Raw genomic sequence first — 56047 nt, forward strand, 5'->3', positions numbered from 1 at the left:
GGGGGGGGGGGGGGGCCCGCCCCCCGCGCCCCCCCCCCCCCCGCGCCCCCGCGCCCGGCCCAATGCCGCCAAGGGGGTTCCGGCACTGCCGGAAAATCCTGCGGGAGCGGGAGCGCCCCTTCAAGCCTGACTGGCGGCATGCCTAGAGCCAGATGAACGCAACGGCCAAGCAGTTGTGGCTCTATTGCCTGATGCGCCTGCTTGGTTCATGATCCGCGGCGGAACAACGAGAGAGCGAAGATGCGCAAATTCCTAGTGGTCCTGGATGACAGCCGCGAATGCCTGAACGCAATGCGCTTTGCCGCGATGCGGGCAGCGCATACCGGCGCGGGCGTGACCATCCTGTCAGTCATCCCGCCCGACGAGTTCAACCACTGGATCGGTGTCGGCGAAGTGATGCGGGAAGAGGCGCGAGAGCGGATCCACGCCCATTTCGAAGTCTTTGCCAAATGGATGCGCGACCGCCAAAGCGTCGACCCCGATCTGGTGATCCGCGAAGGCGAACCGGTGCCCGAAATCCTGAAGTACATTGAGGACGACGCGGAAATCGGCGTGCTTGTGCTAGGAGCCGGCACCGGGCGCAAAGGACCGGGACCGCTGGTCACTCAGCTGACCAAAACATCCGGCGCCCTGCCGGTTCCGATCACGATTGTGCCGGGCGATCTGTCGAAAGAAAAGCTGGAAGCGATTACCTGACAGTCTTCGGGGGGGGGCAAAGCCAATGGAACGCAGTGTCACTTTCTGGTTCGAATTTGCCTCCACCTACTCCTATCTCAGCGCAATGAGGATCAGCAGCGCCGCCAAAGCGCGCGGCATTGCTGTTATCTGGAAGCCGTTTCTGCTGGGTCCTATCTTTGCCGCCCAGGGCTGGGACACGTCGCCGTTCAACCTCTACCCGGCCAAAGGGCGCTATATGTGGCGCGACATGCAGCGGATCTGCGCAGCCCGCGGCCTGCCCTTTTGCCACCCGGATCCGTTTCCGCAAAACGGGCTGATGGCCGCGCGGCTGGCGCTGGCCGCATCGGAACAGGACCGGATCCAAGCCTTTGCCCAGTCCGTGTATCTGGCCCAGTTCGGCGACGGGGCCGATATCTCCGCTGAAACCGTTCTGCTGGACTGTTTGCACAAAGCTGGACTGGATGCGAACCTGCTGGACCGCGCGCAATCGCCTGAAATCAAATCGGCACTGCGCGCACAGACCGAGGCGGCCAGTGTCGCAGGCATTTTCGGCGCGCCCAGCTTCACCAGCGGCACAGAACTGTTCTGGGGCGACGACCGGCTGGAACAGGCTTTGGATCACGCCGCATCCCGAACGATTTAGAATAGTTCCAAATCTTGACTTGGCGGGCCGCAGAGCGCATATCGGGGGCACGCTTAACGGAGACCCGACATGTTCATTCAGACTGAATCCACGCCCAACCCGGCGACGCTGAAATTCCTGCCGGGCCAGACCGTTCTGGAAGCAGGCACCGCTGATTTCCCCAGTGCTGATGCCGCAGGCAAATCGCCGCTGGCCTCCCGCATCTTTGCGGTAGACGGCGTGACCGGCGTGTTCTTCGGCAACGACTTCGTGACCGTCACCAAGGCCGACGCCGTCGAATGGGACCACATCAAGCCCGCCATCCTGGGTGCGGTGATGGAGCATTACCAGTCCGGCCAGCCGGTGATGGCGGACGGCTCTGCCGATCCGGCCTCGGGCCATGCCGAGCATACCGGCGAGGACGCGGAGATCGTCAACCAGATCAAGGAACTGCTGGACAGCCGGGTGCGCCCGGCGGTGGCCCAGGATGGCGGCGATATCACCTTCCACGGCTTTGACCGCGGTGTGGTCTATCTGCATATGCAGGGCGCCTGCGCCGGCTGCCCGTCTTCGACCCTGACACTGAAGATGGGCATCGAGAACCTGCTGCGCCATTACATCCCGGAAGTCACCGAGGTGCGCCCGGTTGCTGTCTGACTGGCTGCGAAAGGACAAACCATGACGTCCGAACCGCTGGTTCTGGGTTTTGACACATCGGCCGCGCATTGTGCGGCCGCTTTGCTGCGCGGCGACGCAGTGCTGGCCTCCCGGCTTGAGGAAATGACCCGCGGCCAGGCTGAGCGGCTGATGCTGCTGCTGGAGGAGGTGCTGGCCGAAGGCGGTGCCGTCTGGCAGGATCTGGATGCGATTGGTGTTGGCATCGGCCCCGGCAATTTCACCGGCATCCGCATCGCCGTTTCCGCCGCCCGCGGCCTGGCGCTGGGGCTGGAGGTGCCGGCGGTGGGCGTCGATGGGTTTGAGGCCCGCGCCGCCGAGGGCACCCTGCCCGCCGTGCCCGCTCCGCGCGATCAGGTCTATGCCGCCTTGCCCGGCGAAGCACCGCGTCTGATGCCGCGCCAGGAGGCTGAAGATGCCGCCCGCGGTGCCGGGCTGGCCTTTGCGCCCGTGGCAAGCCCGGCAGGGATTGCCGAAGCTGTTGCGCGCATTGCCGCTGCACGGTTCCGCACCGTGACTGATCCGCCTGCACCGCTGTACCTGCGCGCTGCAGATGCGGCGCCGTCCAGCGATGTTCCGCCTGCGCTGATTGATGAGTGAACCGCTGACACCAAAGAAAATGGCCGCGACCCATGCCGCGGCCTTTACCCGGTCCCGCCCGTGGCGCGCTGCTGAATTCGCCTCCCTGCTGGACAGCCCGCTGGTTTTCGCCGCCGGTGATGCGCGCTGTTTTGCCCTGGTTCGGGTAATTGCGGATGAGGCGGAACTGCTGACAATTGCCACCGATCCCGCGCATCAGCGCCAGGGATTGGCGCGGCGCTGCATGGCCGAGTGGGAATCAGCCGTCCGGGATCGCGGGGCCGCTGAAGCCTTCCTTGAGGTGGCCGAGGACAATGCCCCGGCGCAGGCACTGTACCGGGCCGGCGGATTCGCGGAGTGCGGCCGCCGGAAGGGCTACTACCTCCGCCAGGGTGCCGCCGCAGCGGACGCGATCCTGATGCGTAAAGCGTTACCTTAGGCCAGTTGCGCGGATTCCGCACCATTTGGTCAAAAAGCGGTTGACCCCCTCCCCGACCTGCAGGCTAAATTGCCGCACCCTTTAAGGCCTGAACGGGGCCGGGCAGCGGAGAACCCCCGCTGCATCCAACAATAATGACAGTGGGAGTTAACCTGATGACCCTGATGAAATCGCTGATGGGCGCAGCCGCGTCGCTGGCCCTGACCGCAGGCGCCGCACTGGCCGAGCCTGCGCTGATCTTCGACCTGGGCGGCAAGTTCGACAAAAGCTTTAACGAGGCAGCACACGGCGGCGCCCAGCGCTGGGCCGAGGAAACCGGCGAAAGCTACCGCGAGATCGAGCTGCAGTCCGAAGCCCAGCGCGAACAGGCGCTGCGCCGCTTTGCCGAGGCCGGCGCCAACCCGATCGTGATGGTCGGTTTTGCCTTTGCCGATGCCCTGGGCCAGGTGGCAGCCGATTACCCGGACACCAAATTCACCATCATCGACATGGTGGTTGAGGGCGACAATGTGCGCTCGGTTGTGTTCAACGAGCACGAAGGTTCCTATCTGGTTGGCATGATGGCGGCGATGGCGTCGAAATCGAACACTGTCGGCTTTATCGGCGGCATGGACATCCCGCTGATCCGCAAATTCGCCTGTGGCTATGCCGAAGGGGTCAAGGCCGCCAATCCGGACGCCAATGTGATTTCCAACATGACCGGCACCACCCCGGCGGCTTGGAACGACCCGGTCAAAGGCTCAGAGCTGACCAAGGCGCAGATCAGCCAAGGCGCTGACGTGGTCTATGCCGCGGCAGGCGGCACTGGCGTCGGCGTGCTGCAGACCGCAGCCGATGAAGGCATTCTGTCGATCGGCGTGGACAGCAACCAGAACCACCTGCATCCGGGCAAAGTGCTGACCTCGATGACCAAGAAGGTCGGGAACGCCGTGTTTGAGGCCTTCACCGACGGCGCGGACATGGAGACCGGCTTCTCTGTCATGGGCCTGTCCAATGGCGGTGTCGGCTATGCCATGGACGAGCACAACGCCTCCCTGGTCTCGGCTGAGATGCAGTCCGCCGTGGATGAAGCTGCCGCCAAGATCGCCTCGGGCGAGATCAAAGTGCACGATTACATGGCGGATGACAGCTGCCCCGCGCTGAGCTTCTAAAGAGAAAGCCCCAGGCCATGACGGATTCACTTCACACTCTGTTTGCGGCCTGGGGCGACCCAACGCCTGAAGGCCGCGCTTCAAAAACGGACGCGGCCATCGGGCCTCGTTTTTACTACTCCGATCCCAACTCTCCTGCCCCAATCGAAGGGCGCGATGCCTATCTGGAATATGTCGCGCAGTTCAGCGCGATGATGCCCGGTGCCGCGGCCAAGGTGGTTGCCGTCTCGGAACACCACGGCCACGTGCGCGCCACGGTGGATTTCGAAAAGGATGGCAAGCGCATGGTGCGCGGCCAGTATTTTGCTGATCTTGAAGACGGCAAAGTGGTGCGGCTGATCGGATTTACAGGCATGGGAGAGCCCGATTGACCGCCCCCGCCATTGAACTCAAAGGCATCTCCAAGGCCTTTGGCCCGGTCCAGGCGAACAAGGACATCTCGATCAGCGTCGCCCCCGGAACCATTCACGGGATCATCGGGGAAAACGGCGCCGGCAAATCAACGCTGATGTCGATCCTCTATGGGTTTTACAAGGCCGACAAAGGCGAGGTCTGGATCAAGGGGCAGCGGACTGCGATCCCCGACAGCCAGGCGGCGATTGCTGCCGGCATCGGCATGGTGTTCCAGCATTTCAAACTGGTGGAGAACTTCACCGTTCTGGAGAACATCGTGCTGGGCGCCGAGGACAGCGGCATGCTGATGCCCTCTCTGCGCCGCGCCCGCAAGGAGCTGAAGGCGCTGGAGGAGGAGTATGAGCTGTTTGTGGACCCAGACGCCCGCATCGACGAGATCGGCGTCGGCATGCAGCAGCGTGTCGAAATCCTCAAGGCGCTGTACCGCAAGGCCGAGATCCTGATCCTGGACGAGCCGACCGGCGTGCTGACGCCGTCCGAGGCAGATCAGCTGTTCCGCATCCTTGACCGGCTGCGCGCCGAAGGCAAAACCATCATCCTGATCACCCACAAGCTGCGGGAGATTATGGAGTATACCGACACGGTCTCGGTGATGCGGCGCGGCCAGATGACAGCCACCGTCAAAACGGCTGAAACCAGCCCCGAACACCTGGCCGAGCTGATGGTCGGCCGCAAGGTGCTGCTGCGGGTGGATAAGGTGCCCGCCCGGCCCGGGGCGCCGGTCCTTGAGATTGAAAACCTGCGGGTAGTGGATGAAGCCGGCGTTGAACGCGTCAAGGGTATCAACCTGACGGTGCGCGCAGGCGAGATTGTCGGCATCGCAGGGGTAGCCGGCAATGGCCAGTCGGAGCTTTTGGAGGTTCTGGGCGGCATGCGCGCGGGCAGCGGCAGCATCAAACTGCATGGCACCCCTTTGCCGCTTCAAGGCCATGGCGCGGATGCACGTGCGCGGCGGGACGCCCATATCGGCCATGTGCCGGAGGACCGCCAGCGCGAGGGCCTCATCATGGACTTCCACGCCTGGGAGAACGTGGCCTTTGGCTATCACCGCGATCCGGCCTACAAAAACGGACTGCTGTTGGATAATGCCGCCCTGCGGGCGGATACCGAAGCCAAGATGGAAAAGTTCGACGTGCGCCCGCCGGATCCCTGGCTGGCCGCCAAAAGCTTTTCCGGCGGCAACCAGCAGAAAATCGTCGTCGCGCGCGAGATTGAGCGCAACCCCGAGCTTTTGCTGATCGGCCAGCCGACCCGCGGCGTCGATATCGGCGCCATTGAGTTCATTCACAAACAGATCGTGGCCTTGCGCGATCAGGGCAAGGCGATCCTGCTGGTCTCGGTCGAGCTGGAGGAAATCCTGTCGCTGGCGGACCGGGTTGCGGTGATGTTTGACGGCATGATCATGGGGGAACGCCCCGCCGATCAGACCGACGAGAAAGAGCTGGGCCTGTTGATGGCCGGTGTCGCGGGGGAGGCCGCGTAAATGGAAAAGATGCCGAAATGGGCCGATGTGGTCCTGATCCCGCTGATCAGTCTGTTGCTGGCCGCGATCCTGTCAGCTTTGGTGATCCTCGGGATCGGCGAAGACCCGGTCGCCGCGGTCAAACTGATGGTCGATGGCGCCCTGGGGTCCACCTATGGCTGGGGCTACACGCTCTATTATGCCACCAACTTCATGTTCACCGGCCTTGCGGTGGCGGTTGCTGCCCATGCAGGCCTGTTCAACATCGGCGGCGAGGGCCAAGCGATGCTGGGCGGGCTTGGCGTGGCGCTGGTCTGCCTGCTGATCCCCTGGCCGCATTGGTCGCTGGCGCTGGTCTTTGCCGCCCTCGGCGCCGGGATTTTCGGCGCCGCCTGGGCTGCGATCCCTGCCTATCTGCAGGCCAAGCGCGGCAGCCATATCGTGATCACCACCATCATGTTCAACTTCATTGCAGCAGCGGTGCTGAACTATGTGCTGGTCAATGTGCTGCGCCCCCAAGGCTCGATGGATCCGGCCACCGCGCGGTTTCCCGAAGCTGTGCATCTGCCGTCTTTGCATGAGCTGCTGGCCCCGGTCGGCATCAGCTTTTCCAAATCGGCACCGGCCAATGTCAGCCTTCTGGTTGCCGTCGGCGCCTGCCTGTTTATCTGGCTGCTGATCTGGCGCACGCCGCTGGGCTATGAAATCCGCTCGCTTGGCAAATCGGAACCGGGCGCGCGCTATGCCGGCATTTCTTCGGTGCGCACTGTCATGATCGCGATGCTGATCTCCGGCGCGATGGCCGGCATGATGGCGGTCAACAATGTGATGGGCGAGGCTGAACGGCTGGTGCTGAATGCCACAGAAGGCGCGGGTTTCATCGGCATCGCGGTGGCACTGATGGGCCGCAACCATCCGTTCGGCGTATTCCTGGCGGCGATCCTGTTCGGGTTCCTGTACCAGGGCGGCGCCGAGCTGGCGCTCTGGACCTCGATCCCGCGCGAGCTGATTGTGGTGATCCAGGCCTTGGTGATCCTGTTCACTGGCGCTTTGGACAACATGGTTCGGATGCCGCTTGAAAAGATCTTCCTGGCGGCGCGGAAGGGGCGGAGCTGATGGATTTCCTGACGATCATCCAACTGCTGGATTCCACCGTCCGCCTGGCGACGCCGCTGCTGCTGGCCTGCCTCGCGGGCCTCTTTTCCGAACGCGCAGGCATTTTTGACATCGGCCTGGAAGGCAAGATGCTGATGGCAGCCTTCTTTTCCGCCGCTGTCGCTGCCGTCACCGGCAATGTCTGGCTGGGGCTGCTGGCCGGTATCGGATCCTCGCTGGTGCTGGCGGGCCTGCACGGGGTGGCGTCGATCACCTTCCGCGGCAACCAGCTGATTTCCGGCGTGGCCATCAACTTCCTCGCAGCAGGCATGACCGTGCTGATCGCACAGGACTGGTTCCAGCAGGGCGGCCGCACACCGTCGCTGATCAGCGGCGGCCGGTTTGGCCCGGTCTCCTTGCCTTTTGCCGACAGCCTGTCCGGCGTGCCGGGACTGGGACCGGTCTATTCCGAGCTGCTATCGGGGCATTCAATCCTGGTCTACATCGCCTTTCTGGCGGTGCCTGCCACCTGGTGGGTGCTGTTCCGCACCCGCTTTGGACTGCGCCTGCGTGCGGTGGGGGAAAACCCGGCGGCGGTAGATACTGCCGGCGTCTCGGTTGTCGGCCTGCGATACGCGGCAGTGATGATCTGCGGCCTGTTGTGCGGCATTGCCGGTGCTTATCTGGCCACCGCCCTGCAGGCAGGTTTTGTCAAGGACATGACAGCGGGGCGCGGGTTCATCGCGCTTGCGGCGCTGATCTTTGCCAAGTGGCGGCCCTGGCACGCGATGGGCGCCTGCCTGCTGTTCGGCCTTTTGCAGGCCGTCGCGCTGCGGTTCCAAAACATCGAACTGGGCGGCATCACCATTCCGGTGCAGGCGATGGACGCACTGCCTTATGTGCTGACGGTGGTGATTCTTGCAGGTTTTGTCGGCAAGGCGATTCCGCCCCGCGCTGGCGGCGAGCCTTACGTCAAGGAGCGTTAAGCCCTGCGTCTGCCCTGCTGAAACACCCGGCCCCGCGCCGGGCGTTTCCTTTTCTGCCCCTCAGAGGCGTCACAGCAGGCCCCCGTTGCTCCGCACGCAGTGCGGTGCCCGGCCCAAGGCCGCCAAGGGGATTGGCGCAGCCATCTCCTGCGGGCGCGGGAGTGTCCCGCCTGTCCCCGTTCCGCAAACCCAGCGATAAGTCCAGTTTGATGCGTCAAATCAGTCCTGCACGCTGCAGAGCGGCATAGATCATTGATTTCTGAACGAACTGCGGTTTAACAAGGACCATGCAGATATACCTTCCCATAGCTGAGGTCTCGGTCAATGCCTTCCTTCTCCTGGGCCTCGGGGGAATGGTCGGGGTTCTCTCGGGCATGTTCGGAGTCGGCGGCGGCTTTCTGATGACGCCGCTGTTGTTTTTCATCGGCATCCCGCCGGCTGTGGCGGTGGCCACGGAAGCGAACCAGATTGTCGCCTCGTCCTTTTCCGGGGTGCTGGCGCATTTCCGAAGGCGCACCGTCGATATCAAGATGGGACTTGTGCTGCAGGCCGGCGGCCTGATGGGCGCGGCGCTTGGGGTGGTGGTGTTCAACTACCTCAAGGCGCTTGGCCAAGTCGATCTGCTGGTCAAGCTTTGCTATGTCGTCTTCCTGGGTGTGGTCGGCGCGTTGATGTTCATCGAAAGCCTGAATGCCATCCGCAAATCCAAGAAAGCGGGCGGCGCGGCCCCTGCAGCACGGCGGCAGCGCAGCTGGGTGCATGCGCTGCCGTTCAAGATGCGGTTCCGCACCTCGGGTCTCTATATCTCGGTGATCCCGCCGGTGCTGGTCGGCATCTGCGTCGGCATTCTGGCCGCGATCATGGGGGTCGGCGGCGGTTTCATCATGGTGCCTGCGATGATCTACATCCTCGGCATGCCGACCAAAGTGGTTGTCGGCACCTCGCTGTTCCAGATCATCACGGTCACCGCTTTCACCACCATGCTGCATGCCACCACCAACTATACGGTGGACATCGTTCTGGCAGTGCTGCTGCTGGTCGGCGGCGTGATCGGCGCCCAGATCGGCACCCGCATCGGTGTCTACCTCAAGGCCGAACAGCTGCGCATCCTGCTGGCGCTGATGGTGATCATCGTCTGCGTCAAGCTGGGGCTTGAGCTGCTGCTGCAACCGGCTGAGCTGTACTCCCTCGGCGCTGCGGGAGGCCATTGATCATGCGCAAGCTGTTTATGTACGCCCTCACAGCTGCCGCCCTGGCACTGCTGCCGCAGTCAGCGGCCCAGGCCGCCAAGGAAGAAGTTGTTTTGGGCCTCAGCCAGGACCGGGTGGCAATCACCGCCACTTTCGATGGTTCGGAGATTCTGATCTTTGGCGCGGTGAAGCGCGAAAGCCCGATCCCGTCGGAGGATCCGCTGGAAGTGATCGTCACAGTGTCCGGCCCTGCCCCGGCAGTCATGGTGCGCCGCAAGGAAAAGAAACTGGGCATCTGGGTCAATGTGGACAGCGTGCTGGTCGACTCGGCCCCGGCTTTCTATGCGGTAGCCACCAGCGCACCGTTTGCCCAGGTGCTGACGGATACCGAAGATCTGCGTTTCCGGGTATCCATCGAACGGGCCATCCGATCGGTCGGTGCGGCAATGCACATCCGCGGCGCCCAGTCCTTTGCTGACGCGGTGGTGCGCATCCGCGAGGACAACGGGCTCTACTCGCTGCGGGAAAATACTGTCGCAGTGGATGAGCAGACCCTGTTCCGCACCGCCATCGAAATGCCGGCGGACCTGACTGAGGGCGATTACCAGACCCGCATCTTTCTGACCCGCGGCGGCGAGGTTGTGTCCAGTTACGAGACCACAATCGATGTGCGCAAAGTGGGGCTGGAACGGTTCCTGTTTTCGATGTCCCGCGAGCAGCCGTTTCTTTATGGCCTGATGGCATTGGCCATTGCGATCGCCTCCGGCTGGGGCGCCTCCGCGGCCTTCAGCCTGCTTCGGAACCGGTAAGAGGGGCCTGCCCCTCTTGGCCGTACGGCCAATTCACCCCGGGGTATTTTACCAGAAAGAAGCCCCCTGGTCCTTCTTTGCGGAAATACTCCCGCCGGAGGCGCGCAGCGCCATGCCCAACGGGAGCGGCGCATATCTAATGCGCCGGTGACGGGCGGGAGACATCAGCCGCGGCCGATATAGGGCATTTTGGCCGCCATCACCGTCATGAACTGAACATTCGCCTCCAGCGGCAAACTTGCCATATGCAGCACTGAGTTTGCTGCATCCTCCACCGCAAATGTATGCATCGGTTCGGCACCAGGGTTGGCGACGGCGTGACGCTGGCTCAGGTCTTCGACCATCGGGGTCCTGGTGTTGCCGATATCGATCTGGCCGCAGGCGATATCAAAGGGGCGGCCGTCCAGTGACAGGCTTTTGGTGAGGCCGGTGATCGCTGCCTTGGTGGCCGCATAAGGCGCCGAATGGGGCCGCGGGACATGGGCGGCGATTGAGCCGTTGTTGATGATCCGCCCGCCCTGCGGCGATTGCTGCCGCATCTGGCGGAAACACGCTCGGGCGGTCAGGTACATGCCTGTGAGGTTCACATTGACGGAGGCAAACCAGTCTTCCAACGGGATTTCATCAATGGTGCCGGGCGGGGTGAAGATGCCAGCGTTGTTGAACAGAACGTCCAGCCGCCCCGCCGCCATGGCAAAGCTGTTCACCGCATGATCCACAGCCGCCGGGTCAGTGACATCCGCTGGCAGCACATGGGCGCCCGTGCGGCCCTGTGCCACCTGCTGCAGCTTGTCCGCGCGGCGCGCCAGCAGGCCAACCTGCCAGCCTTCCGTCAGGAACAGTTCTGCGACGGCACGGCCGATGCCTGAGCTGGCGCCGGTGATCAGGATGGATTTGCTCATGCCGGGGTATTCTCCTGCGTCTCCAGCGTCAGCGCGGCGGCTGGCACCGCCTTCAGGTCATCCACCTGCAATGGGCCCGACGGTTTGGCCAATCGGTTGCGCACCACCCAGATCAGCCGCTCCTGCGCCCGGGTGATCGCCACATAGGCGAGGCGCTTCCACAGCGGCTGGCCTGCTTCGACCCGGCCCATGCGGGCGGCGGCATAGATATCCGGGGCAAACACCTGGGTGGTGTCCCATTGCGAGCCTTGCGCCTTGTGGATGGTCACCGCCGCACCATGCAGGAAAGTGGCGCCCATGCGGGCGGCGTAGGGGATGAACGGCTCTTCCTCGTCCGGCTTTTCGATTTTCACGATAGAGGCCGCAGAGACCTGCGGATCCTCGGCCCCCATCACATGCAAGCGGGAGAATCCGGGTTTACGGCCGGCGCCGAGAAAGATCACCTGGGCGCCCTTGATCAGCCCGCGTGCCTCCAGATCCAAGCGTTTCTTGCGGTGTTTCATCGGCAGTTCGATACCGTCGCAAATCAATGGCTCTCCGGCGATCAGCGCATCCTCCGGAGCGCCGTGGACATTCCGGAAGGCATTGATCAGCCGGATTCTTGTGTTGTTACGCCATACCAGCACCGGTGAGCGCGCCATCAGGTCAACCTCGACCCGCTGGCCCCAAACCACACGGTCGTCGCGCCGTGCGGTGTCTTCGATCATCCGTTCAAAATCCTCGAACCGCAGCTCCGGGTCGGCCAATGCGTGGGCAAGATCCAGGATCGGATTGCCTGCCTCTTGCCGGTGGATGCGGTTCAGGATCAGGCGCTGCGGCTCCGGCAGGGTATCAAACACCATTGAGCCTGACTGATTGACCGGGGCCAGCTGCGCCGGGTCGCCAAACAGCACCAGATTGGGGAAAATTTCCTTCAGGTCCTCGAACTGGCGGTCGTCCAGCATCGAGGCTTCGTCGACAAAGCCGATGTCCAGCGGCTCCTCACGCCGTTTCCAGCCGGTGATGAAGTCCGAGCCGCGCAGGCCCGCGGCCGCCAGGGCGCCGGGGATCGATTTGTTTTTCTCAAAGAACGCAGCCGCGCGGGCCAGGGCTTCCTCGGTCAGCCCTTCAATCTCGGGCTTGTCCCCCTGCCCCGCCAGCCATTCGGCGATGCGTTCGTATTCCGGGTCATAGACCGGTGTGTAAAGAATGCGGTGAATGGTGGTCGCGGGCACGCCGCGCAGGCGCAGCACGCTGGCGGCCTTGTTGGTTGGCGCCAGGATCGCCAGGGTGCGGCGGTCGTCGCTCTTCTTGCGGCTTTCATAGTCGCCGGAGACGACCTCGACCCCGGCCTGCTCCAGCGCCTTGTACAGCTCGGCCAGCAGCAGCGTCTTGCCCGATCCAGCCTTGCCGATCACTGCCATCACCCCGGCGTCGCCGCGGGGCGGGTGCAGCAACCCGTCATCAAGATCCACCCCTGCCTTGCGCAGGAGTTCGGTCACGCTGTCAAAAGCGGTGGCCTGGTCGTCGGAGAACTGTACGGGCAGAGCTGTCATTGCGCGACCCTACAGCCGCGGGACCGGGTCCGCCAGAGGATCCGGCCCCGGATTTCGACTCAATCAGCCGGTGAGAGCCATGGGTGCTGCCGCACTGGCACTGCCAAAGGACCGATCGAACCAGAGCTGCGACAGATCAGGGGCAATCCCGGCCTTGGAGGCGACTTTCAGATAGACCTCAGGCGTGTATTCCCACAGGCCGAGGCAGATCCGTTCACGGCCTTCGCCCTGGGTGCCGATGATGTCCGGGCTGAAGCCGAGGCTGCGGTAGATCCGCACCATGCGCCGGTCAAAGACCCCCGCGAAATGCGCGACGGAAAAATTGCGCATGATCTCGACGCCGCCCAGGGTCAGCGCCCCCGCCACATTGACGCCCGCGTCGCGTGACAGGCAGAAGCGGGTGCATTCCCAGATCAGCGGGCTGCAGATCGGCACCCCGCCGGCCAGGTCAAGAAAGACGTCATTGACCATCACCGGCCCAGTGGTCGGAAGAAACCGCATCGAGCCGCCATGGCTGCCATCCGGCATTTCCCAGACCACATAGAGCGGATCCAGCTGGTCGTACTGGTCGCGCTCCTCCCCCTTGCGGTCCACCTGCACCTCCCAGCCCAGCCGGGCCTGGAATTGATCCGCACGGTCGCGGAACATCGAGTGTGCAAGGTCTGCATGGTTGTGAAGATCATGGCCGTAGATATAGCGAAGCATTGATTAGTCCCCTTCTGGTAGATCAGTGGGGACAGATTACGCCTGCGAAATGCAATTTCAGAGTGTATTTACAAAGACCGTCACACTCTGACGTTAAACTACAATAAAACCGAGTGTCATGGCCCGGGCAATGGCGTGCGTCGTATTGATTGCACCAAGCTTGAACCGGGCACTTTCAATATAGACACGCAGCGTGTGCTCGGAGATTGACAGGGTTTTTGCCACCTGTGCACGGCTGTAACCGATAGCCAGCAATGTCAGGGCGTCCACTTCACGCGGCGACAGCGGCTGAGCCTGCTCCGGGCTGCGGCTGGGCTCAAACTCAAGCGCCTTCCGGTTGAAATAATGTGCCATCAGGATCATATCGCGGCTGCAGCGTTCCGTGAGCTTTTCCCAGGTCTCGTCGTCGCAGTTATGGCTGACGGTAAACACCGCAAATTGCCCGTTCGGCCCGCGGATCGGAATTGAATAGCCCTGGTTGCCGACCCCATGCTCCAGCGCGTCTTTCAGGAACTCGCGAGCCGGTTTCGGCGACCAATCCAGCCGCTTCCAGTCAACCGGGTGGAACCGCTGATAGCAGCCGGCCACCACCGGATCGACCCGCACATAGGCCATTTCCTGGTAGCGCTCGACCCAAGCCTGCGGATAGGTGCCGAAATGGTAGTGGTCGCCGGCGCTGTCGACCCAGTGATACATGGCATGATCAACCCCGAACACACCGCGCACCTGGTCAATAATCAATTGCAGCCCGTCAAGGGTCTTGGTGGCGTCAAGCGCCTCCAGAATGCGGTCCAACTCTGCCTTATGTGCCATTGCCGTATACCAGTTCAGTCCAGAGCCTGCCCGATCCGGCTATTCACAACCAGCAAGGCTGTCTCGGGGTTCGTTGCAGACAACTGTTGTTCTTTTGCAGTGCGGGGCTTTGTGCGGTCAATGACAACCTCAAGGGTTTGGGCAGTTTACTGCTGCCAGGCATCCGATTGCGCGGGTATTGCGCCGGGAGCGCAACACCAACAACATAATTTCGCGGCCTGAGAACCGCGCCTCCCCAGAAATAGGGAGGGCGCAGCGGTTAACTTCCTGAAACGGATAAAATTACAAAAAAAACCCGCGAAGCACATATGTGATTCGCGGGGAGATTTCAGTCCATCCTGGACGCGCCGGCAAATCAGCCTTTGGCGTCGAGCACATCCTGAAGGGTGCGCAGGCCGGTCTTTGGCGCCTGAACCAGTACCGACATGTTGCCGGGAAGGTGCTCGTTGCGCAGCATCTTCATATGCGCCTCCGGCAGATCGTTCCAGGTAAAGACTTCGGACATGCAGGGATCCAGGCGGCGCTCGACCATCAGTTTGTTTGCAGACGCGGCCTGCTTGAGATGGGCAAAATGCGAACCCTGCAAACGTTTCTGATGCATCCACATGTAGCGCACGTCAAAGGTCAGGTTATAGCCGGTGGTGCCCGCGCAGATCACAACCATGCCGCCCTTTTTACAGACGAAAGTCGAGACTGGAAAAGTGCTCTCACCGGGATGTTCGAACACCATGTCGACGTTTACGCCTATGCCGGTGATGTCCCAGATCGCTTTGCCGAATTTACGCGCTTCCTTGAACCAGGCAGCGTATTCGGGGGTGTTCACTGTGGGCATTTGCCCCCAGCAATTGAAGTCCTTGCGGTTCAGAACGCCCTTGGCGCCCAGCCCCATGACAAAGTCGCGCTTGCTTTCATCCGAGATCACGCCGATGGCGTTGGCGCCGGCCGTGTTGATCAGCTGGATCGCATAAGACCCCAGGCCGCCTGAAGCGCCCCAGACCAGCACGTTCTGGCCCGGCTTCAGGTCATGCGGCTCGTGGCCGAACAGCATCCGGTAAGCGGTGGCGAGCGTCAGCGTGTAGCAAGCGCTTTCTTCCCAGGTCAGGTGCTTGGGGCGCGGCATCAGCTGCTGGGCCTGCACATTGGTGAACTGAGCGAACGAACCGTCCGGGGTCTCATAGCCCCAGATCCGCTGGCTGGTCGAGAACATCGGATCGCCGCCGTTGCATTCCTCGTCGTCGCCGTCGTCCTGGTTGCAGTGGATCACCACCTCGTCGCCGACTTTCCAGCGGGTGACTTTGGAGCCGACCGCCCAGACGATGCCGGCAGCATCGGAACCGGCAATGTGATAAGGCGCCTTGTGGCCGTCAAAGGGTGAGATCGGCGTGCCGAGGGAGGCCCAGACGCCATTGTAGTTGACGCCCGCCGCCATCACCAGAACCAGCACTTCGTTGCTGTCCAGCTCGGGCACGTCGACAACTTCCTGCTCCATCGCAGTGTTCGGCTCGCCGTGGCGTTCCTTGCGGATCGCCCATGCGTACATCTTTTTGGGCACATATCCCATCGGGGGCATTTCGCCCATCTCATAGAGATCTTTCTCGGGCGCCTCGTACGACATGACGTCAGTCTGGGTATCCAATGCCATGATGGCCTCCTTTGCATCCTGTCAATTGCCGCGGTGCAGAATCGCAGCGGTTACCTGAGGGATAGGATTGAGAAGGTAATATTGCAACCTCTTTTGGCGAGTATGGGTAATTTTATGACCCTGCAGATGCAGCATTGTCCTTGGCAGGTGCAGAAAAACCGTCGCCGCCATCCGCGTTCGGACCGTTTCGAGGCAACAGGTGGCGGATCGAATTGGCATAGAAGGCCAGCAGATCGCGCCGCGCCGCGACCGGGCTGAACCACCCGTTGTTCTCGGTGATAAGACCGCGCCGCGCCAGCTGCCTCAGCCCTGCGTCCGCGGCATAGGCCAGGTTTTCCCGCGGCATGTGGACATGGGCCAGCGGCATCGCCGCAATCAGATCCGCCAGCTGATGCTCAACCGCGGCACGGCTGAGGGGACCGTGCTGCTGCAGGATGGCGGCAATCAGCGGCACCGGCAGAACCGGGACAATGGTGCTGATCCGTGCCATCAATTCACGCCCCAGCGGCTTGGTCATGTCCCCGTCCCGCCCGGCGCCAAACGCGGCCAGGCTGAGGGGGCGGCCAAAGTTCACTCCGGCATAGCCCGAACGGTGGTAACGCCCGGTCATCCACAGCCACAACAGCCGCAGCAGCCGCAGCGCCACCAGGCCGATGCGGGCCCGGAACCTGCGGTCGCCATCCTTGGCAGCAGAGGTCAGGATCCTGTCTTCCAGCACCCGGTCGTAATTCAACGCCACCGGCACAAAGACCACATCGCGCCCCTCCGGGTCATAGCCTTCGACAATATACTTCAGCAGGCCCAGCTTGGGGGCAGCAATGGCACCGTCCAGGCTTAGGCCCCCTTCGGGAAACATCGCCTGGGTGGATCCGCCGCGGGTTGCCAGCCGCACATAGGAGGCCAGCACTTTGCGGTAGAGATCATTACGCGAACGGCGGCGGATAAAATAGGCGCCCATCGCCCGGATCAGACGTGACAGCGGCCAGACCCGCGCCCACTCCCCCACCGCATAAGACAGCGCCGTGCGATCCGCCGCCAGATAAGTTACCAGCACATAGTCCATGTTCGAACGGTGGTTCATCACAAAGACCACCGTTGCATTCGGGTCGATGGCGCGCAGCGCCGCCTCGTCCTGATGGCCCAGCCGCACCCTGTAGACCGTATTGGACAACAGCCGCGCCGCGCGGATAGCGAGGCCGAAATAGGCAAAAGCGGAAAACCCGGGCACGATCTCGCGGGCATAGCGGCGCACCTGTTCAAACGCCACGTTTTCGGGAATGCCTTCTGCCGCCGCGTGATCCGCCGCTGCCTGCGCGACCTGCGGATCGTGGATCAGCCGCTGAATCATGTCGTGGCGCCGGGCCAGCTTGAACGGCTCAATCGGGCGTTCAAGCCGCTTGTTCAGCCGCGCTACGGCACGCTCCAGACGCCGCCGGAAAAACCAGCGCACCGAGGGAAACAGAAAATGCGAGGCAAAAGTCACCGCGGCGAAGCCCACGATCAGCATGAATAACCACAGCGGAATTTCCACGGTTTGCGTCATATCAGGACAGTTGCGCAGGCCGCAGGGTGTTACAAGGGAAATTGAAGGCGCGCACCGGTCCTGCCGCAATGCTGCCGCGCTTTACTCCCGTTGCAGGCCGTCCGGCACATCCGCCGGTCTGGGCTCCTGGAACCACGCGCCCAATCGTCTGGCAAGAGATTGCGAGGGCTTCTCGACCCAGGTGAAGACACCCCAGGATAGCAGCACAATCCCGCCCAGCACCCCCGCAGCGCTGGCAAGATACACCGCGCCGGGCAGGCCTGGGAGTAACAGAGACAACAGCGTGATACCGATATTGTTGTGCAGCAGATAAACCGAATAACTGACCAGCCCGATCCAGGACAAAGGCCGCCATCCCAACAGCCGCGCCGCAGGCAGGCGCCAGGCGCAGGCGGCAACAATCAGGTAGATCAGCGTCAGTATTGCAGCCTCTCCCGCGTCCTGCGCCATGCCCAGCGCCACCGCAAAACTTGCCCCCAGCAGCGCAAGCGTACGGGTGCAGGCGCCATGGCTATATACCTGGGCAAAAAGGACACCGGCCGCAAACAAATGCGCGTAGCCCACGAGCAGCAGCATGTTCAGTTGCAAAGGCACAAGGTCCGGAAAAATGAAGTCCGCCGCTAACAAGACAGATTGCCCGGCCAAAAGCACCAGGGCTGCACCTTCGGCAAACCGGCGGGGCCCGAAGACTGCAAACAAAACCGCCGCCCAGAGGTAAAACAGCACTTCACAGGTCAATGTCCAGTACACCCCGTCTATGTAGCCGTCGAAGCCGAAATTGAACCGCCAAAAGGCTGGGGGGATAAAGCTTAGCGATGCCGCAAAACCGCTGAAGCCGGTCTGCACAGAGTTGCTGAATGCGCTGTCGATGAGGTGCATGGCCATAAAAGTGATGACCGCGCAGACCGCCAGAGGCGGCCACAGCCGCAGCAGGCGCTTGAACAGAAACACGTGCAAGCCGCTTCCGGACCTGAGCGAGACCGAAATGACAAAACCGGAAATGACAAAGAACAGGTGAACACCAAGGTAGCCGTAGCCCGCCACGGGCAGAAGGCTGTCCCCATAGGGGTAGAATTCTGGAAAACGCTGAAAGTAGTGGAACAGAACGACGGACAGCAAGGCAATGGCGCGCAACCCGTCAAATTCGGTCAGCCTGCTGGTTTCAGCCATAATGCCCTCAATGAAAATTAGATATAAATACCGCGGACCCTATGCGGGAGGTGGCTTTGCCGCAATCTACCTTTTGGAGAAACTGAAGAAATTGATACCGCTAAGGGCAATGCCGCAACGCAGCGAATTGACATGGGTCGAAAATTGCAGTTTACATCTGCGTGACGAAATAAAATTACCGCACACTGACTCGCGAGGCCCGACATGCCGCAGATGCAAAAAGACCGCCCCTGGCTGATCCGCACCTATGCCGGCCACTCCACGGCATCGGCGTCCAACGCGTTGTACCGCGCCAACCTGGCCAAGGGACAGACCGGCCTGTCGGTGGCCTTCGACCTGCCGACCCAGACCGGGTATGACAGCGACCACGTGCTGGCGCGCGGCGAAGTGGGCAAGGTCGGCGTGCCGATCGGCCATCTGGGCGACATGCGGGCGCTGTTCGATCAGATCCCGCTGGAGCAGATGAATACCTCGATGACCATCAATGCGACGGCGCCCTGGCTGCTGTCGCTTTACATCGCGGTGGCCGAGGAACAGGGCGCGGATGTCGCCAAACTGCAGGGCACGGTGCAGAACGATCTGATCAAGGAATACCTGAGCCGCGGCACCTATGTCTGCCCGCCCAAACCCAGCCTCAAGATGATCGCGGATGTGGCCGAGTACTGCTATACCAACGTGCCCAAGTGGAACCCGATGAACGTGTGTTCCTATCACCTGCAGGAGGCCGGTGCCACGCCGGAGCAGGAGCTGGCCTTTGCACTGGCCACCGCCCAGGCGGTTCTGGACGAGCTAAAGCCGCGCATCGCGCCGGAAGACTTCCCGGCAATGGTCGGGCGGATTTCCTTCTTTGTGAATGCGGGCATCCGCTTTGTCACCGAGATGTGCAAGATGCGCGCCTTTGTCGATCTGTGGGATGAGATCTGCCGCGACCGCTACGGCGTGGGGGATCCGAAATTCCGCCGCTTCCGTTACGGCGTGCAAGTGAACTCGCTGGGCCTGACCGAACAGCAGCCGGAAAACAACGTCTATCGCATCCTGATCGAGATGCTGGCGGTGACCCTGTCGAAAAAAGCCCGCGCCCGCGCGGTGCAGCTGCCCGCCTGGAACGAAGCACTTGGCCTGCCCCGCCCCTGGGACCAGCAGTGGTCGATGCGGATGCAGCAAATTCTGGCCTATGAGACCGATCTGCTGGAGTATGGCGACTTGTTCGATGGCAACCCGGCGGTGGATGCCAAGGTCGAAGAGCTGAAGGACGGCGCCCGGGCCGAACTGGCCAACCTGGAATCGATGGGCGGCGCCGTCGCCTCGATCGAGTACATGAAGGGCCGCCTGGTCGACTCCAACGCCGAGCGTCTGAACCGGATTGAAAAGAACGAGACCGTTGTGGTCGGCGTCAACAAATGGACCGAGGGCGAGCCTTCGCCGCTGCAGACCGAAGACGGCGGCATCATGGTTGTGGACCCGGCAGTCGAGCAGGAGCAGATCAACCGCCTGAACGCCTGGCGCGCTGAACGCGATACTGCGGCGGTCGAAGCTGCACTAGCCGCCCTGCGGGCTGCGGCGAAAAGCGGCGCCAATATCATGGAACCGTCCATCGCCGCTGCCAAGGCTGGCGTCACCACCGGCGAATGGGCCGAGGAGATGCGCAAGGTCCACGGCACCTACCGCGGTCCGACCGGCGTGTCGGCGTCCGTTTCCAATAAGACCGAAGGACTGGACGACCTGCGCGATGCGGTGAATGCGGTCAGCGACGTCCTGGGCCGCCGGATCAAATTTGTGGTTGGCAAGCCGGGGCTGGACGGCCATTCCAACGGCGCCGAGCAAATCGCCTTCCGTGCCCGCGATTGCGGTATGGACATCACCTATGACGGCATCCGCATGACCCCGGCAGAGCTGGTAGAAGCCGCGCAAAAAGACGACGCCCATGTGGTTGGCCTGTCGATCCTGTCCGGCAGCCACCTGCCGCTGGTCGAGGAAATGATGAGCCGGATGCAAGAGGCCGGTCTTGGCCACATCCCGGTGATTGTCGGCGGGATCATCCCCGATGACGACGCGGCAAGGTTGAAAACCATGGGCGTAGCTCGCGTTTACACCCCCAAAGACTTTGAGCTCAATTCAATTATGAGCGACATTGTGAACTTGGCAAGGCCACCGGAAATTGCAGCAAATTGATCTTTCTTAGGCAATTTTCCGCGAATTACCAAAAAGATGCTGAAACGCGTCTGGCATTTGCGCCATAAGGAATGACATACCGGGGCTTCCGGTATGTCATTTAATGTGGAGTGCAGAATGACCCTCGATCTTTCGGCAATGACCAGAAAAGAACTTCTTCAGCTGCAAAGCGATGTGGAAGAAGCGTTGCGCACAGCAGAACTGCGCGAACGCCAGGAAGCTTTGAAAGCGGCTGAAGAAGCGGCTGCGAAATACGGCTTCTCCCTGGACGAAATCGCCGGTGCTTCGCGCCAGGGCGTAAAGAAAAACAAAGCGGCCCCCAAATACCGCAACCCCAGCAACCATGACGAAACCTGGACCGGCCGCGGCCGCAAACCGCATTGGGTGCATGCTGCGCTGACCGCAGGTATGGATATTTCCGACCTGGAAATCTGAACCTGACGGCGGAGCAAAACCATGACCATTCATATTGGCGCTGCAAAAGGCGATATTGCGGAAACTGTTTTGATGCCTGGCGACCCCTACCGGGCGAAATGGGCTGCTGAGACATTTTTGAAAGGCGCCAAACTGTTTAACGAAGTGCGCGGCATGCTGGGCTACACCGGCAGCTGGAACGGGCATCCGGTGACCATTCAAGGCAGCGGCATGGGGATGCCCTCGCTGTCGATCTACGTCAATGAGCTGATCCGTGATTTCGGCGCCAAGACGCTGATCCGCATCGGCTCCTGCGGTGGCATGCAGGACAGGGTCAAGGTCCGCGACGTGATTCTGGCGATGACTGCCAGCACTCTTAACAGCCCCTCCAGCGGCATCTTCCGGGAGCTGAACTTTGCCCCCTGCGCTGATTGGGGCCTGCTGCAGGCGGCGGCGCAAGCTGCGGCGAAACGTGATGCCGCAACACATATCGGCGGCATCTACTCGTCAGATGTGTTTTATGACGAACGCCCCGACCTGAATGAGCAGATGGTGCGCCACGGCATTCTCGGCGTGGAGATGGAAGCCGCAGAGCTTTACACGCTTGCGGCCCGGCATGGCTGCCGGGCTCTGGCAGTGCTGACGGTGTCTGACCATCTGCGCACCGGCGAAGCCTTGCCGTCCGATCACCGGGAACGCAGCTTTGGCGACATGGTGGAAATTGCGTTGGAAGCCGCATTTTCCTGATGTCGGGTTAATTCATTAAAAAGTAAGGGCAGCGGTTTTCCTCTGCCCTTTTTATTGTCAGCCTGAATTTTTGACCAATGCGGCCAAGAGCCACTTTGAATGCAATCTCCGCCCGCATTGATTCATAGTGCCCTTAAGGCCGAACGCGTTTAACGCCGATGCATTCCAGAAAGCTGCCGTTTCTCCAGAGTTCGCGCCAATATTGGCGCCTCCAGCGGAATGGCAGCTTTCCTTTTCTGACCGCTACCGGCCATGGCTGCGGTCATAACCATTGCGGGGCGGGCTTTGCCAGCCCTTCAGCGCGCCTGCTGCGGGTGCAAAGATCTCGACCAGCAGCGGATGGCAGGCAGCGGTATCGCTGGAATGCTCAGCCGAGCAATCGCCGCCGGGACAGGCGCTGAGGGCGCCGAGAAGATCAATTTCGGCAAAGAACTCCAGATAATCACCGGGCCGCACCGGGCTGGCCTTCATGAAGTACTGGCCGGTATCCCGGGTAAAGCCGGTACACATGAAGACGTTAAGCACGTCATGCACATGCGGTTCCGCCTCCGCCAGGGAAAGGCCGAGATGTTCCGCCAATGCGCGTGTCAGGTTGGAATGGCAGCAGTGGTGGTACTGGCTGCCGGCCAGCAGGTTGCCGGTGTAAGGATCGCAGCGGGTGCCGATCACGTCATGCACCGAGCCGCCGAAATCATCGATCCCGTACCAGCCCAAGGTATCTGCGGTAATCGTGGCCATGGGGCGCAGATGCGGGAAACTGGTCCACATCCGCTCGCCCGTGGTGATATGGGTGCCATGCAAGGCGCGGGTCTTGCCGGAATAGAACCGCTCGCTCAGGTCGTTCCTGTTCCACAGGTTGAGGTCGCCGACTTGCGGCCCCTCCACTGAGCTGATCCGGAAGAAATGCCCGGCCGGCACCTCAAAACAAGCGGCTTCGCGGGGCTGTGCCAGCGCCTCGCCGGTCTTCACTGCGCCCAGCCGGGCCTGCTGATACAGTGCTAGATCGGGCGCAGGCAGGGTCTCGTTGGGATAGCAGACCACGGGCTGGACGGCGCGACGGGCCTCCGCATCGGCGGGGGCTGCGGGTATGTCGGTCATGGGGCAAGCCTTCCTGTCTGTTTGCCCCATCAAGACCGCATCGCCGCGGGCTTGCAAGCCCCGCCGCAACGGCCGGAACACCCGGCCGGATCACAACCGTCAGATCACCACAACATCCAGCGGCGGGAAGCCGTTGAAGCCGACCGACGCATAGGTCGAGGTATAGGCGCCGCAGGAATGGATCACCACGCGGTCCCCGCCCCTCAGCCCCAGCGGCAGCTGGTAGGGCTTGCGCTCGTACAGCACATCCGCGCTGTCGCAGGAAGGTCCGGCCAGAATGCAGGGGCCGGTGGTCTCGTGGTCACGGTCCGTGGTGATCCGGTAGCGGATCGCCTCGCCCATGGTTTCGGCCAAGCCCGAGAACATGCCGATATCGAGATAGACCCAACGGTGCAAGTCATCGTCATGCTTGCGCGAGACCAGCAGCACCTCGGCGGCAATGGCGCCTGCCTCGGCCACCAACCCGCGTCCCGGTTCGGCCATGATCTCCGGCACATCGCCGAAATACGCGCCAACCTGCGCCATCACTGCGCGGGTGTAATCTTCGGCCGGCATCATGTCCGAACCATAAGAGGCCGGAAAACCGCCACCGATATTGAGCAGGTTCAGCTTATGGCCTGCCTCATGCGCCTGCCGCCAGACCCGCGCCACCTGCTCCAGCGTGCCCTGCCACATCTGCGGTTCGCGGGTTTGCGAGCCGACATGGAAAGACAGGCCTTCGACCTGCAAGCCGCGGGCGGCAGCATAATCCATCAGCTTCAGCGCCTTTTCCGGCGTGCAGCCGAATTTGCGGCTGAGCGGCCAATCGGCTTCGCTGGCCTCAACAATCAGCCGCAGGCAGATCTTGGCACCCGGCGCATGGGCAGCCAGCTTATCCAGCTCCTCACGCGCATCGGCGGCAAAATGGGTGATGCCGATGCTGTGGGCAAAGGCAATGTCGGCAGGCCGTTTGATGGTGTTGCCAAAGGTGATCCGGCTGGCCGCGGCCCCCGCCGCCAGACACATTTCGATCTCCGCCCGGCTGGCCGCATCGAAATTGGATCCCTCCTGCACCAGCCGCTCAAGAATGCCCGCTGCCGGATTGGCCTTGACCGCATAGTGAATGCGGGCGCGGCCCAGCCCGCGGGCCAATGCTTGGTATTTTGCGGCAACCGCTTCGGCGTCCACCACCAATGTCGGCCGCTCGAACCGGCTTGCGGCGATGAAGCTCAAAGTGCGGGATACAGTTTCGCAATTACGGGCAGTCAGCCCGGCTACGTTTGCGTTCATGGTCATCTCCAAAAGACCCGGCCATATATGACCGCTCAGTTCTGTCAGAGACGTTACCGTCGCTACGTAACCGTAGGGGCGTAACCCCTTTCGCCAGAGGCGCGTGCGTTGGCGTCTTGGGCGTCCATATCGGGCATGTGCCTGAGTCGTTCAAGTGTTTTCTTTGCCATGCCTGCAGCAGACCGGCAGACCGGTGCGCTCCCGCCTGCTTCAGGGGCTTTGCAAAGCCCCGCCGCAGTTGGGCCGCACGGAAGGCACTCCGGCGCAGCCGGTGCGCCTGCGGGCGCGGGAGAGTTTCCCTAGAGCTTACGCTGCGGATTGCCGCAGATCCGCGGGGCTTCCCCGCCCGGCGCAACCGCGCCGCAATAGCTGCAGCGCCATTGACTTTTGGCGCGCTGCTGGCGCCAGCGGCAATTCCGGGTCAGACCGGAGGCGCTGCGGCGCCGCAGGAAATAGCCGAACACACCGGCGAGGAGAAGCAGCAGCAATAGGGGCATGGCCCTTGTCTATGCGGCGGCAGCAGCAAGCTCAACCGCTATGAACCTCAAGCCGCCTGATAGTATTCGATCACCCATTCGCCGGGGTCAGCCTCCTCAACCGCCGGCAGCGGTTCCGGGGTGTAATAGGCGAAGGATTGCTCCAGCGCTTCCAGTGCGTCTTGTGCGGCCTGCTTCTTTTTTGGTTTCACGGGGTTCATCTGGTTGCCTCCATAGTCTGGCAATATCCTCCCTCGCGGAGGAGGATAGGCGCAGGCCAAACCCGCTGCAGCAGATGATTGTGCAAAGGCGCCATGCAGGCACCGCATTGCAAACCCGGCAGGCAAGTCTCAGCCGGTCAGAAGCTCCCCGGCCAGCCCCAGCGCAAACCCCGCAACCGCACCCAGTGCCGGCACGCTGCTGCGGCTGGAATGGGCCTTGGGCGCGATATCCTGAAACAACAGATAGAGGATCCCGCCAGCCGCAAAGATCATGATCGCCCCCAGCGCGGCGCGGGCGTCCGCCAGCCAAACAAGTCCTGCCAGCGCGCAGACCGGCCCCAGCGCGGCCAGCCCGAGAAAGGCCAGCAACACATGCCAGGCCGGGCTGCTGCCATTCCAGACTTCGCGGAAGGCGGCAAAGCCTTCGGGAAGGTTCTGCAGGAAGATCATCAGCGCCAGCAACTTGGCAGTGGCAGCATCGGCCACCAGCATTGCGCCAAGCGCCATCGCCTCCGGCAGGTAGTCCAGAAGCATCGCCAGAAGCAATGCACCGCTGCCGCCATGGCGCTGCAACAGCGTATCGACCGCATAAAACACCGCTCCGCCAGCGGCAAACAGGCCAACCGCCCAAGCGGGCGGCAGCACCCCGGCCGCTTCCGGCACCAGCACCAGCGCCACTGCCGAGGCCAGCGCCCCGCCGCCAAAGGCCCCGATGGTGTGCAGCACTTCGTCCCGTAGCATCGGGTTGCGGATATGCTCGCACCAGGCAAGGAAGCCGCCCAGCGGCATGGCGAGACCGGCAAGCCCGGCTAAAAGAATGGCAAAAACATGTGGTTGCATGCCTGCAGCCTAGGGCCGGCTCTACCGAACCTCAACCCGATTGCGTCAGGCGTTAATGCAGGAGGTTGCCTGCGCCGCCTGCCCGTCCGTCACATTTTGCCCGGACTGCACGGTCCGCAAGACAATTGCCCCGGCCCCATGGCCCAGGAACTCGGTCCGCACCCGGTATTGCCCGGTAATGCCCGCCGCGTCGATACAACCGGGGATGCGGGCGTCGGTGGCAGCAAGCTGCGCGCCCAAACGGTCATTGTCTGCCGCCGACAAGCAGCCTGAAAGAATGCTTAAGGCCGCAATGGCCGGAAAGATGGATTTCATTTCTGTGCCTGCCGTCTGCCTGGGGAAAAACAATACCCCCGGTTTCGCAGGAAACCGGGGGTGGTGCAATTTTCATCGCTGCTGGACAGCGGATCCTTGCGGATCAGTCGTGTTGCATATCAAACGCTGCGCTCGACCATCATTTGCTTGATATGCGAAATCGCCTTGGCCGGGTTCAGACCTTTGGGACAGGTCTTGGCACAGTTCATGATGGTGTGGCAGCGGTAAAGCTTGAACGGGTCTTCCAGCTGATCCAGACGTTCAGGCGTGGCCTCATCGCGGCTGTCGATGATCCAGCGGTAGGCATGCAGCAGGGCTGCGGGCCCAAGGTAACGGTCGCCGTTCCACCAGTAGCTTGGGCAGGAGGTCGAGCAGCTGGCGCACATCACGCACTCATAAAGCCCATCCAGCTTCTTGCGGTCCTCAATCGACTGTTTCCACTCCTTGGCGGGGCGGTTGGTCTTGGTTTCCAGCCAAGGCATGATTGAAGCATGCTGGGCATAGAAATGCGTGAGGTCGGGAATAAGGTCCTTGACCACCGGCATATGCGGCAGCGGATAGATTGCCACATCACCCTTGATCTCATCCATGCCATAAATACAGGCCAGCGTGTTGATGCCGTCGATGTTCATCGCGCAGGAGCCGCAGATCCCTTCGCGGCAGGACCGGCGGAAGGTCAGGGTCGGATCAATCTCGTTCTTGATCTTGATCAGCGCGTCCAGCACCATCGGCCCGCAGCTGTCCATGTCCAGGAAATAGGTATCGACACGCGGGTTCTGGCCGTCATCCGGGTTCCAGCGGTAGATCTTGAACTTGCGCACATTGCTGGCGCCGTCCGGCTTGGGCCAGGTTTTACCCGTGGTGATCTTAGAGTTCTTCGGGAGGCTGAATTGTACCATGATCTGTCTCCTTAGAACGTCCGCGCCTTGGGCGCGATTTTGGCAAGGCTGATGCCGCCTTCTTCTTCGGTGGACAGCGGGTCGGTGATCACCGGACGGTAGCTGAGCTCTACCTTGTTGCCCGCCACGCGGGAAACGGTGTGGACACGCCAGTTTTCATCGTCGCGGGTCGAGAAATCCTCATGCGCGTGGGCGCCGCGGCTTTCCTTGCGGGCCTCGGCGCCAACAATGGTGGCCAGCGCGCTTGGCATCAGGTTTGTCAGCTCCAGCGTTTCCATCAGGTCGGAGTTCCAGACCAGCGACCGGTCGGTCACCTGCAGGTCGTCCAGCTTGGCGGCGATCGCGGTCATCTTCTCGACGCCTTCGGCCATGGTTTCCGCAGTGCGGAACACAGCGGCGTCGGCCTGCATGCATTTCTGCATCTCCAGCCGCAGATCCGCAGTCGGGATGCTGCCTTTGGCATTGCGCAGGGCATCAAAACGGTCGAACGCCTTATCAACAGAAGCCGTGTTCAGCACCGGGTTCGCCGCCTCAGGATCCACAACCTTGCCCGCGCGGATGGCCGAGGCACGGCCAAAGACCACCAGGTCAATGAGCGAGTTGGAGCCAAGCCGGTTGGCGCCATGCACTGAGGCACAGCCAGCCTCGCCCACGGCCATCAGGCCCGGTACAACACCGGTCGGATCGTCAGCCGTCGGGTTCAGCACCTCACCCCAATAGTTGGTCGGGATGCCGCCCATGTTGTAATGTACGGTGGGCAGAACCGGGATCGGCTCCTTGGTCACATCCACACCAGCAAAGATCTTGGCGCTCTCGGAAATGCCCGGCAGCCGTTCCGCCAGCGCCTCGGCGGGCAGGTGTGAAAGGTTCAGGTGGATATGGTCGCCCTCAGCACCCACACCGCGGCCTTCGCGGATTTCCATCGTCATCGAGCGGGAAACATAGTCGCGCGGCGCCAGGTCTTTGTACTGGGGCGCATAGCGCTCCATGAACCGTTCGCCTTCGGAGTTGGTGAGGTAGCCGCCCTCGCCCCGCGCGCCCTCGGTGATCAGGCAGCCGGAGCCGTAAATACCGGTCGGGTGGAACTGCACGAACTCCATGTCCTGCAGCGCCAGGCCGGCACGGGCCACCATGCCGCCGCCGTCGCCGGTGCAGGTATGCGCCGAAGTGGCGGAGAAATAGGCGCGGCCATAACCGCCGGTCGCCAGCACCACCATCTTGGCGTTGAAGATATGCATGGTGCCGTCATCGAGCTTCCAGCACACCACGCCCTGGCACTGCCCGTCGTCGGACATGATCAGGTCGATGGCGAAATACTCGATATAAAATTCGGCGTTGTTCTTTAGGCTTTGGCCATAAAGCGTGTGCAGGATCGCGTGGCCGGTCCGGTCAGCGGCGGCACAGGTGCGCTGCACGGCGGGGCCCTCACCGAACTCGGTGGTGTGGCCGCCGAACGGGCGCTGGTAGATCTTGCCTTCCTCAGTGCGCGAGAACGGCACGCCATAGTGTTCCAGCTCGTAAACCGCCTTGGGGGCTTCGCGCGCCAGATACTCCATCGCGTCGGTGTCGCCCAGCCAGTCGGAGCCCTTGACGGTGTCATACATATGCCACTGCCAGCTGTCGGGCCCCATGTTGCCCAAGCTGGCGGCGATGCCGCCCTGCGCTGCCACGGTGTGGGAGCGGGTCGGGAACACCTTGGTCACGCATGCAGTACGCAGCCCCTGTTCCGCCATGCCCAGCGTCGCGCGGAGGCCAGCCCCGCCGGCGCCAACCACGACCACGTCATATTCATGTGTTTCGTATTCGTAAGCAGCCATTGATGGAAACCTCGGAGATTACAGGGCCAGGCGGATCAGCGCATAGGCGCTGGTCGCGGCGACGGCATAAGACAGGCAGTTGACCAGAATGATCGTCAGGCGGCCTTTGACGCCGTGAACATAGTCTTCGATCATGATCTGGGCGCCGGACTTGAAGTGCATCATGCCGACCCAGATAGTCAGCGCCGCCACAAGCGCCGGGAACGGGCGCGCATAATAGGCGGTGATCTCCTCGTAAGATCCGCCCAGCGCTGAGCCGAAGGTGAAGACAAACAGCGGCACCAGGATCAAGAGAGCAACCGAGCTCACCTGCATCGCCCAATGGTGGCTGGTTCCGGATTTTGCAGCGCCCATGCCAACGGCGCGCTTGCGGTCAGTCAGAAATCGCATCGCGTGTGTCCTTCAGCTTAGACGATAATGATGGTCAGAACGGTCAGGATCACTGATCCTGTGATCACAAACCAGCCCAGCTTCTCGGCCTGGTCCAGATCCAGCATATAGCCATTGTCCCAGATCAGGTGCCGGATACCTGCAAGCGTGTGATACCAAAGACCCAGCGCCGACAAGGTCATCACCAGATCGCCGAACCAACTGGTCAGCACGCCATCGGCAATGGCGAAGTATTCAGGCGAGGTTGCGGCGGCCAGGAACCACCAGGCAATCAGCAGCGCCGAGACGATCAGCGCATTGCCGGTGATCCGGGTCAGGATCGACGTCAGGGAGGTCAGCTGCGGCCGGTAGACCTGCAAATGCGGCGAAAGCGGGCGGTTGCCCCGATTGACATCGGCCATGTTGGCTCCTTTTCAGGTTGGCTGACGACGTTTTAGCCGATTTTTACGGCGTGTCACCCGAAGGAAGTGTTAAAAAACACGGGAAATTGCTCTGTTGGCGCTAAAAGGCCACGACTTGTGATCACAGCAAATAATTAGTGATCACAAATTTACAAATTGGAAAATTTTTGCAGAATCACAAGGCAATCTGCAAATCACTGCAAAGCCAGCGCCCTCCTGTCTGCCTCGGGCGGCAGCGCAGCGGTCTGCTTGGCAACCTCCCGCACCAGCTTTTTGCGGATCCGCGAAGGGTAGTCGTCAAAGCTGGAAGCGGTGACCACAAAAGCCCCGTCGCCGCGGATCACGTTTTCAAAAAAATAGGCTGTCAGATCCGGTTCGCTCTGCTCGATGGCGATGGCGTTCACTGTCACCCCAAGGGCGGACAGCGCCCCATGCGCTTCGCGCGGCTCAACACCTTCGTTGGAAAATCCGTCGCCGGAAATGTCGATCACCCTGCGTTTGCAATCCGGCACTGCGGAAAACTGATCCAGCGCCAGAAACAGCGCCTCCCCCACCGCGGTGGAGTAGTTGCGCCAGGGCCGCGGCGCCTGTTCGATCTGCCGGGCCAATGCCTCGACATCTGCAAAACTGCGCACCGGAACCCAAGGCAACGTCACCTCCTGCCGTGACTCGCCGGACCATTGCACCAACAGCACCTGCGCGCGCGCCTTGACCAGCGCCTCTGACACCAGCCCGTCGCGCAGCCCTGCCGCCAGCCCGTCCATCTGAATGCGGTATTCCTTGGCATCCACCGACCCGGAGACATCCACCGCCAGCACCAATGCCAGATCGCAGGCCGCTGCCCGCAACGGCCAGAGGGAGAGCGCCGAGATTACCAGAAGCTGCAAAACCCGCATGCAGCCAGCTTAAGCGGCAATCGCACCAAGGGTCATCACATTTCTGCCAGCCTCCTCTGTTCATCCGGCTGAAAATTTCTGCCGTGTTGCTTTGATCAACACCTGTTCGCTCCGTAACCAGGGACAAAGATCGTGTTGACGCCAAATACCGGACCGCTCTTTGCCCATGCGATTTTCAGCAGAGCAGCCGCTCGTCTTCTGCGCAGAGAAAACCGGCAAGAGCCCCAACTACGCTTTCTGCGGCATGTTCGAACTGGTACAGAGCGCTGACCTGCGGAGGCAGACCAGGTTCCAAAATTCGCCGGCTAGTCACCATCAGCTATGCCTGAGGCACGCAATGCGGCCCGCCTTGCCCGATAACCGGGAAGAACGACAAGCAGTCCCGCGACCACGAGAAGGCCGACTGTAATCGGGCGTTCCCAAATGAACGAAACACCATCATAGAGCTGCATCGAACGGGCGAAATTATCTTCGAGCATGCCGCCGAGAATGAACCCGATAAGCAGGGGGGCAAGTGGATAGTCCGCAAACCTCAGTGCCGTGGCGCAGATGCCGAACCCCACCAGGATCAGCAATTCGGTCGCGTTGTTTTGACCAATATACGCCCCCATCAGCGTGAAAAAGAGAATGAAGGGGATCAGGTAGTTGCGCGGAACCAAAAGCACCTTGGCGATGTAGGGGATCAACGGCAGGTTCAGTACGAGCAACACCAGATTGCCAATAAACATCGACATAATGACTGCCCAGAACACCTGCGGTTCGTCAATCATCAAACGCGGGCCGGGTGTTACGTTCAGCGCGATGAGCGCGCCCAGCAGAATCGCGGTCGTGCCCGAACCGGGAATGCCCAGAGTCAGCAAGGGCACAAATGAACCGGTGCAGGCGGCGTTATTGGCTGTTTCCGGGGCGGCAAGGCCCTTGATCGAGCCTTTGCCGAATTCAGCCTGCTCGTCCTTGGTTGCGATGTTACGTTCGACCGCATATCCAAGAAAGCTGGCGATCGTGGCGCCTGCGCCTGGCAGAACTCCGATGAAGAACCCTTGTAGCGACTGCCTGCCAATCACTGGTGCGATAGCCTTGGCCTCGGTACGGTTGATCCGCAAATCCTTGATCTCGTCATCGCTGCCGTCATGTGTCTCCTTTGGCTTCAACACCAGAAAGAGCGCTTCGGGCAGGGCGAACATCGCCATGGCAAGAGTGATGAAACCGAAGCCGGATTGCAGATCCATGATCCCCATCGTGAAGCGCGGCAGGTTAAACAGTGCGCCCTCCCCTACTGTCGCCATGATCAGGCCAAGCACAGTCATCAATAGAGCCTTGGCAACCTGCCCGGTGCCAGCGAAGGCCGCAATCGCCGACAGACCGACGACCATCAGTGCAAAATACTCAGCCGAGTGAAAGAGAAGCGCGACCGAGGACAGGGCGGGGGCAAAAACCATCAACAGCAGCGCCCCCACGGTGCCGCCGCAAAAGCTGGCAATGGCGGCAATGGTCAGGGCCTTGCCGGCCTTGCCCTGCTTGGCCATAGGATATCCGTCAAAACTCGAAGCTACCGTTCCTGCGACGCCTGGAGCGTTCAGCAGGATCGACGAGGTTGAACCGCCAAAAATGGCCCCGTAATAGACACCGGCCAGCAAAATCAATGCCGCCGATGGATCGCCCATTGAAATCGCCACCGGAATCATGATGGCGATGATCGACATTGGTCCAAGACCGGGAAGCATGCCGATAAAAGTACCGATCAGGCAACCGCCGATCACCATCAAAAGATTTTGAATTGAGAACGCCGTTTGCAGACCGATGAGAAGTCCTTCGAGCATATCAGCCTCCAAAAAAGCCCGGCAGCGGGCGCATGTAAATGCCGAGGACCTGTTGCACCAGGTACCAGACAACCAATGTGGCGATCAGCGCAACGATGATCATGATATGCCACTTGCGCTCTCCCAGAACGAACGAGCCGAGGATCAGAAAGGCAGCGGTTGAAACGATAAAGCCCAGCGGCCGCAGGCACAGCGCATAGGCAACCATCAGCGCCAGCAGCAGGATGGCCTGCCCTAGCTTGTATTCGCCCAGCCGCCGGTAATCGATTTCGCCAATCGTCACGTCGCCCTTTTCGAGCCCCAGAAGAACAACCAGCGAGGCGAGCACGCCCAGGATTGAAAGCACTTTGGGAAAGGTGCTTGGCCAGATCGGGTTGCGTTGCATGAACGGTGCAAGCCCCGTATCCATCGTGAACCAGGCGGTAAAGCCATAGGTCAGGCAAATACCTAGCAATATCAGTGCAATCCATCGATCAAGTGCCATTTTCCCCTCCCGTTGCAACGAGCAGAGCGATCACCCGCTCTGCCAGTCCAGGCTTCACAGGAAGCCCAGCTTTCTCATCAAATCGCCGATGACTTGCTCTTGCTCTTCCAGGAAAGTTTTGAACGCATCGCCCGAGTTGTGGATGTTGACCCAGCCGTTGCGGCCCCGGACTTCCTCCCACTCCGGCGTGTCATACATCTTTGAAAGTGCCGCCTGGTACTTTGTGACCTTGTCCGCCGGCAGCCCCGGCGCGCCGAAGAAACCGCGCCAATTCACAAATGTCGTACCGATGCCCTGTTCTTTCATCGTCATTGCATCCGGCGCTGCCGCTACGCGCTCCTCGGATGTCACCCCGATGATTTTGATCTCGCCCGCAGCCGCCAGGTCCACTGCTTCCGAAAAACCGGTCGACAGGGCTGCAATTTCACCCGACAAAAGCGCGGCCATGGCTTTGCCGCCCGCATCGTACGGAATGTATTTGACGTCCAGCGGATCCTTGCCCGCCGCTTCCATCACCATCGCGGCGACCAGATGATCCATGCCGCCGGGAACCGAACCACCGCCAATCGCAGTTGCGCGCGGATCGGCGTCGAAGGCGGCCAAAAGGTCTTCCATCGAGTCGATAGGGCTGTCCTTGCCAACGACCAGCGCGGCATAATCACCGATTGTTCCGGCAACCAAGGTCAGATCGCGGAAGTTATGCGGAAACACACCTGTCAGTGACCGGATCACGATGGGTGTCGAGTTGACCATTAAAGTGCCGTGGTTGCTTTCAGAGTTTTCGATGAGATAGCCGATGGCCTTGCCACCGCCGCCCCCGGACATGTTTTCGTAGGATGCGTTGCCGACAAGCCCAGCCTTGGTCAGGGCCTCGCCAGTGCCGCGGGCTGTGCCGTCCCATCCGCCGCCGGCACCGCCTGGAATCAGAAAGTGAATACTGTCGAGGACTGGTTCTTCGCCCGCAAATGCCGGCGCTCCAAGACCAAGCGCCGCAACAGCGGCCGCCATAAGGACGCGACGGCCGATTTTGAATGTCGTCATTTTTTCCTCCCATTTGACAACTGTCCGCAAGACGGCTCAGTTGAGACATTCAAACACGCCAACCTGACACAGACCTGTCACGCCGCAAAAAGCGGGGTAAATCCTGATGAAGTTTCTCTTGATCGAAGATAATGCCGACCTGGCAAATGCGATTTGTTCACGGTTGAAATTTGACGGTCATGTGGTTGACCATGCGTATAAAATCCGGGATGCCATCACTTATTCCGAAGTTGGCGATTATGATCTGATTCTGCTGGATATCATGCTGCCGGATGGGGATGGCCGGACGTTTCTCAAACAGCACCGTGCCCGGGAGAAGGACACACCTGTTATCGTTCTGACCGCGCGTTCCCAGGTTTCCGACAGAATCAGCCTGCTGGATCTCGGAGCGGATGATTATCTCACCAAGCCTTTTGACCACGCCGAGCTTCAGGCGCGTTGCCGCGCCGTGCTGCGACGCAAGACCGGTACTGCGCAAACCGTATTGCGCATCGGCGACGTGACCTTTGATCCGGTGGCAGGCCGCCTCGCGGTTGGCGGCGAGACCGTCAACCTGCGCAATCGTGAACTGCGGCTGCTTGAACTTCTGATCAATTCTCCTGGCCGGATTTTCCCGAAACAGAAGCTGGCCGACAGCCTCTTTTCCTACGATGAGGACGTGTCGGAAAACGCGATTGAAGTGTATATAGGCAGGCTTCGCAAACATCTTGAAAACTCCAGCCTCAAGATCACCACCCATCGCGGTCTTGGATACCGGTTGGACCATGAGTGATGCGTTTCGTGTTTCAGGATCGCTGCGGAACCGCCTGGCAATCACCCTGATCGGCGGCGCTGCACTGCTTGCCATTCTGTTATTTTTTGTGGCGCGGAGCTATGCGGCGCAAATTGCACAGCGAGGTCAGGACAACATCATAAACGCCTCGGTGACATCAATACTGGACGCGGCCATCCTGCGTGACGGTGCCGTTGAAATCGACTTTCCCTATGCGTCTTTCGCCATGCTGGCGACGGCATCCGATGACCGGATTTTTTATGCGATCTATCAGGATGACACCGTGTTGTCGGGATATGAAGACCTGCCGCGCTTGCAAATACCGCCCGGAAAGAGGGCCGGCTTTCAGACTATTGCGTTCCGCGGTGCCGAAATGCGCCTGGCCACGGCATCGCGTGTCTTGATCGGGGCAGATGCCAAAACCCGGATTACGGTCTCAATTGCCCAGACCCAGGATGCTCTGGCCGGAACGCTGAACGTGATTTCCCGCAACGTCGCAATTTTTGGTCTGGGGTTCTTTCTGCTGGCCACACTGCTGTCGTTCTGGGCAACCTCCACAACCATTGGACAGCTCAGGCGGCTTGCCCTGTCGGTGACCCGCCGCGGGCCGCAGGACCTGCGGCCGGTCTCGCAGCCGGTGCCGTCGGAAATGGCCCCGCTGGTCTCCTCTCTGAACAGGTTTATGACACGCCTCGACCACTCCCTGCAGCAATCCGAAGATTTCATCGCCGAAGCCGCCCATAGGGTGCGCACGCCACTGGCCACGGTCCGGTCCCATGCCGAGGCAACTTTGCAGCGCGTCGGCAAGGAGGAAAACCGCCAGGCATTAAGGGCCATGGTGCGCGCAATCGACGAAAGTTCGCGCGCTGCCGGACAGCTGCTGGATCATGCGATGATTACATTTCGCGCCGATCATCTGGAACGCCAGAACCTTGATCTGGGTGATCTGACGAAGGAACTTGTGCAGCGCCTGTCACCGGTGGCTGAGATGAAAGATGTAGAGCTGCGATTGGATACCGAAGCTACGGTGCCGATTTCAGGCGACCCGATCCTGCTTCAGAACGCCCTCCGCAACATCATCGACAATGCGCTCAAATACGCGCCAAGCGAAACTGTCATTCATATCCGCATCAGGTCGAGGCCCCGGGCGCAGGTTGAAGTCCACGACCAGGGCCAAGGTTTCCCTCCAGACGAGATCGGCACCCTGGCGTCACGTTTTACCCGGGGAGCAAACGCCAAAAACATCATCGGTTCCGGGCTTGGCTTGACGATCGCGCGGGATGTGGCGGTTGCGCATGGCGGGACATTGGATCTTTCAAATAGACCGGAAGGCGGCGCATGCGTTATCTTTTCGGCGTAATCATCTGTCTTTGGCCGTTGCTGGCGGCCGCGCAAGACTGGGAAGACCGGCAAGTCTTTGAAGGGCAATCCGCGACCCGGACCCTGCGGGTGCTTTCAAGCACCGACACCTCGTTCATCGCCCCGATCATTACCAGTTTTCTAGCGGTGAACCCGAATGTCTCGGTGGAATATCTGGTCACCGGAACGGTTGAAGTAGACAGGTTGATCCGGCAGGCGCCGCAGGCGTTCGATCTGGCGGTCTCCAGCGCGATGGATCTTCAGCTCAAACTTGCCAATGATGGCTACGCCCGTACCGTTCCGGCGCTGGAAGTCCCTGATTGGGCACAATGGCGGCGCAGTCTTTTTGCCTTCACCACCGAACCCGCTGCCATTGTGATAAACCGCGCGGCTTTTTCCGGACATGAAGTTCCAAAAACCAGGCAGGCATTGATACAGGCCATGCGTGATCGGCCGGATTTCTTCCGCAACCGGATCGGCACCTATGATGTTCGCAAGTCCGGCGTCGGATATCTGTTTGCTACCCAGGATGCTCGCGTCTCCGAGACCTACTGGAGGTTGACGGAAGTGATGGGAAGCCTGGGCGTGCGCCTCTATTGCTGTTCGGGCGAGATGATCGATGACCTCGCCAATGGTACTATCGCAGTTGCCTATAACGTGCTTGGCAGCTATGCCGCGGCGCGCCCCAATCCGGATGATGGTTTGCAGATCATCCTGCCTTCCGATTTTCCGACAACAATAATGCGGACCGTCTTCGTTTCTAAAGACGCACCAAACCCCCAGATTGCAGCCGCGTTCATCCGCCACCTGATCTTCCTGCAATCCAGCAAGGCTGGCGAAAAACACATCAAGCTGCCGCCCCTTGGCTCAGCGCAAGACAGTGTTCGCCAGTCGGCTATTGCTCTGGAACCCGCGCTGCTTACCTATTTGGACAAACTGAAGCGGCGGACATTTCTCGAAGAGTGGGAAAGCGCCGTTTTCCAGTAGTCTTGCCAGTAGTCTTGCCGGCGACTTGGACGCGTTGGTGCCGCCAGCGCGCATCTCCCTAGTTCATTTGGCTTTTTGGGCGGTATTGGGAGGAACTATTTCGGCAGTGCGAGATCAATGTCATGGCGCTGGCTCCCCTTGGCGCTTCGCTCAGGATAGCTGCCATTGGCCCGTCCGCAGCGAATGGTGGCTCTGTACGGCACCTTTCCGGTTCAAACACCGCGCAGCAGAAATACGGGATGGCTTAGGCATCTCATTACGGGGGTCATTGGCGGCATCGGTGACGTGGGCTGCAACGCAGCAGCAAGCCTGCTGGACGGCCGCGTTCGCCTTGGGGCTCGAACCAATGGCGCCCGCAAGGCTCACTGTTGAACCGCATTGTCCGCCCGCGCTCTCTCGGCAGATTTGCCATGCAAATCGCCTGCCGGATAACACATGGCCTGTGCCGATTGCGGCCGGGTCGTTCAATCCGTGCTGCCGTCACGCCCCTCGGGCGCGGCGTCCCGGTCCTGGCATTTTGGCACATGTCCTGGTCAGCAAGTTCGAAGGGGACCGCCGATGTGGGGCGGCGCAAGCCCCGAAAGAACACCGGTCACTGCCCGCTGTACCGGCAGTCGCAAACCTATGCCCGCGACGGGGGCGATCTGGATCGCTCGACGCTGACCGATTGGGTTGGCCGCTCGACCGCGCTTCTAGGGCCGCTGGCCTCCTCTCATTGATTGCTGCGCAATCATCTGCCGTTCGGATGGCCGGACATATGGCGCGGCGGCTGGCGGGATATTTTACGACCGCAATGCCGACGGCGTCAGGTCTTTCCGGGGGTCGGCCACCCACCGCCAGTCCCCTGGATGGCTCCCCGGAAACCGGCCGCTCTAAATCTGGCACCGGCCGCATCAACGGCAATGACGAACACGTAAACCCTGACGATGAGCGCCCAAGGCGCGAAGGGGCAAAGCCCCCTTGCGTCACTTCGGCATCAACGCCCAGTAATCGAGATCCAGCAGCACGTCCGGCAGGTATTTGCCATCCTCGCCCTTCAGCTCAAACGGCGCGCCGCCCTTGGTCGCCACCAGCCGCAGCCGGATCGCACCAACGCCAGGCGCGCTTGTATCGGCCTTGTCCAGCACCTCGGACCAGGCCCGCACGGTCAGACCCGACAAGCACGGATTAGCGTGCGCGCCGCCGTTCAATCCCGCAATCATCTGCGCATTGGCCAGCCCGTTGAAGCTAAGCGCGCGCGCCATTGAAATCACATGGCCGCCATAGATCAGCCGGGTGCCGTCGGGCCGGGCAGTATTGTCGAAATGCACCTTGGCGGTGTTCTGCCACAGGCGGGTCGCCATCATGTGCTCGGCTTCCTCGATGGTGACGCCATCCACATGGTCGATGGTCTCGCCCACCGCGTAGTCGCCCCAGCGGTGCGGCTCGCCGGCCAGGGTGAAATCGTAGTTGCGGAAGTCCAGCCCGGCCGGGATCACCAGCTGGTCCGCCGGGATCACCTTGTTCAATTCCGGGATCACCGTTTCCGGCGCCGGAACGTCCGGATCACCTTTGCGCACCATCACCCAGCGCACATACTCCATCACGCAGTCATCGCGCTGGTTCAACCCGCGGGTGCGCACATAGACCACACCGGATTTGCCATTGGAGTTCTGCTTGAGACCAATCACTTCGGATTCTGAGCGCAAGGTGTCGCCGGGATAGACCGGCAGCAGCCAGCGCCCCTCGGCATAACCAAGGTTCGCCAGCGCATTCAGCGAAATGTCCGGCACCGTCTTGCCGAACACCACATGGAAGGCCGCCAGATCATCCAGCGGCGCCGAAGGCAGACCAGCGGCCCGGGCAAATTCATCCGAAGAATACAGCGCATGGCGCGCCGGATAAAGCGCATGATACAGCGCCCGCTCGCCGCCCGACACCGTGCGCGGCACCGCATGGCGGATCACCTCGCCAACGGTATAGTCTTCGAAAAAGCGTCCCGGATTGGTTTTGGCCGGGCTGGTCTTGGCCATCAGTGTTCTCCCAGTTTGGTCTCAGGGGTGTAGGTCCCGTCCGCCTCTTTCACCACGGCCTGGCCGCAGCGCATGATCCCCTTCACGGGATCAAAAGCCTGGGTCGGGCTGCCATGCAACTCCCAGCCCTTGTTCAGCGCTTGCGTGACCTTGTGGCAAAAGGCCGAGGTGTCGTCTTCGGACAAAAATCGGTAAAGTTTCATAGCATCCTACCCTGCAAAGCCCCTATCCCGGAAAGGGCGAAGGCCCGACCAGTGCGTGGACGTAGCCGATCACCCCCATCAGAACAATCGAAGCGGCAAAGAACATCCCGTCCTTGGCGATGGATCCCTTGGGGCCCGGCTGCCAGTCCGGTTCGGAACGGTTGATCACGATCACCTCAGCCACGGCCCAAGCCAGCAAACCGCCGAACAGGATGATCGACGCCAGGTCGCCATTGACCAGCAGGTGCGCTGCAGCCCAAAGCTTGAAGCCCGCCAGCATCGGGTGGCGCATGCCGTTCAGCAGCGCGCCTTTCTTTGGCGCCGGACTCATCATCCAGATGGCGATCAGCACAGCCAGGTTGTTGATATGCACCATGAAGGACGGCGGCGCCCAGATGTGGATGAACTCCATGCTGCGGTAGCCCAGCACCATCAGCACCACGCCGGCAACCAGCACCAGCGCAACCACACCGCGGCCGCCGTTGCCCATGGACGCGCGCGCCTCCGGTGCCAGCCGTTTGAACAGGTGGCCGCCCCACCACAACAGGATGCCAAGGATCAGTAACGCCATATCAGTCTCCAAATGCTGTCAGCCAGGGAAACAGCTAGGCCGAAAGCGCGGCGATTGCATCCGCTTTTGCCAGGATTTCACGCGCCGTAACCACATGCAGGTTCTCGACTATCCTGCCATCGACCACGGCAACACCCTGGCCTGCGGCTTGCGCCTCATCAAATGCGGCGATCTGGCGGCGGGCAGTCTCGGCCTCGCGCTCCGTCGGGGCAAAGGCGGCATTGGCCACCTCCACCTGCGCCGGATGGATCAGTGTCTTGCCGTCAAATCCCATGTCGCGGCCCTGCGCACATTCCCCGGCCAGCCCCTCAACATCCTTAAAAGCGTTATAGACCCCATCGACAATCACCAGCCCCTCGGCCTTGGCAGCCAGCAGGCACAGGCCCAGCCCCGCCATCATCGGCAGCCGGTCGGGGCGGAAACGGGTCTGCAATTCCTTGGCCAGATCATTGGTGCCCATCACCATGCCCTGCAGCTTGGGGTGCGCCGCGATGGCGGCGGCATTCAGCATGCCGCGCGGGGTTTCCATCATCGCCCACAGCGGAATGTCCCCGGTGATTTCCGCCAGCGCATCCAGATCCGCAGGCGTATTCACCTTGGGCAGCAGAATCGCGTCGCAGTCCATCTGTGCCGCCGCTTTCGCATCCTCACGCCCCCACGGCGTATCCAGCCCGTTGATCCGCACGATCTTCATCCGGGCGCCAAAGCCGCCCGTCTCCAGCGCCTGGGTCAAAGTAGCGCGGGCATTGGGTTTTTCGTCCACCGACACCGCGTCTTCCAGATCAAAGATCACAGCGTCCACCGGCAGGGTTCTGGCCTTCTCCAGTGCACGCGGCTTGGAGCCGGGAATGTACAAAACCGAACGGTACGGGCGCGTGCGCGGGTCCATCAAGGCTCTCCAAAGTTATTTTGTTGCGTAAAGCGGTACAGATTCGATTGTATACTTTCAAGTACAATTCCGCCGCAGCGCAGCGTAACCTTCTCCGCGGATGCAGCAAAACACTGATATATTTAGTGATTTTTAGGCGCCCGCAGGGTTAACCACTTATCAGCACCTGATTGCCAAACTGATAGATACCAAGGCACAGGACCCCTGCCGCCGTCCCAGGCCGCACCTGATGCCCGCAGGCATGGGGCCTGCATTTCGAATTGCGTTACACACCGGCCCGCACAGGGATACCGGGGGCTGCTGTCAGGCACCCGGCTCTGTCCGGCCGTTCCGGAAAGGGTAAAACAAGATGAAAATGTCAATATTCGCACTGCCGGCAGCCTTTGCCGCACTGACCCTGGCAGCTGCACCTGCCACCGCACAAAGCCGCAACTGCGCCCCGCGCGATACGGTGATCAAACGGCTGGCCGAAAAATACGGCGAAAGCCGACAAAGCATCGGCGTGGGCCAGAAGGGCATGGTGATGGAAACCTTTGCCTCCGGCAAGACCGGCAGCTGGACCATCACAGTCACGACCCCTAACGGCATGACCTGCCTGGTGGCATCGGGCCAGTCTTACGAAGTGCTCGCAGAAGCACTGCCGGACACCGACAGCGACGCCTGAACAGATATCCTGAGCAGGTATTGAGGCAGGTTTCCAGGCTGCGGTTACAGTGGCCGCAAACGACACGGCGGGCTGCTCCTGACACAGGTATCAGGTCAGCCCGTCCCAAATGAGCTTGGCTCCGGTCGCGGTCAGAAGCACATAAGTCAGCGCAAAGAACCCGCGCTCCGGAATGCTGTGGTGCAGCCTCACCCCCAGCCACGCCCCTAGCAGCGCAAAGGGCGCCAGGATCAGATCCAGAAGCAGCGTTTCACGTGTAAACAGGCCAAGCCCGGCATAGGGCACCGCCTTAGCAAGATTGATAACCCAGAAGATCAGAACCGTGCTGGCCTGATACTCGGTCTTCCGCAACTTCAGGCTGAGGAGGTAAACCGCAGCCGGCGGCCCGCCCGCATGGCTGACAAAACTGGTGAAGCCCACCGCCAGCCCGGCCAGCGCCCCTGCCCCGGATGAAAGCGGCGCTCCGGCGAACACGTTTATTCCAAAACGGCTGCGCAGCTGCCACAGCACGAATCCGACTGAAACGGCACCGATCAGCACCCGCATCGCTTCGTCATTCACTGCCGCATACAGCCAGGCCCCCAGCGCTACTCCGGGCAACCCCCCGGCAATCAGCAGCAACGAGGCGCGCAGGTTCCAGCGCCCCCAATATGGCTTCAGCGCTGCCAGATCGATCAGCATCAGCAACGGCAGCATCAGCGCCAATGCAGCGCCCGGCTCAATCACCAGCGCCAGAATCGCCGCGGATGCAAAGGCCGCGCCGGAACCGAAACCACCCTTGGACACGCCCGCAAAAACGACCGCGGGGATGGCAAAAACGAAAAACATAGCGTCAAATGCCGCCACTGCCCGCCTCCGAAAGCCCTGAATTACACGCCCTTTAGCGATATCAGCGCAGCATACATAAGTATACCGAACCCTTTGCCGCAGCGCGGAACCCTTGCACGGCGGGCCGTTACGCCGTAGGCATCAGGAAATTTCAACCGGACCGGAGACATTCCCAATGGCACGACCCAAAATCGCCCTCATCGGCGCAGGTCAGATCGGCGGCACCCTTGCACATCTCGCAGCCCTCAAGGAACTCGGCGACGTCGTGCTCTTTGACATCGCCGAAGGCACCCCCGAAGGCAAGGCGCTGGACATCGCACAATCCGGTCCTTCCGAAGGCTTCGACGCCAGCCTCAAAGGCACCCAGTCTTACGAGGACATCGCAGGCGCCGACGTCTGCATCGTCACCGCAGGCGTGCCGCGCAAGCCGGGCATGAGCCGCGACGACCTTCTGGGCATCAACCTGAAGGTGATGAAGTCGGTCGGCGAAGGTATCCGCGACCACGCGCCGGACGCATTTGTGATCTGCATCACCAACCCGCTGGACGCGATGGTCTGGGCACTGCAGCAGTTTTCGGGCCTGCCCGCGAACAAGGTCTGCGGCATGGCCGGCGTTTTGGACTCCGCCCGCTTCCGCCATTTCCTGGCCGAAGAGTTCAACGTCTCCATGAAAGACGTCACTGCATTTGTGCTGGGCGGCCATGGCGACACCATGGTGCCCTCCGTGCGCTATTCCACCGTGGCCGGCATCCCGCTGCCCGATCTGGTCAAGATGGGCTGGACCACCCAGGAACGCCTGGACGCCATCCTGCAGCGCACCCGTGACGGCGGCGCAGAAATCGTGGGACTGCTGAAAACCGGTTCTGCCTTCTATGCGCCGGCCACAAGCGCCATCGAAATGGCCGAAGCTTTCCTGAAAGACCAGAAGCGCGTGCTGCCCTGCGCGGCCTATTGCGACGGCGAGCTGGGCGTGAAGGGCATGTATGTGGGCGTGCCCACCGTGATCGGCGCCGGCGGCATCGAGAAAGTCGTGAACATCCAGCTGAACGAGGAAGAGCAAGTCATGTTCGATAACTCGGTCAATGCGGTAAAGGGCCTGGCCGAGGCCTGCAAAGGCATCGACGGCTCGCTGGCCTGAGCCTTTCAGCCTTGAACTAATCAGGGGGTCCGCTTCGGCGGGCCCTTTTCTTTTGCTCCGGTACGACCACACCGACGATTGACGCTTTTGATCCATGATACGGCGGTAGCGGTCCATAGCTGCCAGGTTCGAATCACCGCCGTTAAGCTTCCGATAATTTGTGATCACACCCCCAAAAACCGTGATCACAAAACTCGAAAATCTTCATCATTTCCCCGCACCCTGTCAAAAAAGCCTTTAACAGTTGGCTTTAAGACGGCCTATTGAAGCCAGACAATTGCAGCCAGACGGGACAGTTTCAGATGAACATCCACGAATATCAGGCCAAAGCCCTCCTTCGCAGCTACGGTGCTCCGGTGTCAGACGGCAAAGTGGTGCTGAAAGCCGAAGACGCCAAAACCGCCGCAGGTGAACTTGACGGCCCGCTCTGGGTAGTGAAGGCGCAGATCCACGCAGGCGGCCGCGGCAAGGGCTCTTTCAAGGAGGCCGACGCCGGTGAAAAGGGCGGCGTGCGCCTGACCAAGTCGGTTGAGGAAGCCGCCGAGGAAGCCAAGAAGATGCTGGGCCGCACCCTGGTCACCCATCAGACCGGCCCGGCGGGCAAGCAGGTGAACCGCATCTATATTGAGGCCGGCTCCGGCATCCAGACCGAACTGTACCTGGCGCTGCTGGTAGACCGCCAGACCTCGCGCATTTCCTTTGTCTGCTCCACCGAGGGCGGCATGGATATCGAAGAAGTGGCCGCCGCCACCCCGGAAAAGATCCTGTCCTTCTCCGTCGACCCGGCCACCGGCTACCAAGCCTACCACGGCCGCCGCATCGCCTTCTCGCTCGGTCTTGAAGGCGCGCAGGTCAAGCAATGCGTCAAGCTGATGGGCCAGCTCTACAAGGCCTTCGTCGAGAAAGACATGGAGATGCTCGAGATCAACCCGCTGATCGTGGCGGACGACGGCAGCCTCAAGGTGCTGGACGCCAAGGTCGGCTTTGACGGCAACGCGGTCTACCGCCACGCCGACGTGGCTGAGCTGCGCGACACCACCGAGGAAGACCCGAAAGAGCTGGAAGCCTCCAAATACGATCTGAACTACATCGCATTGGACGGTGAAATCGGCTGCATGGTGAACGGTGCCGGCCTGGCGATGGCCACCATGGACATCATCAAACTGTACGGTGCTGAACCTGCCAACTTTCTCGACGTGGGCGGTGGCGCCACCAAAGAGAAGGTGACCGAAGCGTTCAAGATCATCACCTCTGACCCGCAGGTCAAAGGCATCCTGGTCAACATCTTCGGCGGCATCATGCGCTGCGATGTCATCGCCGAAGGCGTGGTTGCCGCAGTGAAGGAAGTCGGCCTGAAGGTGCCGCTGGTGGTCCGCCTTGAGGGCACCAACGTCGAGAAGGGCAAGGAGATAATCAACACCTCCGGCCTTGACGTGATCGCCGCCGACAACCTGAAAGACGGCGCGGAGAAGATCGTGAAAGCGGTGAAGGGTTAAGGGCTGATTTATGCTTAGAACTGTTCTTCTCAGCCTTTCTTTCGCTTTGAGCGTCGTCACCGGCAGCGCTCAAGCGGAGGAAAAAGTACTGCCGTCACCTAGCGAACTGTCAGCGCTGACCAAGACCTGCCTCCATGTTCTTTCGGGAACCGTGGACACACAGGACTTAGGCCGGTTCGGTTACAAACTCACATCTGCGAACTCAAAAAAACTCCGGTATAAGCGCAGCAACAAATTAGTTTCTCTGACAATTCCATTTGCAACCAAACTCAAGTTCCGCCGGAATATGACTGGACACAAAGGCTACACTACCATTTGTGAACTTGAAGGTTTCGACGGTCTAGATGCGTCAAAGGCCGAAAAAATAATCGCGGCTGAAATGACGCGAGCAGGTTTCCATTTCAAACCGTCCCACACTAGAAAAGTTCTTGATCGCTGGGTTCGAGATAACGCCGAAATCCACGTTCAAATCAAGTATGACAGAGCGTCTGGAGAACTAAAGCAGTTCTCTATGGTTGCACTGTAGACGGCACTTTGCGTTTACAAGGAGATACCCAGTTGGCCGCTCTCACCGACGAAAACTCAATGTGCTTCAGTCAACAGGTTTGCGGAACATCTTGCGTTCTTGCCTTGCGTCAGGACCAATCCCAGTGAAAGCCGCCGTCTACCTCATAGGTTTGCGGCAGGCCACAGGCCGGGCGAATCTGATGCAGCGGGAACTGGATCAGGCCGGGCTCTCGGCTGTGCGCATCGATGCGGTGGACAGCACCCAGGTCAGCCGCGAGGAAATGCTCAAACAGTGCGCCCCTGAGGGCAACTGGGGCTATTTCCAGACCAAGGACATGGCCTGCACCCTCAGCCATGCCAAGGCCTGGGAGGCGTTCTTGAAATCAGACGCCGATGTGGCGCTGATCCTGGAGGATGACGTCTTCCTGTCGCCCGACACCGGCGCCTGGCTGAACGACCTGTCCTGGTGGCCGCAGGATGCCGGCATCGTCAAATTCGAACGCTGGCGGGCCAAAAAGCTGCAGGTGGCGCTTGGCAAGGGCGGCTTTACCCACATGGGCCGCGAGGTGCGCCAGATGCTGTCGCGCCACGCGGGTGGTGCAGCCTATGCGGTCTCCCGCCGCGCAGCGCAGCACCTTCTGGACAGCCGCCCGTTTGAGATCACCCTGGACAACCTGCTGTTCAACTTCGACGCCTCCAAACCTGCGCGCGCCGTCAAAGTCTATCAGGTCCAGCCGGCCTTGGCCGAACAGGGCAACGAGGCCCCCGGCGAACATGCCATCGGCCCGGCGCGCCACCGGCCCAAGGGCTGGCCGCTGATCCGCCAGAAACTCCGGCGCGGGATCTATGAATTCCGCGGCGGTTTCAGAGTATTTCCCAGTGTGGTCCTGGGGCGGGCCACCCTCGAAAAAATCCGCTTCGACGGCCGATCCTTGGCCACACCGCAGAACCAACAGACACATACCGCTTGAAGGAACCGACATCATGGCAGTCCTCATCGACGAAAACACCAAAGTTATCTGTCAGGGCTTCACCGGCTCGCAGGGTACTTTCCACTCTGAACAGGCCATCGCCTATGGCACCAAAATGGTCGGCGGCGTCACCCCCGGCAAAGGCGGCCAGACGCATCTGAACCTGCCGGTCTTCAATTCCGTGCATGAAGCCAAGCATGTGACCGAAGCCAATGCCTCGGTGATCTACGTGCCGCCGCCGTTTGCCGCGGATTCCATCCTCGAGGCGATCGACGCCGAAATGGAAGTCATCGTCTGCATCACCGAAGGCATTCCGGTGCTGGACATGATGCGGGTGAAGCGGGCGCTGGAGACCTCCAAGTCGCGCCTGATCGGCCCCAACTGTCCCGGTGTGATCACCCCGGACGCCTGCAAGATCGGTATCATGCCCGGCCATATCCACCGCCGCGGTTCGGTTGGTGTTGTGTCGCGCTCCGGCACCCTGACCTATGAGGCGGTGAAGCAGACCACCGACGTCGGGCTTGGACAGTCGACCTGTGTGGGCATCGGCGGCGACCCGATCAAAGGCACCGAGCATATCGATGTGCTGGAATGGTTCCTGGCGGATGACGAAACCGAAAGCATCATCATGATCGGCGAAATCGGCGGCTCCGCCGAGGAAGAAGCCGCGCAGTTCCTGGCCGATGAGGCCAAGAAGGGCCGCTCCAAGCCGGTTGCAGGCTTCATTGCCGGCCGCACCGCCCCTCCGGGCCGCCGCATGGGCCACGCGGGCGCAATTGTCGCCGGCGGCAAGGGCGGCGCCGAGGACAAGATCGAAGCAATGAAATCCGCAGGCATCGTGGTCGCCGAAAGCCCGGCCGGCCTGGGTGAAGCGGTGCTGAAAGCGATCGGCAAGTAAATGTATCCCGCAGCGCGTCATGGCAGTGTCCAGCGCCCGTCCCGGCGGGGAGGGTGCGAAGCGCCCGCCCCGTGGGGGGCGGGACGGGCGCTGCCCGGCGCGCTGCGCCGGGCAGGATTGTGCCTATTGGCCCTTCCTGGACTAAGTTCACCTGTTAAAGCTGAAGCGCTTCAATATCAGGACTTTGTCAACCTCGTTTCAGCCTGCGTTCTTGAAACCAGATATGACTTTGGCAATCTTGGAGCAGTTGCACGCCTCCAGAAAGAGCTTTCGCTTCGCCCACTTAATCAAGACGACGAAGCGGAGTTCGCTGCAGTATCGTTACATGCTGGATTGACTGGGCTGTTTCTTTCTCCTGAGAGCCTGTCTTCTGAAGCGCTGAAAAAGTTCTTCTCAGACGATGCTGCTTCGAAAAGCTGGCACCGTCGGGTTCACGAACAAAACAGTGCGGAACTAAACCGCACTGAGCAGCCTTCGTTGTTTCGTGAACACGCTATGTTGGACAATGAACAGCGTGAACGGTCCTTTTGGTGGTTCGATGGCGAGCAAAAGATGCCCGTCACATTTCACCTGTCAGGTTCTATCAGAAGTGCACTCCCTGTCTGCACGGCTGCAAACATCCCGCAGAACTGGGCAACCGCTCTATTGTCAGACCGACAACTGGCCTTTGGCGTGTCCAAAACCAAGAACTATGAGCAATTCACCGCCAAGATTGATACTTTGCCAAGCATTTTTACCTCTCTTCTCCATTCGGCAATCGGACATAAACCCGAACACGACATGCTGCGTGCTGAGATTAACCTGATGCAGTTTCCCGACTTCTTGCCCAAGGAAAGTAACTCCTCGCCTTGGGTGCTCACCGTCAAGACAATCCCGACCCTGTGAGGCTAAGATGACCGAACAAAGCCCAAACGACCTCTTCCGCGCCTCCTCTTTCATGCAGGGGCACAATGCGGAGTATCTGGAGCAGCTTTATGCCCAATACGCCAATGACCCCAACGCGGTGGATGCCGCCTGGGCCGAGTTCTTCCGCCAGATGGGCGATGCAGAACTGGACGTAAAGGCTGAGGCTGCAGGCCCGTCCTGGGCGCGCAACGACTGGCCGCCGGCGCTGGATGATGACCTCACCGGCGCGCTGACCGGCGAATGGCCGGCCCCGGCTGAGACCAAGGGCGCAGGCAAGAAGATCAGGGAAAAGGCCTCCGCCAAGGGCGTCGAGGTCACCGACGATCAGGTGCAGCGCGCGGTGCTGGACTCGATCCGGGCGTTGATGCTGATCCGTGCCTACCGGATCCGAGGCCATCTGGCAGCGGACCTGGATCCGCTGGGCATGCGTGCCGCCTCCGCCCACCCGGAGCTGGACCCCAAGACCTACGGCTTTACTGACGGCGACATGGACCGGCCGATCTTCATCGACAATGTACTGGGGCTGCAGGTTGCCACCATGCGGCAAATTGTCGACATCGTGAAGCGCACCTACTGCGGCACCTTTGCGCTGCAGTACATGCACATCTCCGACCCCGAGCAATCCGCCTGGCTGAAAGAGCGGATCGAGGGCTACAACAAGGAAATCACCTTTACCCGCGAAGGCCGTAAGGCGATCCTCAACAAGATGGTCGAGGCCGAAGGGTTCGAGAAATTCCTGCACGTCAAATACACCGGCACCAAGCGGTTCGGCCTGGACGGCGGCGAGAGCCTCATTCCGGCGATGGAACAGATCATCAAACGCGGCGGTGCGCTGGGGGTGTGCGACATCGTGATCGGCATGCCGCACCGCGGCCGTCTGTCGGTTCTGGCCAATGTGATGCAGAAACCTTACCGCGCCATCTTCAACGAATTCCAGGGCGGCAGCTTTAAGCCCGAAGACGTGGATGGCTCCGGCGATGTGAAATACCACCTTGGCGCCTCGTCCGACCGCGCGTTCGATGGCAACAATGTGCATCTCAGCCTGACCGCCAACCCCTCGCACCTTGAGGCGGTGAACCCGGTGGTGATCGGCAAGGTCCGTGCCAAGCAGGACCAGCTGGGTGACAAGGACCGCAGCAAGGTGCTGCCGATCCTGCTGCATGGCGACGCGGCTTTTGCCGGCCAGGGAGTTGTGGCGGAGTGCTTTGCGCTGTCGGGCCTGCGCGGCCACAAGGCCGGCGGCACCATGCATATCGTGGTGAACAACCAGATCGGTTTCACCACTGCGCCGCATTTTTCACGGTCCTCCCCCTATCCCACCGACAATGCGCTGGTGGTTGAGGCGCCGATTTTCCACGTCAACGGCGACGACCCGGAAGCCGTGGTCCATGCCGCCCGCGTTGCCACCGAATTCCGCCAGAAGTTCCACAAGGATGTGGTGCTCGATATCTTCTGCTACCGCCGGTTCGGTCACAACGAAGGCGACGAGCCGATGTTCACCAACCCGTTGATGTACAAGAAAATCAAGGGCCACAAAACCACGCTGACGCTCTACACCGACCGGCTGGTCAAGGATGGCCTGATCCCCGAAGGCGAGATCGAGGACATGAAGGCCGCCTTCCAGGCGCATCTGAACGAAGAGTTTGAGACCGGCAAGAACTACAAGCCCAACAAGGCTGATTGGCTGGACGGGCGCTGGTCGCATCTGGACAAGAAAGACGCCGATTACCAGCGCGGCCGCACCGCGATCGCTCCGGAAACCCTGTCAGAGATCGGCGCCTCGCTCAGCCGGGTGCCCGACGGCTTCCCGATGCACCGCACCGTGGGCCGTTTCCTGGATGCCCGCGGCAAGATGTTTGAAACCGGCCAGGGCTTTGACTGGGCGACGGGCGAGGCGCTGGCATTCGGCTCGCTGCTGCTGGAGGGCTACCCGGTGCGCCTGGCGGGCCAGGACGCCACCCGCGGCACCTTCTCGCAGCGCCATTCCGGCATCGTCAACCAGGAGACCGAGGAGCGTTACTATCCGCTCAACAACATCCGCGCGGGCCAGTCGCAATACGACGTGATCGACTCGGCCCTGTCGGAATATGCGGTGCTTGGCTTTGAATACGGCTACTCATTGGCGGAACCCAACGCGCTGACCCTGTGGGAAGCCCAGTTCGGCGATTTTGCCAACGGCGCGCAGATCATGTTCGACCAGTTCATTTCCTCGGGCGAGAGCAAATGGCTGCGGATGTCGGGCCTCGTGTGCCTGCTGCCGCACGGGTTCGAGGGCCAGGGCCCTGAGCATTCCTCCGCCCGGCTTGAACGCTTCCTGCAGATGTGCGGCCAGGACAACTGGATTGTGGCCAACTGCACCACGCCTGCAAACTATTTCCACATCCTGCGCCGCCAGCTGCACCGCACCTTCCGCAAGCCGCTGATCATGATGACCCCGAAATCCCTGCTGCGCCACAAGCTGGCGGTCAGCAAGGCAGAAGAGTTCACCACCGGTTCCAGCTTCCACCGGGTGCTATGGGATGATGCCCAGCACGGCAACTCCGACACCCGGCTGGTGGCGGATGACAAGATCAAGCGCGTCGTCATGTGCTCGGGCAAAGTTTATTACGACCTGCTCGAAGAACGCGATGCCCGTGGCATCGACGATGTTTATCTGATGCGGGTCGAGCAGTTCTATCCGTTCCCGGCCATTTCCATGGTGAAGGAGCTGGAACGCTTCAAACAGGCGGAAATGGTCTGGTGCCAGGAAGAGCCCAAGAACCAGGGCGCCTGGAGCTTCATTGAACCCAACATCGAATGGGTGCTGACCCGCATCAAGGCCAAGCACACACGGCCGGTCTATACCGGCCGCGCCACCTCGGCCTCGCCCGCAACCGGTCTGGCCAGCCAGCACAAAGCACAACAAGCAGCCCTCGTGAACGAAGCGCTGAGCATCTGAGGATAAAGAGACATGACAACCGAAGTCCGCGTACCCACCCTGGGCGAATCCGTGACCGAGGCCACCGTGGCCACCTGGTTCAAGAAACCCGGCGACACCGTCAATGCCGATGAAATGCTCTGCGAGCTGGAGACCGACAAGGTGACGGTCGAAGTGCCCTCGCCTGCCGCAGGCACCCTGGGCGAGATCGTCGCCGGTGAAGGCCAGACTGTCGGCGTCGACGCTCTGCTGGCCACCCTGTCCGAGGCCAATGGTGCTGCCGCTGCCCCTGCCGCTGCAGCACCGGCTCCTGCTGCTGCGCCCTCCGGCGGCGATAGCGCACCGGTGCCGGTCATGGTTCCCGCGCTTGGCGAGTCAGTTTCCGAGGCCACCGTTTCGTCCTGGTTCAAAAAGGTGGGCGACACCGTCACGCAGGACGAAATGCTGTGCGAACTGGAAACCGACAAAGTGTCGGTAGAGGTCCCCGCCCCGGCTGCCGGCGTGTTGACCGAGATCATCGCCGCAGAGGGTGCCACCGTCCAGGCTGCCGCACAGCTGGGCGTGATCGCTGGCGGCGCAACCGGGTCTTCCGCGGCCCCTTCCGCACCTGCCGCCGCCCAGAACCCGGCTGCCGCCACCGCGTCGGCGTCCAAGGATATTGCCAACGCCCCCTCGGCGGAAAAGGCGATGGCCGAGGCAGGCCTCAATGCGTCGCAAGTCAGCGGCAGCGGCCGTGACGGGCGCATCATGAAGGAAGATGTTGCTGCCGCCGTGGCCGCCGCCAAGACCGCACCGCCTGCCGCTCCGGCAGCCCCGGCACCGGCTCAGGTGCGCGGCCCGGTCACCGCAGATGATGCCGCGCGCGAAGAGCGGGTAAAGATGACCCGCCTGCGTCAGACCATCGCCAAGCGCCTGAAGGACAGCCAGAACACCGCTGCCATGCTGACCACCTACAACGAGGTCGACATGACCGAGGTGATGGCCCTGCGCAATGAGTACAAGGACCTGTTCCTGAAGAAGCACGGCGTGAAACTGGGCTTCATGTCCTTCTTCACCAAGGCCTGCTGCCACGCGCTGAAGGAAGTGCCAGAGGTGAACGCCGAGATCGACGGCACCGACATCGTCTATAAAAACTTCGTGCACATGGGTGTTGCCGCTGGCACTCCGACCGGCCTGGTTGTGCCGGTGATCCGGGATGCCGACGCGATGTCCTTTGCTGCAATCGAGAAAGCGATTGCCGAAAAAGGCGCCCGCGCCCGCGACGGCAAACTTTCGATGGCCGAGATGCAGGGCGGCACCTTTACCATCTCCAACGGCGGCGTCTACGGCTCGCTGATGTCGTCGCCGATCCTGAACCCGCCGCAGTCCGGAATCTTAGGCATGCACAAGATCCAGGACCGCCCGATGGCGATCAACGGCCAGGTGGAAATCCGCCCGATGATGTATCTGGCGCTGAGCTATGACCACCGCATCGTCGACGGCAAAGGCGCCGTGACCTTCCTGGTCCGCGTCAAGGAAGCGCTGGAAGACCCGCGCCGTCTGCTTATGGATCTGTAAAGAAGACAAATTGCGCCCCGGACATATTCCCGGGGCACTTATCGCGATAGGAGATATTCGTTGTTCGCGACAAAATACGAGCAAACCATTGAAGGGCTGGAGCTAGATTCCTCCCCGGTGCTGTTGCCACAAGACATTGAACGCCAGGATCTTGTGAACCGCATGTACCTCAGCGACGAGACTTCGATTTCGGAAAATGAAGCAAGACATTATATTCTGATGCGCTTGCTCATTTGGCTTGTTTTTTTTGCCGGGACTGCGGCCTGCGCTTTTGGCCTGCTAAGCGCTTCCCGTCTGCTAGAAACCGCTGTTTTGGCCGTCGTGTTCATAGGGGGCATGGCGATTACCGAAAACTCCCCTGTAGTGAAGAAAATGTCATGGTCTTGGGACCATCACATCCAGATCAAACTGCTAGGTGCGGCGGCAAGTCTTCTGGCACTGGCGCATCTGGAGCCTGAGCTACGGAAATTTGTAGGCACGTTTATTCCTTGGCTAGCGGTTGCGATCGTCGCCGTCAGCGGTGACGGTTTGTTCCGCGCTTACCGGAAACTCACCGTTTTCCGGAAGGGCTACGCGGTGGCAGCTTTTCTAAAGGGCAAGTCGCAAGCCGAACGACAAAAGGTCTTAGAAACTCTCGCGTCGCCTGCAGTGTCTTCCGTGCTGTGGCGAAACAAAGGGAAACTTAAGTGATTTTGGAAGCCCGCATTTCACATTTGCCGCAGCCCGATCAGAGGATGAGAAAGCAGTAATGGCTTCCGTCCCATGACCCTCCCGCTCTGGGGCCTTGTCTGCCTCTCGATCCTCACCCTGATCCACGTGAGCTGCGACAGCTTCCTGCTGAAGCTCTCGGCGGGCAACGCCTGGACCGCAGGCCCGCGCGACACCGCTGTCAGCCGCAGCGCACTGGCAGGGCGGGCGCGGCGCGCCTTCACCAATTTTCTGGAAACCGCCCCGGTCTTCATCAGCCTGGTGCTGGTCGCGGAACTGGCGAGCCTGCACAGCGCGCTGATCACCACCGGGATTTACACCTATCTTGGGGGCCGCGCCCTCTATTTGCCTGCCTACCTCAGCGGCGTGCCTTATCTGCGCACCGCCATCTGGCTCATCGCCACCAGCGGCCTTGCTGCGATGCTCGCGGGGGTGCTCCTCGCATGACCATTCATCTTTCCAAAAATACTCAAATTGGCTCCGCCCAAGCCAAGCCCAGCGCCGCAATTCTGCGGAAACTGCGGCAGCACCCGCCTTTCTTGAGTGGCATCAAAGCGCTCCCTTGCCAAAGCAGTGCACTCTGCCTGCAGAACGGATAAAGGAGTAACCCCAATGGCAACCCATGTTCTCTGGCAGGCCGATGTGGCCGATTTCACCGCTTGGCTGACCGTGTTCCGGCAGGACAAGGCCAACCGCCAGGCCGCAGGCATCACCGACATGAACGTATGGAGCGATCCGGACCGCACAAACCACGCCGTGGCGCTGTTCGCGATCACCGATCCGGAGAAGGCCCGTGCTTTTTTCGGATCGGAAGAGCTCGCTATGCACCTAGAACGCGACGGGGTCACCAATATCTCGATCAAGATGTTGACCCCCGTCTGATCCTAAGACCACTATCCCCTAATGCGTGTTCCGCCAAACGGAACCGGGGAGAACAGAGGAAAACCAACCCATGTCCCAATATGACGTCATCGTAATCGGCGCCGGCCCCGGCGGCTATGTCTGCGCCATCCGCTGCGCCCAGCTGGGACTGAAGACAGCTGTGGTCGAGGCCCGCGAAACCCTCGGCGGCACCTGCCTGAACGTGGGCTGCATTCCGTCCAAGGCGCTGCTGCACTCGACCCACCTGCTGCATGAGGCAGAGCACAATTTTGCCCATATGGGCCTCAAGGGCAAATCGCCGTCGGTCGATTGGGACCAGATGAAGACCTACAAGGATGAGGTCATCACCCAGAACACCGGCGGCATCGAGTTCCTGTTCAAGAAGAACAAGATCGATTGGATCAAGGGCTGGGCCTCAATCCCCGCGGCGGGCAAGGTGCAGGTCGGCGACGACGTGCATGAGGCAAAGAACATCGTGATCGCCTCCGGCTCGGTCCCCGCCTCCATTCCGGGCGTCGAGATCGACGAGAAGATCGTGGTCTCCTCCACAGGCGCGCTGGAGCTGCCGAAGATCCCCAAGAAACTGGCCGTCATTGGCGCAGGTGTGATCGGGCTGGAGTTGGGCTCGGTCTATGCCCGTCTGGGATCTGAGGTGACCGTGGTGGAGTACATGGATGCGGTCTGTCCGGGGATGGACAAGGACGTGCAGCGCAGCTTCAAGCGGATCCTGGAAAAGCAGGGGCTGAATATCATCCTGGGCGCTGCGGTGCAGGGGGTGGAGACCACCAAGACCAAGGCCAAGGTCAAATACCAGCCCAAGAAAGGCGGCGATGAGGTGACCCTGGACGCCGATGTGGTGCTGGTTGCCACCGGGCGCAAGCCCTACAGCGAAGGCTTGGGGCTGGACGCGCTGGGTGTCAAAATGACCGAACGCGGCCAGATCGCCACGGACGATCACTGGCGCACCAATGTGCCCGGCGTCTATGCCATCGGCGACGTGATCGAAGGCCCGATGCTGGCGCACAAGGCCGAGGATGAGGGCATGGCAGTGGCTAGTGTTATTGCAGGCAAACATGGCCATGTGAATTACGGCGTCATTCCGGGTGTCGTCTACACCACGCCGGAAGTGGCCACCGTGGGCGCCACCGAGGACGCGCTGAAGGCCGAGGGCAAGAAGGTCAAGACCGGTAAATTCATGTTCATGGGCAATGCGCGGGCCAAGGCCGTCGGCCAGGCCGAGGGCGGCTTTGTCAAGATCATCGCCGACAAGGAAACCGACCGCATCCTGGGGGCTGCGATCATCGGTCCGGCCGCGGGCGACATGATCCATGAGCTGTGTGTGGCGATGGAATTCGGCGCCTCCGCCGAAGATGTGGCGCTGACCTGTCACGCGCATCCGACTTATTCCGAGGCGGTGCGCGAGGCTGCCCTGGCCTGCGGCGACGGGCCGATTCACAGCTAAACCTGGCGAGTCACCGAACATAACAAGGCGCAGCTCACCGCAGCTGCCCTTTTTCGATTGGCACGGCTGGCGATCCGCTCTTTACTGAGCCTCGATTTCACCCCGCAGGAGACACCGCTATGGCCGTTTCTTTACAAGTCATCTACCCAGTCAGTGACGGAAAAACATTCGACTATGCCTATTACGCTGACACCCACATGAAGGTCGTGGACCAGCACATCGGGCCGCATCTGCAGTCAATTGTGGTGACCAGGGGGCTGGCGGGCGGACCGGATGTCCCGCCGCCGTTTTTTGCTATCGCCACGATGACCTTTGCCGATCAGGCGGCCATGGATACCGCGATGCAGGCAGCAGGGCCGGCTCTCGACGACATTCCGAACTTTACGGACGTCCAGCCGCAGGTTCTGATAGGCGAAGTCCTGCGCTGATGCAGCCCGCCCGGCACCCGCCGGGCAAAAAATTCTTCAAAGAATTTTGCCAAGAAAATTCGAATTTTCTTGGCCCCGGCGGGCGTCCCGCTCCGGCTGGTCAGGCCCGTTGCTCAGCCGTGCCCGGGTCAAACCCGGCTTCCCGCATCAGATCATCCGACCGGCTTTCTACCCGCATTTCC

At 61.1% G+C, this 56047-nt stretch carries 59 protein-coding genes and 1 pseudogene (1 of these 60 cut by a window edge); 33 read left to right on the forward strand and 27 right to left on the reverse strand.

The annotated features are described in order from the left end of the window. The first annotated feature begins 240 nt into the window (after window positions 1-240). The 12 genes from L1069_RS07640 (at window position 241) to L1069_RS07695 (ending at window position 10100) form a co-directional block, all read left to right on the forward strand. Window positions 241-696 carry a universal stress protein gene (locus L1069_RS07640; protein WP_129369919.1) on the forward strand — a complete coding sequence of 152 codons (456 nt, stop codon included), beginning with the start codon at window positions 241-243 and terminating at the stop codon, window positions 694-696. A 25-nt stretch (window positions 697-721) separates the two neighbouring features. Beyond that, window positions 722-1321: a 2-hydroxychromene-2-carboxylate isomerase gene (locus L1069_RS07645; RefSeq protein ID WP_237455262.1), complete on the forward strand. Its 600-nt coding sequence runs from the start codon at window positions 722-724 to the stop codon at window positions 1319-1321. 69 nt (window positions 1322-1390) lie between these two features. After that, a complete protein-coding gene (locus tag L1069_RS07650; RefSeq protein WP_237455263.1) occupies window positions 1391-1957 on the forward strand; it encodes a NifU family protein in 567 nt (188 codons plus the stop codon). 21 nt (window positions 1958-1978) lie between these two features. After that, window positions 1979-2575, forward strand: coding sequence for a tRNA (adenosine(37)-N6)-threonylcarbamoyltransferase complex dimerization subunit type 1 TsaB (gene tsaB / locus L1069_RS07655; protein ID WP_237455264.1), 597 nt, complete (start codon window positions 1979-1981; stop codon window positions 2573-2575). Further along, the gene (locus L1069_RS07660; RefSeq protein ID WP_237455265.1) at window positions 2568-2993 is read left to right on the forward strand and encodes a GNAT family N-acetyltransferase; all 426 of its coding nucleotides are present in this window, start codon (window positions 2568-2570) and stop codon (window positions 2991-2993) included. Before tsaB ends, L1069_RS07660 begins: the two co-directional genes overlap by 8 nt. A gap of 155 nt (window positions 2994-3148) precedes the next feature. Further along, window positions 3149-4144 (forward strand): BMP family ABC transporter substrate-binding protein, encoded by a 996-nt coding sequence (locus L1069_RS07665; protein WP_237455266.1) that lies wholly within the window; start codon window positions 3149-3151, stop codon window positions 4142-4144. A 17-nt stretch (window positions 4145-4161) separates the two neighbouring features. Continuing rightward, on the forward strand, window positions 4162-4515 hold the full coding sequence (locus L1069_RS07670) for a nuclear transport factor 2 family protein (protein WP_129369914.1): 354 nt from the start codon (window positions 4162-4164) through the stop codon (window positions 4513-4515). Continuing rightward, the gene (locus L1069_RS07675) at window positions 4512-6041 is read left to right on the forward strand and encodes an ABC transporter ATP-binding protein (protein ID WP_134830586.1); all 1530 of its coding nucleotides are present in this window, start codon (window positions 4512-4514) and stop codon (window positions 6039-6041) included. The genes L1069_RS07670 and L1069_RS07675 overlap by 4 nt, the downstream gene beginning before the upstream one ends. Beyond that, window positions 6042-7136, forward strand: a complete 1095-nt coding sequence (locus tag L1069_RS07680; protein WP_129369912.1) for an ABC transporter permease — start codon at window positions 6042-6044, stop codon at window positions 7134-7136. It abuts the gene before it with no gap. After that, window positions 7136-8101, forward strand: coding sequence for an ABC transporter permease (locus L1069_RS07685; RefSeq protein WP_129369911.1), 966 nt, complete (start codon window positions 7136-7138; stop codon window positions 8099-8101). Before L1069_RS07680 ends, L1069_RS07685 begins: the two co-directional genes overlap by 1 nt. Window positions 8102-8388: 287 nt before the next feature. Further along, window positions 8389-9312 (forward strand): sulfite exporter TauE/SafE family protein, encoded by a 924-nt coding sequence (locus tag L1069_RS07690; RefSeq protein WP_129369910.1) that lies wholly within the window; start codon window positions 8389-8391, stop codon window positions 9310-9312. A 2-nt stretch (window positions 9313-9314) separates the two neighbouring features. After that, window positions 9315-10100 carry a TIGR02186 family protein gene (locus L1069_RS07695; protein WP_134830589.1) on the forward strand — a complete coding sequence of 262 codons (786 nt, stop codon included), beginning with the start codon at window positions 9315-9317 and terminating at the stop codon, window positions 10098-10100. A 164-nt stretch (window positions 10101-10264) separates the two neighbouring features. On the opposite strand, the gene L1069_RS07700 is transcribed toward L1069_RS07695, so the two are convergent. The 7 genes from L1069_RS07700 to L1069_RS07730 all read right to left on the reverse strand — a co-directional run bounded on the left by L1069_RS07700 (window position 10265) and on the right by L1069_RS07730 (window position 18374). Beyond that, on the reverse strand, window positions 10265-11002 hold the full coding sequence (locus L1069_RS07700) for an SDR family oxidoreductase (RefSeq protein ID WP_129369908.1): 738 nt from the start codon (window positions 11000-11002) through the stop codon (window positions 10265-10267). Continuing rightward, complete coding sequence (locus tag L1069_RS07705; protein ID WP_129369907.1) at window positions 10999-12537, reverse strand: AAA family ATPase; 1539 nt, start codon at window positions 12535-12537, stop codon at window positions 10999-11001. The genes L1069_RS07700 and L1069_RS07705 overlap by 4 nt, the downstream gene beginning before the upstream one ends. Before the next feature lie 63 nt (window positions 12538-12600). After that, entirely contained in the window at window positions 12601-13242 is a 642-nt protein-coding gene (locus L1069_RS07710; RefSeq protein WP_134830592.1) for an acyl-homoserine-lactone synthase, read from the reverse strand. 93 nt (window positions 13243-13335) lie between these two features. Then, window positions 13336-14055, reverse strand: coding sequence for a LuxR family transcriptional regulator (locus L1069_RS07715; protein WP_129369905.1), 720 nt, complete (start codon window positions 14053-14055; stop codon window positions 13336-13338). Between the two features lie 355 nt (window positions 14056-14410). After that, window positions 14411-15697: a crotonyl-CoA carboxylase/reductase gene (gene ccrA / locus L1069_RS07720; protein WP_237455267.1), complete on the reverse strand. Its 1287-nt coding sequence runs from the start codon at window positions 15695-15697 to the stop codon at window positions 14411-14413. A gap of 112 nt (window positions 15698-15809) precedes the next feature. Next, window positions 15810-17240, reverse strand: coding sequence for a 1-acyl-sn-glycerol-3-phosphate acyltransferase (locus tag L1069_RS07725; protein WP_237455268.1), 1431 nt, complete (start codon window positions 17238-17240; stop codon window positions 15810-15812). Between the two features lie 81 nt (window positions 17241-17321). After that, a complete protein-coding gene (locus tag L1069_RS07730; protein ID WP_237455269.1) occupies window positions 17322-18374 on the reverse strand; it encodes an acyltransferase in 1053 nt (350 codons plus the stop codon). Between the two features lie 240 nt (window positions 18375-18614). Between L1069_RS07730 and L1069_RS07735 the strand changes: the two genes are divergently transcribed. From L1069_RS07735 to deoD, 3 genes are all read left to right on the forward strand, one after another. Beyond that, window positions 18615-20582, forward strand: coding sequence for a protein meaA (locus L1069_RS07735; protein ID WP_237455270.1), 1968 nt, complete (start codon window positions 18615-18617; stop codon window positions 20580-20582). A 117-nt stretch (window positions 20583-20699) separates the two neighbouring features. Next, complete coding sequence (locus L1069_RS07740) at window positions 20700-21017, forward strand: H-NS histone family protein (protein WP_129369901.1); 318 nt, start codon at window positions 20700-20702, stop codon at window positions 21015-21017. A gap of 21 nt (window positions 21018-21038) precedes the next feature. Further along, window positions 21039-21743: a purine-nucleoside phosphorylase gene (gene deoD / locus L1069_RS07745; RefSeq protein ID WP_237455271.1), complete on the forward strand. Its 705-nt coding sequence runs from the start codon at window positions 21039-21041 to the stop codon at window positions 21741-21743. Between the two features lie 243 nt (window positions 21744-21986). Here the strand turns inward: deoD and L1069_RS07750 are convergent, their stop codons facing one another. The 14 genes from L1069_RS07750 to L1069_RS07815 form a co-directional block, all read right to left on the reverse strand. Further along, on the reverse strand, window positions 21987-22841 hold the full coding sequence (locus tag L1069_RS07750; protein ID WP_237455272.1) for a DUF1989 domain-containing protein: 855 nt from the start codon (window positions 22839-22841) through the stop codon (window positions 21987-21989). A gap of 99 nt (window positions 22842-22940) precedes the next feature. Next, window positions 22941-24116, reverse strand: coding sequence for a type III PLP-dependent enzyme (locus L1069_RS07755; protein WP_237455273.1), 1176 nt, complete (start codon window positions 24114-24116; stop codon window positions 22941-22943). A gap of 293 nt (window positions 24117-24409) precedes the next feature. Next, complete coding sequence (locus L1069_RS07760; protein WP_237455274.1) at window positions 24410-24607, reverse strand: hypothetical protein; 198 nt, start codon at window positions 24605-24607, stop codon at window positions 24410-24412. A 47-nt stretch (window positions 24608-24654) separates the two neighbouring features. After that, window positions 24655-24807 (reverse strand): hypothetical protein, encoded by a 153-nt coding sequence (locus L1069_RS07765; RefSeq protein WP_237455275.1) that lies wholly within the window; start codon window positions 24805-24807, stop codon window positions 24655-24657. Between the two features lie 129 nt (window positions 24808-24936). Further along, window positions 24937-25647 (reverse strand): divalent cation transporter, encoded by a 711-nt coding sequence (locus tag L1069_RS07770; protein ID WP_134830597.1) that lies wholly within the window; start codon window positions 25645-25647, stop codon window positions 24937-24939. A 45-nt stretch (window positions 25648-25692) separates the two neighbouring features. Next, entirely contained in the window at window positions 25693-25962 is a 270-nt protein-coding gene (locus tag L1069_RS07775) for a hypothetical protein (protein ID WP_237455276.1), read from the reverse strand. Window positions 25963-26081: 119 nt separating this feature from the next. Beyond that, window positions 26082-26861: a succinate dehydrogenase iron-sulfur subunit gene (locus tag L1069_RS07780; protein ID WP_129369894.1), complete on the reverse strand. Its 780-nt coding sequence runs from the start codon at window positions 26859-26861 to the stop codon at window positions 26082-26084. A gap of 11 nt (window positions 26862-26872) precedes the next feature. Continuing rightward, window positions 26873-28678, reverse strand: a complete 1806-nt coding sequence (sdhA, locus tag L1069_RS07785; protein WP_129369893.1) for a succinate dehydrogenase flavoprotein subunit — start codon at window positions 28676-28678, stop codon at window positions 26873-26875. Between the two features lie 18 nt (window positions 28679-28696). Further along, the gene (gene sdhD, locus L1069_RS07790) at window positions 28697-29068 is read right to left on the reverse strand and encodes a succinate dehydrogenase, hydrophobic membrane anchor protein (protein WP_129369892.1); all 372 of its coding nucleotides are present in this window, start codon (window positions 29066-29068) and stop codon (window positions 28697-28699) included. A 17-nt stretch (window positions 29069-29085) separates the two neighbouring features. Continuing rightward, the gene (sdhC, locus tag L1069_RS07795) at window positions 29086-29469 is read right to left on the reverse strand and encodes a succinate dehydrogenase, cytochrome b556 subunit (protein ID WP_237455277.1); all 384 of its coding nucleotides are present in this window, start codon (window positions 29467-29469) and stop codon (window positions 29086-29088) included. Between the two features lie 194 nt (window positions 29470-29663). After that, entirely contained in the window at window positions 29664-30365 is a 702-nt protein-coding gene (locus L1069_RS07800; protein ID WP_237455278.1) for a DUF1194 domain-containing protein, read from the reverse strand. 305 nt (window positions 30366-30670) lie between these two features. After that, a complete protein-coding gene (locus L1069_RS07805) occupies window positions 30671-32185 on the reverse strand; it encodes a tripartite tricarboxylate transporter permease (RefSeq protein ID WP_237455279.1) in 1515 nt (504 codons plus the stop codon). A 1-nt stretch (window position 32186) separates the two neighbouring features. Next, complete coding sequence (locus L1069_RS07810) at window positions 32187-32669, reverse strand: tripartite tricarboxylate transporter TctB family protein (RefSeq protein WP_237455280.1); 483 nt, start codon at window positions 32667-32669, stop codon at window positions 32187-32189. 54 nt (window positions 32670-32723) lie between these two features. Continuing rightward, window positions 32724-33710: a tripartite tricarboxylate transporter substrate-binding protein gene (locus L1069_RS07815; RefSeq protein WP_237455281.1), complete on the reverse strand. Its 987-nt coding sequence runs from the start codon at window positions 33708-33710 to the stop codon at window positions 32724-32726. Window positions 33711-33816: 106 nt separating this feature from the next. Here L1069_RS07815 and L1069_RS07820 point away from each other — a divergent pair, with 106 nt between their 5' ends. The 4 genes and pseudogenes from L1069_RS07820 to L1069_RS07835 all read left to right on the forward strand — a co-directional run. Next, window positions 33817-34482, forward strand: a complete 666-nt coding sequence (locus tag L1069_RS07820; RefSeq protein ID WP_237455282.1) for a response regulator transcription factor — start codon at window positions 33817-33819, stop codon at window positions 34480-34482. Beyond that, complete coding sequence (locus L1069_RS07825) at window positions 34475-35842, forward strand: sensor histidine kinase (RefSeq protein WP_237455283.1); 1368 nt, start codon at window positions 34475-34477, stop codon at window positions 35840-35842. Before L1069_RS07820 ends, L1069_RS07825 begins: the two co-directional genes overlap by 8 nt. Continuing rightward, complete coding sequence (locus L1069_RS07830; RefSeq protein ID WP_237455284.1) at window positions 35821-36828, forward strand: ABC transporter substrate-binding protein; 1008 nt, start codon at window positions 35821-35823, stop codon at window positions 36826-36828. Before L1069_RS07825 ends, L1069_RS07830 begins: the two co-directional genes overlap by 22 nt. 593 nt (window positions 36829-37421) lie before the next feature. Continuing rightward, window positions 37422-37532: pseudogene (locus tag L1069_RS07835) on the forward strand (transposase); the annotation flags it as partial. 261 nt (window positions 37533-37793) lie between these two features. On the opposite strand, the gene L1069_RS07840 reads toward L1069_RS07835, so the two are convergent. Genes L1069_RS07840 through L1069_RS07855 form a run of 4 tightly spaced genes read right to left on the reverse strand, consistent with a single transcriptional unit; the run spans window position 37794 to window position 40503 of the window. Continuing rightward, window positions 37794-38840, reverse strand: a complete 1047-nt coding sequence (locus L1069_RS07840) for a MaoC family dehydratase (RefSeq protein WP_237455285.1) — start codon at window positions 38838-38840, stop codon at window positions 37794-37796. Further along, window positions 38840-39043: a DUF1737 domain-containing protein gene (locus L1069_RS07845; RefSeq protein WP_129369882.1), complete on the reverse strand. Its 204-nt coding sequence runs from the start codon at window positions 39041-39043 to the stop codon at window positions 38840-38842. Before L1069_RS07845 ends, L1069_RS07840 begins: the two co-directional genes overlap by 1 nt. A gap of 22 nt (window positions 39044-39065) precedes the next feature. Continuing rightward, the gene (locus L1069_RS07850) at window positions 39066-39614 is read right to left on the reverse strand and encodes an NnrU family protein (protein WP_129369881.1); all 549 of its coding nucleotides are present in this window, start codon (window positions 39612-39614) and stop codon (window positions 39066-39068) included. Between the two features lie 34 nt (window positions 39615-39648). Next, window positions 39649-40503, reverse strand: a complete 855-nt coding sequence (locus L1069_RS07855) for a CoA ester lyase (RefSeq protein ID WP_237455286.1) — start codon at window positions 40501-40503, stop codon at window positions 39649-39651. A gap of 349 nt (window positions 40504-40852) precedes the next feature. On the opposite strand from L1069_RS07855, the gene L1069_RS07860 reads away from it, so the two are divergent. Further along, entirely contained in the window at window positions 40853-41167 is a 315-nt protein-coding gene (locus L1069_RS07860) for a hypothetical protein (RefSeq protein ID WP_129369879.1), read from the forward strand. A gap of 90 nt (window positions 41168-41257) precedes the next feature. Here the strand turns inward: L1069_RS07860 and L1069_RS07865 are convergent, their stop codons facing one another. Next, window positions 41258-42013 carry a TSUP family transporter gene (locus L1069_RS07865; RefSeq protein ID WP_237455287.1) on the reverse strand — a complete coding sequence of 252 codons (756 nt, stop codon included), beginning with the start codon at window positions 42011-42013 and terminating at the stop codon, window positions 41258-41260. A gap of 157 nt (window positions 42014-42170) precedes the next feature. Between L1069_RS07865 and mdh the strand changes: the two genes are divergently transcribed. The 13 genes from mdh (at window position 42171) to L1069_RS07930 (ending at window position 55865) form a co-directional block, all read left to right on the forward strand. Further along, entirely contained in the window at window positions 42171-43133 is a 963-nt protein-coding gene (mdh, locus tag L1069_RS07870) for a malate dehydrogenase (RefSeq protein WP_237455288.1), read from the forward strand. 302 nt (window positions 43134-43435) lie between these two features. After that, window positions 43436-44629 (forward strand): ADP-forming succinate--CoA ligase subunit beta, encoded by a 1194-nt coding sequence (gene sucC, locus L1069_RS07875; RefSeq protein WP_129369876.1) that lies wholly within the window; start codon window positions 43436-43438, stop codon window positions 44627-44629. A 10-nt stretch (window positions 44630-44639) separates the two neighbouring features. Continuing rightward, a complete protein-coding gene (locus L1069_RS07880; protein ID WP_237455289.1) occupies window positions 44640-45155 on the forward strand; it encodes a hypothetical protein in 516 nt (171 codons plus the stop codon). Window positions 45156-45279: 124 nt separating this feature from the next. Next, a complete protein-coding gene (locus L1069_RS07885) occupies window positions 45280-46107 on the forward strand; it encodes a glycosyltransferase family 25 protein (protein ID WP_343328049.1) in 828 nt (275 codons plus the stop codon). A gap of 13 nt (window positions 46108-46120) precedes the next feature. Further along, window positions 46121-47005, forward strand: coding sequence for a succinate--CoA ligase subunit alpha (gene sucD / locus L1069_RS07890; RefSeq protein ID WP_134830609.1), 885 nt, complete (start codon window positions 46121-46123; stop codon window positions 47003-47005). 126 nt (window positions 47006-47131) lie between these two features. After that, window positions 47132-47890, forward strand: coding sequence for a hypothetical protein (locus L1069_RS07895; RefSeq protein WP_237455291.1), 759 nt, complete (start codon window positions 47132-47134; stop codon window positions 47888-47890). Window positions 47891-47897: 7 nt separating this feature from the next. After that, complete coding sequence (locus L1069_RS07900; protein WP_134830610.1) at window positions 47898-50849, forward strand: 2-oxoglutarate dehydrogenase E1 component; 2952 nt, start codon at window positions 47898-47900, stop codon at window positions 50847-50849. Window positions 50850-50861: 12 nt separating this feature from the next. Next, entirely contained in the window at window positions 50862-52385 is a 1524-nt protein-coding gene (gene odhB, locus L1069_RS07905) for a 2-oxoglutarate dehydrogenase complex dihydrolipoyllysine-residue succinyltransferase (protein ID WP_237455292.1), read from the forward strand. Between the two features lie 60 nt (window positions 52386-52445). Next, window positions 52446-53075, forward strand: a complete 630-nt coding sequence (locus L1069_RS07910; RefSeq protein ID WP_237455293.1) for a hypothetical protein — start codon at window positions 52446-52448, stop codon at window positions 53073-53075. Window positions 53076-53147: 72 nt separating this feature from the next. Beyond that, window positions 53148-53540, forward strand: coding sequence for an MAPEG family protein (locus tag L1069_RS07915; protein ID WP_237455294.1), 393 nt, complete (start codon window positions 53148-53150; stop codon window positions 53538-53540). A gap of 165 nt (window positions 53541-53705) precedes the next feature. Then, the gene (locus L1069_RS07920) at window positions 53706-53975 is read left to right on the forward strand and encodes a hypothetical protein (RefSeq protein WP_129369867.1); all 270 of its coding nucleotides are present in this window, start codon (window positions 53706-53708) and stop codon (window positions 53973-53975) included. Window positions 53976-54045: 70 nt separating this feature from the next. After that, window positions 54046-55437: a dihydrolipoyl dehydrogenase gene (lpdA, locus tag L1069_RS07925; protein ID WP_237455295.1), complete on the forward strand. Its 1392-nt coding sequence runs from the start codon at window positions 54046-54048 to the stop codon at window positions 55435-55437. A 119-nt stretch (window positions 55438-55556) separates the two neighbouring features. Then, the gene (locus L1069_RS07930) at window positions 55557-55865 is read left to right on the forward strand and encodes an EthD family reductase (protein ID WP_134830615.1); all 309 of its coding nucleotides are present in this window, start codon (window positions 55557-55559) and stop codon (window positions 55863-55865) included. Between the two features lie 100 nt (window positions 55866-55965). On the opposite strand, the gene L1069_RS07935 is transcribed toward L1069_RS07930, so the two are convergent. Continuing rightward, window positions 55966-56047 carry the end of a lysophospholipid acyltransferase family protein gene (locus L1069_RS07935; protein ID WP_134830616.1) on the reverse strand. Its footprint extends 668 nt past the window's final position, so the window shows 82 of its 750 coding nt (coding positions 669-750); its start codon lies beyond the right edge, outside the window; it ends in the stop codon at window positions 55966-55968.

This window comes from Leisingera sp. MMG026 (assembly GCF_021654205.1).
Lineage (GTDB): Bacteria > Pseudomonadota > Alphaproteobacteria > Rhodobacterales > Rhodobacteraceae > Leisingera.

Bases quoted from the DNA above. Each gene is read 5' to 3' on its own strand.
- L1069_RS07640 (WP_129369919.1), top strand. From the start codon at position 241: ATGCGCAAATTCCTAGTGGTCCTGGATGACAGCCGCGAATGCCTGAAC.
- L1069_RS07645 (WP_237455262.1), top strand. From the start codon at position 722: ATGGAACGCAGTGTCACTTTCTGGTTCGAATTTGCCTCCACCTACTCC.
- L1069_RS07650 (WP_237455263.1), top strand. From the start codon at position 1,391: ATGTTCATTCAGACTGAATCCACGCCCAACCCGGCGACGCTGAAATTC.
- tsaB (WP_237455264.1), top strand. From the start codon at position 1,979: ATGACGTCCGAACCGCTGGTTCTGGGTTTTGACACATCGGCCGCGCAT.
- L1069_RS07660 (WP_237455265.1), top strand. From the start codon at position 2,568: ATGAGTGAACCGCTGACACCAAAGAAAATGGCCGCGACCCATGCCGCG.
- L1069_RS07665 (WP_237455266.1), top strand. From the start codon at position 3,149: ATGACCCTGATGAAATCGCTGATGGGCGCAGCCGCGTCGCTGGCCCTG.
- L1069_RS07670 (WP_129369914.1), top strand. From the start codon at position 4,162: ATGACGGATTCACTTCACACTCTGTTTGCGGCCTGGGGCGACCCAACG.
- L1069_RS07680 (WP_129369912.1), top strand. From the start codon at position 6,042: ATGGAAAAGATGCCGAAATGGGCCGATGTGGTCCTGATCCCGCTGATC.
- L1069_RS07685 (WP_129369911.1), top strand. From the start codon at position 7,136: ATGGATTTCCTGACGATCATCCAACTGCTGGATTCCACCGTCCGCCTG.
- L1069_RS07690 (WP_129369910.1), top strand. From the start codon at position 8,389: ATGCAGATATACCTTCCCATAGCTGAGGTCTCGGTCAATGCCTTCCTT.
- L1069_RS07695 (WP_134830589.1), top strand. From the start codon at position 9,315: ATGCGCAAGCTGTTTATGTACGCCCTCACAGCTGCCGCCCTGGCACTG.
- L1069_RS07700 (WP_129369908.1), bottom strand. From the start codon at position 11,002: ATGAGCAAATCCATCCTGATCACCGGCGCCAGCTCAGGCATCGGCCGT.
- L1069_RS07705 (WP_129369907.1), bottom strand. From the start codon at position 12,537: ATGACAGCTCTGCCCGTACAGTTCTCCGACGACCAGGCCACCGCTTTT.
- L1069_RS07710 (WP_134830592.1), bottom strand. From the start codon at position 13,242: ATGCTTCGCTATATCTACGGCCATGATCTTCACAACCATGCAGACCTT.
- L1069_RS07715 (WP_129369905.1), bottom strand. From the start codon at position 14,055: ATGGCACATAAGGCAGAGTTGGACCGCATTCTGGAGGCGCTTGACGCC.
- ccrA (WP_237455267.1), bottom strand. From the start codon at position 15,697: ATGGCATTGGATACCCAGACTGACGTCATGTCGTACGAGGCGCCCGAG.
- L1069_RS07725 (WP_237455268.1), bottom strand. From the start codon at position 17,240: ATGACGCAAACCGTGGAAATTCCGCTGTGGTTATTCATGCTGATCGTG.
- L1069_RS07735 (WP_237455270.1), top strand. From the start codon at position 18,615: ATGCCGCAGATGCAAAAAGACCGCCCCTGGCTGATCCGCACCTATGCC.
- L1069_RS07740 (WP_129369901.1), top strand. From the start codon at position 20,700: ATGACCCTCGATCTTTCGGCAATGACCAGAAAAGAACTTCTTCAGCTG.
- deoD (WP_237455271.1), top strand. From the start codon at position 21,039: ATGACCATTCATATTGGCGCTGCAAAAGGCGATATTGCGGAAACTGTT.
- L1069_RS07750 (WP_237455272.1), bottom strand. From the start codon at position 22,841: ATGACCGACATACCCGCAGCCCCCGCCGATGCGGAGGCCCGTCGCGCC.
- L1069_RS07755 (WP_237455273.1), bottom strand. From the start codon at position 24,116: ATGACCATGAACGCAAACGTAGCCGGGCTGACTGCCCGTAATTGCGAA.
- L1069_RS07760 (WP_237455274.1), bottom strand. From the start codon at position 24,607: ATGCCCCTATTGCTGCTGCTTCTCCTCGCCGGTGTGTTCGGCTATTTC.
- L1069_RS07765 (WP_237455275.1), bottom strand. From the start codon at position 24,807: ATGAACCCCGTGAAACCAAAAAAGAAGCAGGCCGCACAAGACGCACTG.
- L1069_RS07770 (WP_134830597.1), bottom strand. From the start codon at position 25,647: ATGCAACCACATGTTTTTGCCATTCTTTTAGCCGGGCTTGCCGGTCTC.
- L1069_RS07775 (WP_237455276.1), bottom strand. From the start codon at position 25,962: ATGAAATCCATCTTTCCGGCCATTGCGGCCTTAAGCATTCTTTCAGGC.
- L1069_RS07780 (WP_129369894.1), bottom strand. From the start codon at position 26,861: ATGGTACAATTCAGCCTCCCGAAGAACTCTAAGATCACCACGGGTAAA.
- sdhA (WP_129369893.1), bottom strand. From the start codon at position 28,678: ATGGCTGCTTACGAATACGAAACACATGAATATGACGTGGTCGTGGTT.
- sdhD (WP_129369892.1), bottom strand. From the start codon at position 29,068: ATGCGATTTCTGACTGACCGCAAGCGCGCCGTTGGCATGGGCGCTGCA.
- sdhC (WP_237455277.1), bottom strand. From the start codon at position 29,469: ATGGCCGATGTCAATCGGGGCAACCGCCCGCTTTCGCCGCATTTGCAG.
- L1069_RS07800 (WP_237455278.1), bottom strand. From the start codon at position 30,365: ATGCGGGTTTTGCAGCTTCTGGTAATCTCGGCGCTCTCCCTCTGGCCG.
- L1069_RS07805 (WP_237455279.1), bottom strand. From the start codon at position 32,185: ATGCTCGAAGGACTTCTCATCGGTCTGCAAACGGCGTTCTCAATTCAA.
- L1069_RS07810 (WP_237455280.1), bottom strand. From the start codon at position 32,669: ATGGCACTTGATCGATGGATTGCACTGATATTGCTAGGTATTTGCCTG.
- L1069_RS07815 (WP_237455281.1), bottom strand. From the start codon at position 33,710: ATGACGACATTCAAAATCGGCCGTCGCGTCCTTATGGCGGCCGCTGTT.
- L1069_RS07820 (WP_237455282.1), top strand. From the start codon at position 33,817: ATGAAGTTTCTCTTGATCGAAGATAATGCCGACCTGGCAAATGCGATT.
- L1069_RS07825 (WP_237455283.1), top strand. From the start codon at position 34,475: ATGAGTGATGCGTTTCGTGTTTCAGGATCGCTGCGGAACCGCCTGGCA.
- L1069_RS07830 (WP_237455284.1), top strand. From the start codon at position 35,821: ATGCGTTATCTTTTCGGCGTAATCATCTGTCTTTGGCCGTTGCTGGCG.
- L1069_RS07840 (WP_237455285.1), bottom strand. From the start codon at position 38,840: ATGGCCAAGACCAGCCCGGCCAAAACCAATCCGGGACGCTTTTTCGAA.
- L1069_RS07845 (WP_129369882.1), bottom strand. From the start codon at position 39,043: ATGAAACTTTACCGATTTTTGTCCGAAGACGACACCTCGGCCTTTTGC.
- L1069_RS07850 (WP_129369881.1), bottom strand. From the start codon at position 39,614: ATGGCGTTACTGATCCTTGGCATCCTGTTGTGGTGGGGCGGCCACCTG.
- L1069_RS07855 (WP_237455286.1), bottom strand. From the start codon at position 40,503: ATGGACCCGCGCACGCGCCCGTACCGTTCGGTTTTGTACATTCCCGGC.
- L1069_RS07860 (WP_129369879.1), top strand. From the start codon at position 40,853: ATGAAAATGTCAATATTCGCACTGCCGGCAGCCTTTGCCGCACTGACC.
- mdh (WP_237455288.1), top strand. From the start codon at position 42,171: ATGGCACGACCCAAAATCGCCCTCATCGGCGCAGGTCAGATCGGCGGC.
- sucC (WP_129369876.1), top strand. From the start codon at position 43,436: ATGAACATCCACGAATATCAGGCCAAAGCCCTCCTTCGCAGCTACGGT.
- L1069_RS07880 (WP_237455289.1), top strand. From the start codon at position 44,640: ATGCTTAGAACTGTTCTTCTCAGCCTTTCTTTCGCTTTGAGCGTCGTC.
- sucD (WP_134830609.1), top strand. From the start codon at position 46,121: ATGGCAGTCCTCATCGACGAAAACACCAAAGTTATCTGTCAGGGCTTC.
- L1069_RS07900 (WP_134830610.1), top strand. From the start codon at position 47,898: ATGACCGAACAAAGCCCAAACGACCTCTTCCGCGCCTCCTCTTTCATG.
- odhB (WP_237455292.1), top strand. From the start codon at position 50,862: ATGACAACCGAAGTCCGCGTACCCACCCTGGGCGAATCCGTGACCGAG.
- L1069_RS07915 (WP_237455294.1), top strand. From the start codon at position 53,148: ATGACCCTCCCGCTCTGGGGCCTTGTCTGCCTCTCGATCCTCACCCTG.
- L1069_RS07920 (WP_129369867.1), top strand. From the start codon at position 53,706: ATGGCAACCCATGTTCTCTGGCAGGCCGATGTGGCCGATTTCACCGCT.
- lpdA (WP_237455295.1), top strand. From the start codon at position 54,046: ATGTCCCAATATGACGTCATCGTAATCGGCGCCGGCCCCGGCGGCTAT.
- L1069_RS07930 (WP_134830615.1), top strand. From the start codon at position 55,557: ATGGCCGTTTCTTTACAAGTCATCTACCCAGTCAGTGACGGAAAAACA.